A 57671-nucleotide genomic window follows, 5' to 3' on the forward strand; every position below is an offset into this window, starting at 1 on the left:
TCGTAATAATAAACGGGAAGCAGGTAAATACAGAACTAGAGTAAGACCTTTAGTGCTTAAAAATCAAAAAGATGCGATATGAAATTTTCTTAACTTAATGACATTGCGCTCGCGCTAGCGGTGGATTTTATTTAATATTTTCTTCTTCCACAAATTTAGTCTGACTTGAATTAGTAAAGAAAAACTTTTCAAAAGTTTGTTTTGCATTATTCATGACTGGGTTTAAAATTGTATAATTTGCTTTATATTTTGAAGATAATATTACTTCCGGATTTTTGCTATATTTATCATATTGTTCTTTCCAGCTTTCAACATATACTTTTTCTTTTATGAACTTATTTCTATTTTCTTTATCTTCATAATTCAAATAAGATCTTCCTCCTTTCGCTCTCAATAATATCAATTTTTGATATGAGTTTATAAGAGTATCCAATTGATTTATTACATATTCAAAACTTACCGTTTCCTTTTCTTTATCTGTAGTTTTATAATATTCAATAAGCTTGTTTTTGAAAAAAGCCATACTGTCTTTTGCTTTTACGTCATTTAATTTATCTAATGATTTGATGTTAAAATCTAAATCATTAATATTGAAATTAATACTTGTTGCTTTTGCTTTTTGATATTCATATAGCATTTTTTCTTCTTTACTTTTTGAACAAGAAGCTATTAAAAAGATTCCTAATAGTAATGTGATTTTCTTCATTTGAGAGTAATAATTAATCATAAATTAAAATTAAATTGTTTTAATTTTCAAATTTAAAAACATACAACAGGTTAATTTTATGGAAAACCATAAAGTGATATAAATTAATCTTGAGTAAAGGTCAAAATTTTGCACAGCAATTGGGTAAATATCGATAACGATTCACCTTTGTCAAAGTTCAAAACTTTCACAAAGGTCTCTATGTAAGCCTTTGCAATCTTCAAGGTCTTCACGCACAGCTTTGTGATCTTAAAATCTGCGCAAAGCATTCCAAAATAAAAAAACTTAGCGCTCTTTGCGGTAAAATATCAGCATAAAGTTTAACCGCATTTCAAGCTGAAACCTGAAACAAACAAAAACCTGAGACATGTTATAAATATTTCGCGAGCTCGATTATTCCTTCTTCGAGTTGTTTCTCAGTAAGTGAAGCGTAGCCAAGTCTGAATCCTGAAATTGGTTTACCAAAACTAAATTTTTCCGGCGTTATTATTTTTATACCCTTTAAGAGTAGCTTGTCTGAAATTTCTAAGATATTTACGTCTGAATTTGGTACTACCCAAAAAGCCAAACCTCCTTCAGGTTTTATAAATGTGACTTTATTTTTGAGGTGTTTGTTGCAGATTATTTCAAAAGCATCTCTTTTTGTTTTGTAGATAAGTGTTGTTCTTTTAAGGTGTCTTTTTATTTCGCCTTCATTGATAAGTTGCAAGACAGCTTCTTCCATAATATTATCGCCTTGTACGTCGATCATTTTTCGATGTTTGCCTACTTTTAGAATGTTTTCGGAACTACTTACCAAATAACCAATTCGTAAAGCGGGCGCTACAATTTTGCTCAATGTACCTATATAAATGACATTTTTTGCATTGCTGTAACTGGAAATAGGTAAAACAGGACGCTGCCCAAAATGGAATTCATTGTCGTAATCATCTTCAATAATCGTAAAGTTGTATTGGTTGGATAATTCGATAAGTTTCAATCTTCTTTTTAAACTCAAAGTTACCGTTGTTGGATATTGATGGTGCGGCGTTACGTAAATTGCCTTTATATTGTTGTGTTTCTTCAAATGTTCCTCGACTTCTTCGATTAGTAAACCTTCTTTATCAATATTTACAGGAAGTAATTGTGCTCCGGCATTTTCAAAGGTTTCCCAGGCAGGTTTATAGCCGGGATTTTCTACCATTACAAAATCGCCTTGGGTTAGTAAACAATTAGCGGTTAAATACATTGCCATTTGACTTCCGCGGGTAATGCAAATTTCATCTGGCGTAATGTTCATTCCTCTTTTAAAATTGAGCATTTGAACAATGGCTTTCCTGAATTCCAAATTTCCAAATTCAGTACTGTACCCCATAATTTGCCAACGCGATTTTCGATTAAAAATCTGTCTGTAGGCTCTTGCCAATTCATTCATTGGTGCGATTCGGCTATCGGGAATTCCGTCATCAAAAACGATAAGCGGTTTTATTTCTTCGTTTATAAAATTAGTTTTTTGTTGTTGAGCTGTGTTTTCTTTAGATAGAGGGAGAATATCAGCGACAAAAGTTCCCTTTCTTTCTATTGTTATGAGCCAGCCTTCGGCTATAAGAACGTCTAAAGCTTCGATTACAGTATTTCGGTTTACTTTCAATAGCCCGGCAAGTTGCCTGCTTCCTGGTAAAGCATTTCCGCTTTTAAGCATACCTGTTTTAATTGCTTCAATAATAGCATCGGCGATTTGCAGGTATATTGCTTTGTCAGTATTGGTATTGAACTGAATTTCTAATTTCCAAGGTCTTAGCATCTGGACTAGCTGTTTATGTTGAAACTGTGTTATTTTAATAGTCCAAAGTTAAGATAATTTTGAAAAGCAATAATGCAAAAAAATAAATAGTATAAAATTATGGAAACTAAAAAGCAATTTTCATCAAAAGACTTTCACCAAACATTTGCCAGACCTGTTTTTGTGATGCCGGAAAAATTGATTCACAAAAATGTAGAACAGGCAGGAGTACACAGTCAGTTTTCTACAGAACGTAAACATCCGGTATTCTTTGTTGATCTTCCCAGTAAAAATGTAAGTATGACAATTGGCGGTTTATTGCCGGATCAATTGACAAATAAACATCGTCATACTTACGAAACGGTTATTTATGTGATTGAAGGACATGGTTATACAGAAGTTGAAGATGTAAAAGTAGAGTGGAAGGCGGGAGACGCGGTTTATATCCCGAGCTGGGCGTGGCACAGACATCAGAATTTAAGCAGTGATAAACCAGCCAAATATATTGCCTGCGAAAATGCACCACAGCTTCAGAATTTAGGAGTTGCCTTAAGAGAAGAAGAGGGAAGAGATCTTTAATAAAATATAAAAGTAAATGAAAAACAACCCGTTTAAAGGTATTATTGCCTATCCGATTACTCCTTTTGACAAGGATGAACAAGTAGATATTGTATTGTATAAAAAACTATTAGAACGACTAATTGTTGCTGGTTCTCATGCTGTTGCTCCGTTAGGAAGCACTGGTGTAATGCCTTATCTGACAGATCAAGAAAAAGAAGCAATTACGGAGGCGACAATAGATCAGGTAAAAGGCAGGGTTCCTGTTTTGGTTGGTGTATCAAATTTAACAACTGAAAGAACTGTTTATCACGCAAAATTTGCTGAGAAAGCAGGAGCAAATGCAGTGATGATTATTCCGATGAGCTACTGGAAACTTACCGATGATGAAATTGTACAGCATTATGATGCCGTTGCAAAACAAATTTCGATTCCAATAATGGCCTATAATAATCCCGCGACCGGTGGGGTTGATATGTCGCCTGCTTTGCTGAAACGACTTCTTGAAATCCCAAATGTAACGATGATTAAAGAAAGTACAGGTGATGTGCAGAGAATGCATTATTTGCGAAGAAAACTGGGTGAGGATGCCGGTTTTTACAACGGTTCAAACCCTTTGGCTCTGGCTGCATTTGCTGCGGGAGCAAATGGGTGGTGTACTGCCGCACCTAATTTAATCCCGAAACTGAACCTGGATTTATACAATGCTATTGATAAAAATGATTTACAGGAGGCTCAGAAGGTGTTTTACAAACAACTCAACCTTTTAAAATTCATTGTCAATAAAGGCTTGCCAAGAGCTATCAAGGCAGGTTTAGAACTTCAGGGAATTGAAGGAGGTTTTCTAAGAAGCCCTTTGAAACCATTAACAGAAAGTGAAGTAGCTGAATTTAAGTTGATTTTAGCAGAGCTGGAATAAGTTTCTTAACCGCAATCCCGATAGCAATCGGGCAATGTCGTTAAGTTAAGCTTCTTTGATTATATTTTTTATCTCAAAGTGTAGTTTTGAATAGCCTCCAGCTTTAGCTGGAGATTATGTAAAACCAGTCTGAGTCGCTTTAGCCAAAAATATGCGATTTGGCTAAAGCCCCTCATGTGGGTATTAAACACCTCCAGCTAAAGCTGGAGGCTAGTCAAAAAGCTTAACTTAACTACATTGAGCTATCGGGATTGTGTTATTTTAAATTGATTTTGAAAGAAGTTTTTTAGCCGTAAAGATTTCGCAAAGCGCTAAGTTTATAAAACAGGCAGCTTTGCGAACTTTACGATTAAAAAAAAACTTATTTTAAAAAAAACTTTGCGCCCTCTGTGGTTTAAATTTTTCATTATGCAAAATGTCAAAGTTGCTCTATTCTCATTTCAACTTGAAACATAAAACTTGAAACAACTTTTTTTGATTACTTTTGCAAAATGAATAAAAATCACCATTCGAACAATATACTTTCGAACTTAGGAATTGAGAGCCTAAACGAAATGCAGGAAGTAGCACAAGATGCTATTTTAAACGATAATAATGTTTTACTGCTTTCTCCAACAGGATCAGGGAAAACACTGGCTTTTTTGTTACCCGTTTTAGAATTATTACAACCTGAAATTCTTTCGGTTCAATGTTTAATTTTAGTGCCTTCACGTGAATTAGGTTTGCAAATCGAGCAGGTTTGGAAAAAAATGGGGACTCCATATAAGGTAAATATTTGCTACGGAGGTCACTCGATCGATACTGAAATCAAGAATTTAAGCAATCCACCAGCTGTTTTAATTGGAACTCCGGGAAGAATTGCAGACCATATTGACAGAGATACTTTTAGAACAGATAAAATTCAGACTTTAATTTTAGATGAATTTGATAAATCATTGCAACTGGGTTTCCACGAGCAAATGTCTTATATCATTGGTAAACTGACGAAATTAAATAAACGTGTTTTAGTTTCGGCAACTTCAGATATTGAGATTCCAAGATATACAAGAGTAGTAAATCCAACGGTTTTGGATTTTATTCCGGAACAAGAGGAGAAAACGAATCTTTCTATGAAGATGATTGTTTCGCCTGCCAAAGATAAATTAGGAAGTTTATTCAATTTGATTTGTTCTTTGAAATCACAGTCGGCTATTATTTTTTGTAATCATCGTGATGCTGCTGAACGTATTAGTGACACACTAAACGAAAAAGGAATTTACTCTACCTATTATCATGGAGGAATGGATCAGGACGAGCGCGAGCGTGCTTTGATTCAGTTTAGAAACGGAAGTGTGAGTTATTTAATCACAACTGATCTGGCTGCCCGTGGATTGGATATTCCTGAAATGAAACACGTAATTCATTATCATTTACCTCTTAAAGAAGACGAATTTACACATCGTAACGGTCGTACAGCACGTATGCAGGCTTCCGGAACGGCTTATATCCTTGTTCACGAAAGTGAAAAACAATTGGATTATATTGACTACAAAATGGAAGTTCTGAAGGTTGAAAACACAACCACTTTGCCAAAACCTCCGGAATATCAAACTATATATATTAGTGGAGGAAAGAAAACAAAACTAAATAAAATTGATATTGTTGGTTTCTTTTCTCAAAAAGGGAAATTGGAGAAAGGTGATTTAGGCTTGATCGAGGTGAAAGATTTTATTTCGTTTGCTGCCGTAAAATTCAATAAAGTAAAAGACTTGCTGCATAATATTAAGGACGAGAAAATGAAAGGCAAGAAATTTAAAATTGAAGTTGCCCGAAAAGTGGTTAAAAAAGAAGAGGAGAACTAGATTTTCTCTGAAGAAATAGTGTAGTAAAATTCTTTTTTAAATTGTGTTTGAAAGTTTCTAAAAAGAACAAAATCAGGTTTATTTTTTTAGTGATTTTTAGTAGTAATGTTTCTGTTAATTTATTGAAATTCAATATTTTAATTAGATGTTTTGGTAGGTTTGATTAAATTTTGAACACCATTCTTGACTGATTGTTAATAAATTAACGGTTAAGGTTTTAATTTATCATATTTTCTGCGTTTCTTGCGCCCGTAAATAATAAACCCCAAATTAATTATGAAAAGAATTATTACGATTGCCATTTTGATGTTTAGTTTTGTCTCTTTTGCACAAATTAAAGTTATTGAAACTGTACCAGTTGAGAGATTAGGAAAAGTAAATAACAATTATATTCAAAAAATTGGAGATGAATATACTGTTTATTATACAAGTATCCAGAATGATGATGAATCATCAAGCTTGAGAAAGTTTACATTTAAAAATGTAAATAATGATTACAATAGTCTTTACAGTATTATTGTAAATGGTTTTACAGCGAACCCTTTGTATGATATTAAGTTAGAATTACCTAACAACTATATTTGGCTGCACTACACAGGAAGTGTTATTCCTGAGAAAGCTACAGTTCAGTTTATGGTTTCCAGTAAAGATGCTTCATCTGTTACTAGTAATGTTTCTGAGCCGTTATTAAAAGATCAGATTAACAAATTGTTCCAAAAATAAATTACTCCTAATACAAAACAAAAAAAGGGCTATTCAAATGAATGGCCCTTTTTTTGTTTTGTATTGTTTCAGGTTTTTTTAAGTTTCAGTTTGCTGGTTCTAAAACTTTATTAAGGTTTAAAAAACTTAGAGACTTAGAATCTTAGCAACTTAGAACCTCAGAAAAAAAATTATATCTTCTTCACGTATTGGGTGATAATTACGATTTGTTGTCCATCTACTTTTCCTTCAATGTATTCAGCATTTTCGTGGTCTAAACGGATATTTCTTACGGCAGTTCCTTGTTTGGCAACCATACTGGATCCTTTTACTTTTAGATCTTTGATTAAAACTACAGAATCTCCGTGTTCTAAAATTACACCATTACTATCACGGTGAATGATTTTGTTTTCGTCATCTTCTCCTTCTCCGGTTGCTTGTGCCCATGCAAGAGTATCTTCGTCTAAATACATCATGTCAAGTAACTCCTGAGGCCATCCTGCTGCACGCAAACGGCTTAACATTCTCCAGGCTACAACTTGTACGGCAACGTTCTCGTTCCACATACTGTCGTTTAGGGATCTCCAGTGATTTAAATCAACATTGTCCGGGTTTTCAATCTGGTCAATACAAGTACCACAAGCAAAAATGCTTTCATCAAGACCGCCTTTTTTAGTTGGCAATACTTCATATACTTTTAGGTTTTCTTCGGCTCCACAAAGTTCACATTTTGATCCGCTGCGTTTGTTCAATTCTCTTTCGATGCTCATTATTTGGTGTTTTATTTAAAAATGCGAAATTACTTATAATTTGCTTCGCTTGCAAGTTTATGATTTGTTATGGTTTTACCCACGGATTTGGCGGGTTAAACTGGTTGATGCTGATTTTTATTTTATAGTGAAATATTTTTTGATTATTTCTTTACCCTAACCGCATCCGGAACCAGCATTTCATATTCACCTCCATGACGCAATACATCACGAACAATGCTAGAACTAATAAATGAAGTACTTGCCGCTGTTAATAGAAATACGGTTTCAATTTTAGAGAGTTTTCTATTGGTGTGGGCAATGGCTTTTTCGAATTCGAAATCGGCTGGATTTCGCAAACCTCTCAAAATAAAATGGGCTTTTTGTTTTTTTGCCAGATCTATGGTTAGACCTTCATAAGTAATAACCGAAATTTTTGGTTCGTCTTTGAAAGTTTCTTCTATAAAACGTTTTCTTTCTTCGAGTGAAAACATATACTTTTTTTCGGCATTGACACCAATAGCGATTACGATTTCATCAAATAAAGGAATTCCTCTTTTGATAATGTCTTCATGACCAAGTGTGATTGGATCAAATGATCCGGGGAATATGGCTTTTCGCATTTTTTTTAGTTTCTAAGGTTCTGCGTTACTAAAAACCTGTTATTATTTCTTTCTCGTAATTTTCAATATTTCATTTTCCTGATAAAGTTTTATTAGATCATTTCTTGAGTAATAAACTTTTCTATTTGAATAGTTTTCAGGTTTATTTAAATCATCAATTTCGTTTGGCATATAGGCATTAAAATCATTTAAAGTAGCATAGATACTATCTCTTGTCACTTTATCAATTCTCATGTTGGAATAATACCCATTTTTTACTTTTAGATTATATACATCTCCTTTTGTTGGGTTTTTAATTAGAATCCCTGCTTCATCTTTCTTTTCAAAATAATTATGAATTGTAAAAATAAGAAATAACGTTATTATAATCGAACCGGAAAACATCCAAATTGAATAATCTAATTTTTCATTTCTTAGTTGTAATTTAGCACTTTCAGATAAATCTTCATAATCAAAGTTTTCGCCACAATGATTGCATTTTATGTAAACACATTTTCCAACAGGAAATAATGGAATCAAAGTGACATGGGTGTATCTTTTATAAATACTAAAATGTAATGTATCTTGTGTATTACATTTAAGACATTTTTCATTTAAAATCAGACCATTTTTAATATTAGATTCTCGAGTACCAACAAGAAATATCATGTTTTTTTATTTGAGGTTTCTATTCTTTAATATTACGTTATTCTTAGCGTTTTTAGCGCCGGAACCCATTCTTCTTTTGTACAGATTTCGCATTTTGCAGCAGCTGTTTTTTGTTTTTCTATATGTCCGCAAAAAGTACAGGCGTAAATGGCTTCGGTTGGTATTATTGTGCTTTTTTTATTGAATGCAGCAGGTAGAATTGGTAATCCGTATTGTACATCTTTATCTTCATAAAAAAATACGCTTATTTCTCCACTAGTTTCTATAAAAGCATGTTTTACTTGTCCGAGATGTTCAATCGATTTAATGCGAAGCTCAGAGAAAAATTCGTCTTGTGCAAGACTTTCTTTTTTGAAAGTAGCAATAGAGAATTTACCATTATTGATCAGACACTCGGTTTTACCTTCTATAAATTCTTCGAATTTTTTGCTTTTTCCGGTAAGCCAGGTTACAGAACGATACAGGATAATAATGACGATAAAAACTATTGCAGCGGGAACAATACCCACATCTTCATAAAACATAGGGTCTCCTGCGGCAGAACCCAGTGCAATAATGATTACGGTTTCGAAAATAGAGAGTTGTTTTACACCTCGTTTTCCGGCCAATTTTAATGTCAACAATAAAATGATGAACATAACAGTCGAACGAAATACAACTTCGAGTGCGAAATTCGTGGGAAGATCGTTGTAAAATACTCTATTCCATTCAAATATTTCTTTCATTTTTTTTGAGTTTCTACGTTTTTTTTCTTTGGGCTAAATCAGTTTGCGAGACTTCGACTTCGCTCAGTCTGACAAAACTTTGTGGTTAAAAAAAAGGTTCTGAGATCTTAGTAACTTAGCATCTCAGAACCTTAGTAGCTTTTTTAAGCAAGTGCCAGCTCAATCGCATTGGTAAACAAATCTTCCAACGATATTCCGGCAGCTTGTGCTTGTTGCGGAATCAGACTTTCTGTTGTTAAACCTGGAATTGTATTCATTTCCAGCATATATGGTTCGTTGTCTACGATGATGAATTCGCTTCTTGAGAAACCTTTCATTTTTAAGACTTCGTAAGCGCGTTTTGCTACTTCGCTTACTTTTTGCGTTAATTCCTCTGAGATTCTTGCCGGTGTAATTTCCTGTGATTTTCCTTCGTATTTTGCTTCGTAATCAAAGAAATCATTATCAGAAACTATTTCTGTGATGGGCAATACTTTAATTTCGCCTTGATAATTGATTACTCCAACAGAAACTTCAGTTCCGTCAAGGAAGCTTTCGATGATGATTTCGTTATCTTCTTTATACGCTATTTCTATAGCAATTGGCAATTCAGCTTCTGATTTTACTTTTGAGATTCCAAAACTAGAACCAGCTTTATTTGGTTTTACAAAACATGGCAAACCTACTTTTGCAACAATTTCTTTTGTATTGATACTATCACCTTTGTTTAAGTAATAAGAAATCGCCGTTTTGATTCCATATGGTTTTAAAACCGATAATAAATCACGTTTGTTGAAGGTAAGGGCTGCCTGATAATAATCGCAAGACGATTGTTTTATTCCTAGTAATTCGAAGTAAGCCTGCATCAAACCATCTTCGCCTGGTGTTCCGTGAATGGCATTGAAAACACAATCGAAAGTGATTTTCTCATTGTTTACTGTTACTGAGAAATCGTTTTTGTCGATCGCATACTCGGCGTTGTTTTCGTCTACATACACCCATTTTTCTTTGAAAATATGAATGCGGAATCCGTTGTATTTTGTTTTGTCAAGGTATTGGTGAACAACGTTTCCGCTAATAAGTGAAATTTTGTATTCACTTGAATATCCGCCCATGATGATGGCTATGTTTTTCATTTTATATTGTTTATATTTTGTTTCAGGTTTTATTTGTTCCAGGTTCAAGAATGTTGTTTCAGGTTTCAGGTTTTTCGCCATGAATTTCACGAATTAAATTTTTGAAAAACTGTTTAAATCGATCTGCTTGTCATTTCAAAGCAGGAGAAATCACACTAGTAACTAACATTTACTGCATCCATACAGTGCGTTGCTCTCTGGATGTGATTTTTTCTTTGTCGAAATGACAAAAAAAGAAAACAATCATCTTGAAACCTAAAGCCCTAGCCCTGATGGAAGCGGCATCCTTTTTCTGGCTTCTTTAGCCTGGAAAAGATACGGTGCACAGCAGGAAACAGCTCCTTAGAATTATCCTTCGACTTCGCTGGGGATGACAATCAGAACACTTTCTTGTTTAAAACAAAATTATCATTTTTTTTGAAACAAAATAGCTTTATCTTTGCCCCTAATAAAAATAAATTTATGACTTTACGTAAGTATTTAACGAGCCGAGTGTTTTTTGTGCAAGTATTGATTGCGATTGCGATTATTGCCGTTTTAGGTTATTTGTTTATGCATTGGTTGACTTTTACAACTGATCACGGACATGAGATTGCCGTTCCTAATTTGTCTAAACTGACTGAGGAGCAAGTAGAGGCAAAACTGAACGATTTAGACTTGGATTATGTGCTTTTGGATAGTGTTGATTACCGAAGTGAATACCCAAAATACAGTGTTGTTGAGCAAGATCCTTTGCCCGGAACAATGGTAAAAGTGGGAAGAAAAATATATATTAAAATTAATGCATCAGGATTTTCGTCTGTTAAAATTCCTGATTTAATTGAGAAAACATATCGTGAAGCAGTTCCAACTTTGAAAGCTTTAGGGCTTCAGGAAGGAACGATAACGTATATTCCGAACCTTGGAAAAGATATGGTTCTGGAGATGCGCTATAAAGGTAGAAACTTAAAAGTAGGAGACCGTGTGCTGAAAGCGTCTAAAATCGACTTGGTTTTAGGAGACGGAAAAGCTAGTTATGTAGATGAGAGTCAGGCCGCAGATAGTACAGCTGCGCCAACTACTGAAACCCCAAAAGATGAACAATAATATTGAAAATTTAGATCTGGAAGACGAATTATTCGAACATTTCAGGTTTGATGTGCCTAAAGGTCAGGCGCTTTTGCGTATTGACAAATATTTGATGAATATGATTCCGAATGCAACACGGAACAAAATTCAGAATGCTGCAAGTGAAGGAAGTGTTTTTGTAAATGAAATTCCTGTAAAATCAAATTACAAAGTAAAACCACTTGATCTTATTACGGTAATGTTGACACATCCGCCGTTTGAAAACCATATTCTTCCGGAAGATCTTCCGATAAATATTGTGTATGAAGACGACGCTTTGTTGCTAATCAACAAAGAGCCGGGAATGGTAGTGCATCCGGGTCACGGAAATTATACCGGGACTTTGGTGAATGCTTTGGCACATCATTTTGAGAATTTGCCAATGAACAGCAGCGAACGCCCAGGTTTGGTACACCGAATAGATAAGGATACGTCCGGACTTCTGGTGGTTGCCAAAACAGAAGCGGCAATGACGCACCTGGCAAAACAATTTGAAGCAAAAACTTCTGAACGTGAATATATTGCCCTGGTTTGGGGTAATGTTACCGAAGAGGAGGGAACGATCGAAGGAAATCTTGCGAGACACTTAAAAGACCGTATGCAAATGGCGGTTTTTGCGGATCCTGAAATAGGAAAACCTGCGATTACACATTATAAGGTCTTGGAACGTTTTGGTTATGTAACTTTGATTTCCTGCAGGTTAGAAACAGGAAGAACGCACCAGATTCGTGCGCATTTGAAACATATTGGTCATCCGTTATTTAATGATGAACGTTATGGTGGTCATTTGATTTTGAAGGGAACTACGTTTACAAAATACAAACAGTTTATAGAGAATTGTTTTAAAGCTTTGCCACGTCAGGCTTTGCATGCTAAAACTCTTGGTTTTGTGCATCCAACAACTGGCGAAATGATGCGCTTTGATACTGAATTACCTCAGGATTTTCAGGATTGCATTGAGAAATGGCGTAATTACGGTAAGACGCATAATATAGAAGAAGAATAGATATTTAGAATAAAAAAAAATAGAGAAAAGATTTTCTCGTATAAAAAAAGCTCCAAAATTTTTGGAGCTTTTTTGGTTTTACCATGTAGCACTTCATTTTTTTACCATTAAGAGATTAAGTTTATTAAGCTCTGAACTTATTTTGTTTCACTATTCAGAAATTACGTTAGTAAAGATTTTATCTTAAATTTTCTTAATATCTTATTGGTAAAAAAACTATTCAATATTTCTAATCGTTAAGTCTGTAATTTTTGCTTCGCCGTTGGTTAAGAAACCTAGTTTACCTTGCTGGCTGAGATTATTTTTTTCTAAGGAACATTCTAAGAACGTTTCGTTATCGACTGAAAAATACAGTTGATTGTTTGAAACCCTTATTTTTACATCATACCATTTATTGTTCTCTAGTTTCATTGTTTTTTTAAACAAAGTTGGACCTCCGCGTTTTTCGTATTCGTCGCTTCCTTTTTTGTAAACACCTCTGCCAATAACGATATTTTGATCGATTCGATACAAATAAGTTCTAATATATTGCTCTTTATCTACGTTTAGCATGATCTCAAAGAGAGATTCTTTGGTTATGTTTACCTTCAGATCGATTTGGTAATTTTTAGGGAGTTTCTTTTTCGATTCTATTACGCCCCAATGCATTGGTCCTCCAGTTCCGGTTAAAGTATCTTTTTCCAGAAACCATTCTTTTGGATTAAAATCCCAATTGGATTTTAATGGGGTTGTTTCAGTGATTTTGTATGCCGTTTTTGCCGTTGAAATTGTACCACCACAAGAAGTGATTATTAGCAGTACTACTAATAATAAGATATATTTGATTTTCATTTTCATTTTTTAATTTAACTCGGAATGGTATTTTATTTTTCCGATTGATCCTGCTTCATTTGGTAAAAGCTCAAAAACCGAAGTAGGAGCAAGACCGGTTTCGATACGATGTGACACGTATAAAATACTAACGTTTGTTTCTTGTTTTATGGTATTGATAAGCTGTATGACCAAATCGACATTTTCGTCGTCCAGACCTTCTACAGGTTCGTCTAAGATTAATAATGGAGGATGTTTTAGAACGGCACGAACAATCAAAGCAACTCTTTGCTGACCAATAGAAAGATCAATAAAGCGTTTTTTTCTTAAACCGGTCATTTCAATTACTTCAAGCCATTGTGTAACGGTTTGTTTTTGCAAAGTCGTTGGTTCAATATACAATCCTATGGAATCGAAAAAGCCGGATAGAATCATTTCTTCTAAAGTATGTCCTTTTTGAAAGAGATCCGTCATGGAAGTTGTGAAGATCCCGATTTGTTTTTTGATGTCCCAAACACTTTCACCAGTTCCTTTTTTTCTTCCGAATAAATGTAAATCCTGTCCAAAACCTTTTGGATTGTCTCCGGTTATCAAAGATAAAATAGTGCTTTTTCCGGAACCGTTAGGACCAATTAACTGCCAGAATTCACCTTGTTTTATGGTCCATGAAATATTGTCGACAATTTTGCGGTCATCATAGCTCACAGAAACATTTTCCATTTTGATTAATACACTTTCGTGAAAGGAATGTGGTTCGATCGCTTTAGGAATTGCTGATGTATTTAAGGTTTTAAAGTGGTTTTCGGTTTTTGAGATAGGATGCAATTCAAAGGTATTGTCTTTGATCTGCGCTTTGTTAGGAACAAAATATAGTACGTCGACCACACGATTGACTAATTGAATAATCGCAATATCTTTTGTCAGATCTTTTAAGGATTCTGCTAAAACGACGCGCGAAGCCTGATCTAAATGATCGAACGGATTGTCGAAAATGATAAAATCTGGTTTTTGATTGATGCAGTATTTCAAAAATTCTTTTTTACGTTCGCCGGATGAAAAAGTTCTCAATTGTCTGTGAGATTCCGGAGAAGCTTCTACAGTATCGTATTGATATTCTTTTTCGATGAATTTTTCTATGGCAATGTCTGAAAACAGAATCCCTTTTTTGTTGTTAAAAATGGCTAATTCTCCTTTGGCTTCGCCGGAAAGTAATGTTGCTATAAAAGCTTTTTTATTTACCTGATTCGATAAAAGTATATCCCAATGCTGCATTTTTAAAGTATTATTTATGTTGACATAGATTAATTGTTGTTTTGTTGCCACAGATTTCACAGATTAAAATAATTGATCTTTTTAATCTGTGGCAAATAAGTTTTTAAGATTATCTATGCGTTAAATGTTTTTTCAGTTTAATCTATTTTTTTGGTCGCTAATTCGCGATCGTTACGAGACCATTCGCTCCAGGAACCTACGTACAGTTTTGGAATTGGAATTCCGGCATAATTCATTGCTAATAAAGTATGACAAGCCGTGACACCTGAACCACAATGCACAATAACTTTTTCAGGATTTTTATCGCCTATAATTTTATTATATTTTTCTGCTAAAACTTGGGGCGATTTGTAAAATCCATCTTCGTCTAAGTTTTCGCTAAACGGAATATTGATTGCTCCTGGAATATGTCCCGCGATTAAATCAAGAGGTTCTGTAAGCCCATCAAAGCGATTTTTATCCCTTACATCAATTACAATATTTTCTTCATTATTTCGGGCTTTTTCGACTTCATCAATAGTAGCGACAGCTAAATTCCATTCTGAAATCAGGTATTTTTCTGTTGGTTCAAAATTTTCAATTTCAGAACTTACGGGAAAACCGGTTTTTATGGCTGCTTGTAAACCTCCGTTTAAAACCTGAACTTTTTCATGTCCAATTGCTTTGAGCATCCACCAAAATCGGGCAGCTGCATTCGAGCCGTTTTTGTCATCGTAAATTATAACACGGCTTAAAGGCGAAATTCCTAGTTTAGAAAGTACTTCAGAAAATCTTTCTAATGATGGTAAAGGATGTCTTCCTCCGTTTGCAGGATCCGTTTCAACATTGGCTAAATCCCGATTCAGATCAATAAAACGAGCGCCTTCCAGATGTTCGTTTTTATAATTTTCTTCGGCACCTATTCCTGCTCTGGCATCGATTAAAATAACTTCACGAGAATTTTTTAATTGTATTAATTCTTCAGGATTTATTATTGGAGAAAGTATATTTGACATTTTTTTTTGAATTATTTTTTAGCATTCCCTAACCAAAGTAATCCATTTAAGATTAATTGGCTTTGTTCTTTATTTTCAAAAGTATATGAAAGTGTTTTGTTAGTTCCGTTTTCATAATCTATATCATTATGTCCCATATTTACATAGAGCATTTTGTAGTTTTTATTTGTCCAGACAACAGGATAATAACCGCTGTGCCAGATTTCGTTTGGTTTTGGGCCTGTTCCTAACGGAAAACTGCTTTCGTCAATTGCTGCAAGAATTTCTATATCCGGGTTTTTTCTTAAATCGTTGCTCCATCTGTACCATTCGTTTGGCGAGGATTTAAATGTTTTAGGAATGTTTTTGGTTACAGCATGCTGATTTTCGATTCGCAAAATTGCTGATGTTGGCCGCCAGGTATTACTGCCGTATTCTCCTGAACCTAAAAAAGTATTGTGGTACCAGTTCCAGTTTTGTGGATAATCAGAATCATTTAGTGCAAATGCCGAAAAATGAAATCCGATAAAACCACCGCCATTTTCCATGTATTTCTCAAAAGCTTCTCGCTGGCTTGGTGTTTCGGGTCTTGTATCTAAAAACAAAATGACCTGATATTTGGCTAAAAACTTTGCGTTTAAATTGTTCCAATTACTAGTTGAATCATATTTGAAATGATTTTCTGCGGCAACTTTTGGAAACCACTTATTAGCTTCATGGACAAAACTAATGTGTGCCTGATCATTTTTTGCCGTATAAAAAGCAATGACTTTGAATTTTGAACTTGCTTTTTTATGTTGGGCAAATCCAAAAAAACAAATGGATAAAAATGTAACCAGAATAATCCTTTGAGACATACATTCTTTTTTTATCGAAAATATTAAGTGTTTTTGCTTAGTTTTTTGCTTAACCGGGAATTTTCTCGATTAATATCTCATTGCCCTCTTTGTCATAATAGGTACAGGTCATTTCGATGATGTCAACACGCCATTTTGCAATTCCGGATTGAGCAGCATGGTTGCAGAAGGTTAAATAATCAGTTTGGCCATCCTGATGCATCACTAGAAACTCAATAAAACGTTCTTTATTAGCAAAAGGAGCGACCTGAATTTCAGGATATTTTTCGTCTGCTGAAACTTTGTAATTATTTACGCCATAATATTCAACATTTCCATTGTTGACAAAAGTGTCATAACCTTTTACGCCCAAAATGATAAGGTCTTGTATATAATTAGGGAAATCAGAACCAGATTGTACTTTGGCATGCGCTTCTTTTATTTGTTCGATTGTAAACATATATTTTAGTTTTAGTTTGTTTAATGAGTTTGCCACTAATTTTTATTTGAATGACGCTAAATTATAATTTGTGTAATTACTTCGTCTGTTCCCTTCGGTCAGGTTGTGGCGAAAAAATTTATTGTTTCAAAAATACGATTAATGGTTTTATAAATTGATCAAAAGATTCAATATGCGGTAAATGTCCGGTATTGGGAATTTCGACCAATCTTGAGTTGGGAATTGTTTTTTGTGTTTTTTTACCCAATTCCAGATAATTGCCCATAGTTTTTCTAACTTCTTCAGATACCAGCGGTTTTCCTATGGCTGTTTTATCTCTTGTTCCGATAATTAAAAGTGTTGGACTTTTGATATTTTTAAATTCGTATAAAACAGGCTGCGTAAAAATCATATCATACATCAAGGCTGAGTTCCATGCTACTTTTGCATAATCTGGAGCTGTGGTCCAGCCAGCGCCGAGTTCAGCCCATTTTTGAAAATCAGCGTTCCATTTTCCATCATAATAATTCGCCATTTGATAGCTTTTTATGTTTTGATAGTTTTGTTTTAACTCTGATTCATACCACCAATCTACGGGTTTATAAGGTACTACTAGTTTCCAGTCTTCTAAACCAATTGGGTTTTCGAGCACTAATTTTTCAGTAGTTTCAGGATACATCAAGGCAAATCTTGTTGCTAACATTCCACCCATTGAATGTCCTAATACGGTTGTTTTCTGAATTCCTAAATGATCTAGCAATTTCTTTGTATTCTCAGCCAATTGCTGAAAAGTATATTGGTAATTATCCGGCTTAGATGATTTTCCAAAACCTATCTGGTCAGGAACAATTACCCTAAAACCCTCTTTTGTTAATGCCTTTATAGTAGATTCCCAATAGGCTCCGTTGAAATTTTTGCCATGCAGTAAAACTATATTCCTGTTGTTGTAGTTAGCAGGTTTGATATCCATATACGCCATTTTAAGATATTGACGCTGATTGTTTAATTCTAAAAATTGTACGGGAAATGGATATTGATAATTGGTTAGATTAATGTCAAGCGCCTTTATATTTTCTTGCTGCGAAAAGCAAAAAAACGGAAGTAAAAGCAGTATAAGTTTTATGTTTTTCATTTTCTGAATGTATTTCGTTTGGAGTAATTATAAAATTAAAGCTAACGATTTTAAAATCAAAGAATAAAATCTTAAAGTTCTCAAAAAAAAAACAGGAGAAGTTGCCCTATGTTTTTATTGTTTTTTTAAGGTCACGACTTGTTGGGGATAAGGAATGTCAATATTAGCTTCATCAAAACGTTTTTTGATACTTTGCAGTAAATCGCAATACATTATGAACCCATCTGTAGAATTTTTTGCCCATGCCCATGCTTTTAATGTTACGCTGGAATCTGCCAGAGCAACTACACGAGCAACAACTAAAGGTGTTTTTTGTTTTTTATTCTCTGCCGTTCTGGTATCTATAAAAAGTGGATGTCTGGCGATTTCTTCCTGCATGATGGCTAATGCATTTTCGATATTAGAATCATAGCCGATCCCAATTTCGATTATTTTGCAGCATTTGGTGTCATGCATATTGGTGTTGACAATAATCTGATTGCTGATAACAGAATTGGGTATGATGATTCGGTTATTTTCAGCATCTTTCAGAACCACTTGTCTTAAATTAATATCTTCGACTGTGCCCACAAAATTATTGATCGTAATTTTATCGTTGATTCGGAAAGGTTTAAAAATCACTAGAAAAATTCCGCTTACGATATTGCTCAAAGCTTGTTGAGAAGCCAAACCGGCCACTAAGGAAATAACTCCGGCTCCGGCTAAAAAGGAATGCCCGATAATTTTAAATTCGGGAATTTGTATTAACGCAAAGGCAAATCCTAAAATATAAATTACGGTTATGATTAAGTGTTTTAAAAATCTAAAACCTGTCGCATCATATTCTTTGTCCGTTAATTTACGATACAAAAAATAGCGAAGAACTTTGTCTGTCACCGCGCCCAAAATAATTGTTACAAATCCAATTATAGCGATAATGATAATTATTCTGAAGTCTTTTGCGTAATCGATCATGAGTTTTGAATTTTAAAAAATCCAAAAGACATATATATAAAATATAGTTTTTTGGATTTGATAAAGTTATGAAAAATGAATTTTATTTTATAAACCAACGAAGTCGTCACTTTTTGGAAAAATACTCAAAGCCTGAATAGCAATTTCAGGAGTTGGAGAAGCTAGTTTTCGAAGTTTTGTATCCATCCAGGCGCCATCAACGGTAATAACAGCACAAAGTGTGTCATCATCTTTTCTAAATTCGTGAACGATTGACCAGCGCGAAGCATCGGCTTTCATTTTTGATGTTTTCGTATGAAGGAATATTTTATCAGAAAGTTTTAGTTCTTTTCTAAAAACACATTCTTCTCTAAATAAAACAGGTCCAAAACTTTGCGTTTGCATCACTTTTAAGGTTAAACCCAGTTCTTCAAGAATTTCAATACGATGTTGTGCACCAAAATCATAATAAGCACTATGACGAACGTGAAAATTTGGGTCAAGATCAGACCAGCGAAAAGATAATTCTTTAATAAATGAAGCCATTTTATATTTGTATTTTAATGATATTGAGAATGTTTTCTGAGATTGTTTACTCGGGAAACATCGTTTTTTTATAAAACCGAATTTACAAATAAAATCACAAACAGTATATTAGAAGGTGAAAGTATTAACAATTACCTTTTTTTAATTTTGCTTTTATAAGCTTTCTAAATTATCCCATGTATATTCTATTTTGTTCAGTCGCATATAATAGGGAATAAGCAGTAAAATTTCCAGTCGTAACGGAAAATGCCCGTCATTGGTTGTAAAAGGCTGAACAAACATGGAGCCAATGCAAATGACAACTCCACAAATAGCGTCTATTTTACCAATTGAGATGGCGTTAGGTTTCTCGAACCAAAGTGAATATGCTGCAAAACCTTTGAGCAGCATTATCGCAATAATAAATATTCCTGTTGCTGAAAAAGTGGTGTTGCTTGAAAAACCGTAAAGAGATAAATGTACATATGGAGTAAAGAGATTCGTAATGACAGCACCAATAGCACAAACTGCTAAAATCATAAAAAGCCAGCAAAAAGTTTTAATCCACCATGGCAAAAGTTTTCTTCTGATGATGGCGGGTTTGTCAAATTCGTCAAAGCGGCTTTCTAATTCCTGATTCATTGTATTGATTTTGTTTTGAAAGTTTGATTGCAATTATATTACCTGGAAAATAACCAAAATCATGACCGTTAACTGTAAACCTACAATGATCCAAAAGAAATTTCGGGTTGGTTTTGAAATACTTTTTAAACCTTCTATTATTTTATTTTTAATAATCTCAGTAAAGCTTACATTTTCATCCCTGAAATCAACATCATCAAGATTCACTTTTTTAAAACCGTAGATAATGATTTTCTTTAGCCACTTGTTTTCTTTTGAATCCCTGATTTCCTGTATAAGCTTGAGTTTTAATTTAGTTTTATCAGTTCCTTTTTTTAATAAATCAGGCTGTTTAGATTTGATTTTATCGAGAACTTTATCAATAATAGGGAATAATAAAACTTCGCCTTTATCTGATAATAATTGATGAATGGTTTTTGAGATGATATATTTATTCCCAAGTGTAAACAATAAAAAAGGTATTGCAAATATTGAAACAACTGTCAAGGTGTAGCCAATTGGTCTTAAAGCAAATAATAGTAGTAAAATAGAAGCGCCGTCTGCATGCCCCATTCCCGTGCCGGATTGATAAATAATAGTACACAGGGAAATAACCGAGATAAAAATCAAAAATAATTGCCCGATAATATTTATTTTGATAAAACTAAATGTTGCGCTGCCGAATAGTTTAGTTGCATATTTTAAATTGTCATTCATTGAAAATTGGTTTTTTTTGGTTGGTGGTTTATGGCGTAAAAATATAGAAAAAATATTACAAATGTTAAAAGATATTCTTTATTGCATACTTTAATCTTTAATGTTTTTGTTTATAGGTAGTTAGGGTGATTAAGCAGCTATTCAGGGTTTTGATTCTTCTTCTTTTCCATCTTCTTTTCCGGCATTTAATGTTTTAACAATAAAAGGGAGGGTCAGTCCCTGACCAATCAATGTTAACAAAACAACGGCGACAGAGATAAATATAATAACGGTTCGTTCGGGAAAAGGGGTTCCGTCCTCGAGTAATTTGGGTAATCCCAAAGCAATCGCTAATGACACAATGCCACGCATTCCTGACCAGCTGATAATGATGCTGTTATTAAAGTCTAAAAGCGCATGTTCGCTAACTTTTCGTTTTCGTTTGGTATTTTGAAATGCTTTTTGAAGATTAATCTTCTGAAGAAAAATCCTTGCCATTCTAATTAGTAACGCAACAAGGGTTATGATAGCTGCGTAACCTATATAGGGCAAAATCATATCGTTAGGAATGTCTTTTAGGATATAACGAAAATTGAGTCCGATTAAGATAAAGATTAATCCATTTAATATAAAAATAATGATGTCCCAAAGGCTTCGGGATTGGTTTTTTAAACTTTCGGGAAATATCTTTTTACTGAAACGGGCAATTGTTAATCCTAGAACAACTACCGCAATTACTCCTGAAACATGCAAATGTTCTGCTATCAAATAGGTAACAAAAGGCATTAAGAGCATGAAGCTAATGGTAACTTCCACATTTTTTTTATGAACTCTGCTTAGTATAAAAGCGAGGATTTTTGCCATTACAAAACCTACAAGAAAACCACCTCCAAGCAATAGTACAAACTGCAAAGTTGCTTTCCATATTATAAAGGCAGATCCCATTACAGATGCTACTGCAAAGCGATAAGCAACAAGTGCAGAGGCATCGTTTATGAGGCTTTCGCCTTCAAGAATGGTTAAGGTTTTATGGGATAAGTTTAATCCTTTTGTGATGCTTATAGCCGCCACTGCATCTGTTGCTGATAGGATAGACCCCAATACAAAAGCTAAAGGCCAGGTCATTCCGGGAATTATATAATAAGCTACAATGGCAATACCTAATGTTGTTAGAAAAACCAATGATATGGCTAAAGCTCCAATAGTGTTAATGTTGGTTTTGAAATCCTTGGGCGAAATATTAAAAGAGGCGTCGTACAATAATGGGGGAAGAAAGAGCAGAAAGATAATTTCCGGATTTATTTCGATTTCTCCCATCGACGGAATAAAACCAATGGCTACCCCAACAATGACAAGAAGAATTGGATAAGGTAATTTTACTTTATCAGCAAAAGCAGAAAGGCCTATTACGATTGCCAGAATAAAGATGATGATACTGTAATTTTCCATTATTAGAATTTAGAAAAATGCGAATGTAATTAATATAGGTTTGACATAGCTAAATTGTTTAGTTGCCAAAAAACGAAGTTATGAAAAATGATGTTTTAAATTTGTAAAAAAAGGCCGTAGTTATTTTAGTTTAAAATTCCTGCAATACAATTTCTTACTTGTTTAGTCTTCGTTAAAAAAATTCGTAATCGAAGTTTTTTCAAAAAGATAACGTTTGACTTTTGCCTTAGTAGTTTTGGACTCTGTAGGCTCATCCTCTTTCATTGTGTTGGTCTCGTTTATTGTTATATCTCCTTTTTCAAAATTGTAAAAAAGTCCTGTATGACCACCGGCGCCTCTATATTCTGCTTCGATCATGTTGAGAATAAAATCATTTCCGAAATACTTAAATGAACCGAAAATGTTACCACCCGGTCCAATACTGTAGAGATTGATATTTAATCCTCCGTTTTCTATAGTAATATCCTCGGTATCATATATCTTATAATCTGCTTCGTTGTATTCAATTGGCATGACTATATTTGAAACTTTGTCTAAGCGATATGATTTGTCTTTATTTTGCAAAAGAATTAGCATTGGTCTTTTAGAAATATTATTTTCCTTGTATTTCAGGACAACGGCAATATCAGGGAAACCGTCATTGTTCAGATCTCCTTCTGTTTCATATTGTACTTCATAAATGCCGGTTTTAGGAAGAAAGTCTGCAATTTTATTTCCTTTTTTCGGGTAAGTTGCATCAGGTTTGTAAGGAGTGCTTTGATCTGGTTCGTCGCTTACATCTTCATAATCACGATGAGGCAGACTATCTGTAATTTCGACATTTTTTGCAGTGCTGTCAGCGTCTGTTTTCTTTTTATTAGTACACGATTGAACAGTAATCGCGAGCAGGATTAATAGGTTAAGAGTGATTTGTTTTTTCATTTCTAAAGTTTCAATCAGGAATTTTGGTTGCTTTTAGGTCGTTTTAATTCAGTTTACTGTCAAAAGCCCTGAAATTATCGATTTTTGGCAGTGGTTTTACTATGATTTTTTTAGTTGTCTTCTTTAGGATTTTTTCAGAGCCCAATGCTTTTGTTATTTCAGTCCTTTTTCCTGTCAAAAGATTAAATTCGGTTTCAGTAGTCAGATTCTGTCCATCCCAAACTACATTGGTTATCTCTTGTAATTCGAAGCTTCCATTATTGAATTTGAATTTATGCCAAAAATGATTTTTACCAATTTCAGATCCAATATATAAATACCCCTCTTCAATAATAACATCAGGAATTTGATCGCCACGATGTTTACCATTTGGGTATTGAGGCTGCATTAAATTTTCTGTAGCTACGTTCAATTTATATTTTCCGTTTTTTTGCAAAAAATAGATTTCTAGTTTCAATGGCTGCGTTTCATTTATCGTATCCATTTTGAGTAGTACCTTATCAATTAAGCCATCATTATTAAGATCACCTTCTTTGGTTCTGATTGTGACAGTAAAATTATCTTTTAAATTTTTGGTTTGTGCGTAAATCGTAATTTGAGCGAGAACAAAAAATATCAGGATCTTTTTTTTCATTTTAGTTTTTCTTGTTTGATGATTTTTTAATGTCAGAAAATTTTATATTCAGTCCACTTTGTTCAAGGTTTTTGTTAGCGTTGGTTTTATTTTGGAAATATTAAAACGAACTTTAATCGGCATAGATTTTTACACTTTTCATTTTTTCAAAATCAAGCGTTCTGTTTTTTGAACGTAATTGAATTGTCGTTTGTTTTAAATCTGGACTTATATTTAATACAATATCAATAGACTCATTAGAATTGTTTGGATCCAGTTTTTCAAAATGGCTGAATACTTCATCTTCGTCAAACTCTAGATAGGCTTCGTATTTTTTATGATTTTTTATGAAGGTATAAATCAGATAATCAGGTAAAACTTGTTTTTGATATTTCATTTTAACAACCTCTTCGTTGAATAATTCGTACTGTTCCCCGTTAAAAAAACTTAAATCCAGACTTGATTTTGTTTGGCCAAAATGATTGATCTCTACTTTCCAATTGTATTTTTTTCGGTACTTATTAGTCCAAATCCCTATTGGGATAGGTTTGCCATTATTTACTATTTTTCTGAACTGAACATTGTCCTTGCAAGTACAAGTATCTTTCAAAACTTCTTTTATTTCATCCTTTTCTACGGCATGATGAATTTCATTTTCTTTCGTATCGATTAAGTCGGCTTTGAAGACTTCCAATTCTTTAGTATTATTAGCACCTGAAATCCATAATACTACATCACCACCGGGAGCTATTCCTGCAATTAATTCACGATAATTACTTTTTGATATCGTATCTAAATTTCCACTGTAATCCCTTTTGAATCCTTTTTTGAAATATTCGGATATTTGAGCTTTGTTTAATTTTGTACTTAATTTGTAATATTTGTTTTCTAAAAACGAAAACCAGTAAAGTTCTAAACGATCCGGTAATACAATATCCGGACCGTCAGATGATTTGAAGGTGGTATCTCCATTTCCCCAATTTACTGAATAAACTTTAGCGGTTTCTAAAAGAGTATACGGAGTGCGGTCTCCTTGAACAGCGATAGTAAATTGACTTCCCGGAAGTAATTTAATCGGGTAACCTTCGGGCGTAGAAATTCCTTGCTGATAATCGTATTGTTCAGTATTATTAAAAACCTGCTCATCATTATATGTTTGCCTTTCTACAGTAGAGGTATCCCAAAGTAGGACAATGCAAACCATAATCATTAATCCAGAACTAATTACAATTGCTGATAGATTTCTTTTAAAAATAAAAGAAACTACAAGTAATAGTAAAAATTGCAGAGGAATTGCCAATAGAATTAAAAAAAAAGTAAAAACCTCTTGTGATATGTATGAGCTGTTGTGAACAATCTGGAATTGCAATAAAAATAAAAAAATCAGAATATTTATTATTCCAATGACTACTGATAGTAGAAAAATTTTAAAATAGTATTTCATCGTTTGTTTTCTCTATTACAAGATATAAGAAATAGTACAGTAAGAATGTTGGTACTCTATTGGGGTTTATTGTTGGTGTAAATGATTAGGCAATTTATTCATTCAGTTGTTTTTCTAAATTTTCAACTTCAGAAGCACCGCTTAGTCTTTTTTTAATAACATTTCCGTTTTCGTCTGTTAGGAAATGCCATGGAATTGCAAGAGATGAATTACCGTATAAATTTATTAAATCAGTATTTAATTTTTCATTTGCCCTAATATGAATCCCTTCGAGATTATAAAAATGAATCATATCGTGCCACTGGTTTTCACGACTTTCTTTGTCTATAGAAATGTAAACTATCGTAATGTTTTTTGATTTTAACAATTGATATAATTTGGTATTGTCTTTAAACTCTGCTTTGCACGGACCACACCAGGTTGCCCAGATATCAACGTAAAATTGTTTGCCATATAATCCTTTTATCGCTTCTTTTACTGAATTGACGGCTGAAGAATTGGGAATAAATTTGATTTTTTCATTCAAAGGTTCTTCTTGTTTTTTATGAAATACCAGAACAGGTATGATAACAGGCTCCAGAAAAGGAGTGTAAGGACTTGAAGGGTATTCTTTTTTGAATTGTTCAAAAAGTGTAATCAATTCTTTTTCGTAATTTTTATTGATTGTCTCAAAGTGTATATAGGCAGCAAAATAATATTCTAACTGTGGACCAGATAAGTATTTTTTTGCATTATTAATATTGTGGGTATGAGTTAGCCCTTGTTTGTTGATTTCTGAAAGTGCTGTCAGAGTAGTTCCTTCAATAATTAAATCCTTATAGCGCAAATAATTCTCGGCGTAATGAAAAAACCACGAAGAACTTAAAATCTCGGGATTGGTTACCGGATTTGATTCAAAAATTTCGCTCCAGAGTTCTTTGTATTGTTCCTCGCTAAGTTTATTTTCTTTGTAGGGTAAGTTTAAAAGATTTATAAAAGAGACACTTCCCTGTATGCCTTTGTAAAAGTATTCTCTATCTGTCCGGACAAGGTTATAAAAATTTTTAGAAATTGTTTTGTCCTTTAATAGTTTTTTAAAACCTTCTAATTCGATCTCTTGGCTTTTCTTTATTTGTTGTTTTATGTTAGAAGGAACGCTGTCTTGTAGATACTCTTTTGTTTCGACTTCAAAATGACCGCCAACACTCATTCGGTTAGGGATTTGATTGTATAGTAATTGTCCTTTTTCGTCCTTAGATGCTACTCGAAACTGGTTTTCTTTTACCTCCGTATTAATGTGTATTTTATAAATCATTCCTGGTTCAGCAATTAAGGTTCCGAATGATTTATTTTTGTTTGATAAATCGATGAAAGAAGTTTTTCCCAGAGGAAGACTTATTTGAAAATTACCTAATGAATCTGGTTGAACAGAATCAGTAAATCCAAAATAATCTATTCCGTTTATGGGTAAAGTATATTCGATTATATCGGGGAGATTTCCTGTAATTTTTCCAATAATTTCGATATGGTCTTTTTTTATCTGTCCAATTGAGTACAGAGGAAGAAGTAATAGTAAGATAAGTCTAAAATACTGTTTCATTGAAATAGAATTTGAATATTTCAAATATATAGTATTTATATGATTAATTATTGAAGGATTTAGTGTACTATGATTTTTTGAACTTAAAAGGTTTATGAAACAATTGCAACAGCCTTAGACTATTGTCGAGATACAAGCATAAAAGAAATATGAATTTCACTAATTATGACCAATTCTTTGGTGAAATTAATTTCTACGATTTGTGTACATGGTAGGATAGGAGCGTTATCCTTTATTTATGAAAAGCGACAGATAAAAAGATATAAGCGTCCAGAGGCTTTTACAGCAGGAAACAGCTTCTGATAATGACACGTAAAGTGCTGATATGCCACGAATGTCAGGTTTTGAAAATGTCATGTTGTCAGATTATTTTTTATGTACCGACAGGAAAACTGACAATTTTCTTTGGTTTTTTATATTGGCACAGAGATTGACTTATGCCACCTGAGTTATAAAATTAAGTATATCAAAATTAAATATATAAAAAATGGGTAAAATAATCGGAATTGACTTAGGTACGACGAACTCTTGTGTTTCTGTAATGGAAGGTAACGAAGCAGTTGTTATTCCTAACGCAGAAGGAAAAAGAACAACGCCATCTATCATCGCTTTTGTTGAAGGTGGAGAAATTAAAGTAGGTGATCCTGCAAAAAGACAAGCGGTAACGAATCCTACAAAAACGATTGCTTCTATTAAACGTTTTATGGGACACACTTTTGCTGAGACTACAAACGAAGCAAAAAGAGTTTCTTACAAAGTAGTTAAAGGTGACAACAATACTCCACGTGTGGATATTGACGGTCGTTTATATACTGCTCAGGAATTGTCAGCAATGACTCTTCAAAAAATGAAAAAAACTGCTGAAGACTATTTAGGTCAAACTGTAACTGAAGCGGTTATTACTGTTCCTGCTTACTTTAATGATGCACAACGTCAAGCTACGAAAGAAGCTGGTGAAATTGCAGGTCTTAAAGTTATGCGTATCATCAATGAGCCTACAGCAGCAGCTTTAGCTTATGGATTAGATAAAAAAGGAACTGATCAAAAAATTGCTGTTTACGATTTAGGTGGAGGTACTTTTGATATCTCTGTTCTTGAATTAGGAGACGGAGTTTTTGAAGTATTGTCTACAAACGGTGATACTCACTTAGGTGGAGATGATTTTGACCACGAAATTATTGACTGGTTAGCTGACGAATTTAAAGCTGAAGAAGGTATTGACTTACGTCTTGATCCAATGTCATTGCAACGTTTGAAAGAAGCTGCAGAGAAAGCAAAAATTGAATTGTCTTCTTCTTCAGAAACTGAAATCAACTTGCCATACGTTACAGCTACGGCTTCAGGACCAAAACACTTAGTAAAAAAATTATCAAGAGCTAAATTTGAGCAATTAACTGATTCATTAGTTAAACGTTCTATGGAGCCTGTTGCTAAAGCATTAAAAGATGCAGGTTTATCTACATCTGATATTGACGAAGTTATTCTTGTTGGAGGTTCTACTCGTATGCCAAGAATTGCTGAGGAAGTTGAAAAATTCTTTGGTAAAAAAGCATCTAAAGGAGTTAATCCTGATGAGGTTGTTGCAATTGGAGCAGCTATTCAAGGTGGAGTTTTATCTGGAGATGTAAAAGATGTATTGTTACTTGACGTTACACCTTTATCTTTAGGTATCGAAACTATGGGTGGTGTATTGACTAAATTAATTGAGTCTAATACTACTATTCCAACTAAAAAATCACAAGTTTTCTCTACTGCTGCTGATTCTCAACCATCTGTTGAAATTCACGTATTGCAAGGAGAAAGAGCGATGGCTGCTGATAACAAAACTATCGGTCGTTTCCACTTAGATGGTATTCCACCAGCGCCAAGAGGAGTTCCTCAAATCGAGGTTACTTTTGATATTGATGCAAATGGTATCATCAAAGTTTCTGCAACTGACAAAGGAACTGGAAAATCTCACGATATCCGTATCGAAGCTTCTTCTGGTTTAACAGCTGAAGAAATCGAAAAAATGAAAAAAGATGCTGAAGCTAACGCTGATGCTGACAAAATAGCTAAAGAAAGAGCTGAGAAATTAAACGAAGCTGACAGCATGATCTTCCAAACTGAATCTCAATTGAAAGAGTTAGGAAGCAAATTAGCTGATGATCATAAAGTTGCTGTAGAGTACGCTTTAACTGAATTGAGAATGGCTCACCAATCTCAAGACATTCCAGCTATTCAAACAGCTCTTGACAACATCAATGCAGCTTGGAAAACAGCTACAGAAGCTATGTATGCTCAAGGTGAACAAGGTCAAGGTCAACAAGCTGCTCCACAACAAGAGCAATCTGGAGACAATGTTGAAGACGTTGAATTCGAAGAAGTCAAATAAGTACTGATTAACATCAGTTAATAATAAGTGCTAAAGCGCTGTAAACATAATGTTTACAGCGCTTTTTCTTTTTATTACTTTTTTGTTTCTGGTATTTTTTAATCGTTTTTTATCATATATGTGTACCACATTTGTACCGGCACTTAAAAGGCGATAAAGTGGCACTTATTTTTGCTAATGATAACTTAATCAGGGATAAGGGAGATGAAGAGATTAGATAAACAATGTCTTATCTGCGGAGACGGATTTCTGCCCAAAAGCGTGACTTCTGTCTACTGCTCAGCTAAATGCAGTAAAAAGGCATACAAACAGAAGATGCTGCAGCTTAAAAAGGAAGCGGAGCTCAAAGCGCTGGCAGATAAAATACCCAAGGACAGGGTCTTTATTTCTGTTGCTGAAGCTGGCATTCTTTTTGGTGTTGCTAAAAGGACCCTTTACCGGCTTGTGAGCGAGGGAAAAATTCCTTCAGTTAATTTAGGAACCCGCCTTGTAAGGATAGACCGCAGAGTCATGAAAGAGATGTTCGGCCCTGCGCGCAGCGTGTCTCAGGCTGAAAGCGCACCGAAGAAAAAATTATACAGCCTTGAAAAAGAAGACTGCTATTCCATCGGTGAAATAGCCCAGAGATTTCAGATATCAGAAGGTTCAGTCTACAATCATATCAGGAAATATTCAATCCCGACCAGACAGATTGGAAAACATGTATATGCCCCCAAAACGGAAATTGATAATTTGTATAACGGAAATGATTTTATATGAATCAATTAGCAAAAACCAAGGTGACTGTGCGTCTTCGAAAAGCAGAAAACCAAAAAGAATGGTATGTTTACATAGAAAGCTATCCTGTTGAGGTTTCCGGAAAGAAAACGCCCCAAAGAATCCGTGAATATTTAAACAGATCCATAACAACAGTGGAGTGGGACAAGAAAAGAACTGCCCGCACAGATGCAGAGGGCATAAAATCCTACAAACCCAGACGCAGCGATAACGGAATTATAATGTGCAGAAGCGAGAGCGACCGTGAAATAATGATCTATGCTGACGCAGTGCGTAAAATCCGGCAGAAAGAATACGATAATATAGATCTGTACAGTGATGCTGATAACCTATTGGCTGAACAGAAAGAGAAAGGAAAAGAGGATTTTATTAAATATCTAGCTGCTGTGGCGGCTAAAAGACACGCCCGAGGTTCAAAATCCATTCAGATCAATTGGGAGCGGACCAAAGAATTTTTAAAAAGCTATTCCAAAGGCAGCCTGATGTTTTCCGAGGTTGACAGCAGAATGGCGGAAGATTTTAAACTGTTTCTGCTGGGTGCCCCGCTCGGAGGAGGCAAAAAAGGACTACTTTCCCGCAACACTGCGGCAAGGTATTTCTCCATTTTTAAAGCAGCTTTAAAACAGGCCTTTATCGACGGATATCTAACAGTTGATTTATCTTCAAAAATAAGAGGCATTCCGGATCAGGAGTCAAGACGTGAGTATCTGACCATTAAAGAATTGAATGTACTGGCATCGGCGACTTGTGAAAAAGACGTCCTTAAAAGAGCCGCACTTTTCTCAGCCCTTACAGGTCTGAGGCACTCCGACATTCAGAAACTCCTATGGAAAGAGATAAGTCTGGAAGATGGTATGGCTAAACTGCATTTTACGCAGAAAAAGACAAAGGGTGTGGAATATATGCCTATTTCCCAGCAGGCCTTCCAACTATGCGGTGAACCACGGCTTCCCGGACAGCTTGTTTTTGAGGATCTGCCAGACCCGTCGTGGATTTCACGCCCTCTGAAAAAATGGGTTCAATCGGCAGGCATTAAAAAAAATATTACCTTCCACTGCTTTCGCCATACATTTGCAACATTGCAGCTATCGAGCGGAACAGACATTTATACGGTCAGTAAAATGCTGGGGCACACCACATGGAAAAAAGCAAAGGAAGATCATCTTTGCCCAGTTGGTCAAATTTGGCATCATTGGGCTCTAAAAGATTACTATCCAAAATATAACTAGTTTTTTAACAGGGATCAATATGGGGTTAGTGAAAAATTCGCTCGTCTCCCAACATGTCTTTTATATTTTTAATATGTTTTTCAGAGATTTTATGATTGCTACCATTCTCGACAGCTGCGGCTAAAATACTAACAACATCACGCTTACTTTTGTATTTTGCTTGGTCGTTTTCTTTAATAATTTTTTTTACAACAGCAATTACTCGTGGTGATTTAGTTAGATATGTATTAGTTGGAATAAAACTGACATCTCTAAATTCGCAGTCTCCAAAAAACACTACCACAGAAAAAAAGGGAATATTTTGAAAATCAGTTTTCTGTGCTTTAAGTTCCTCAACATGTTTTTTATTCTGAAGAATTGGATTATAAAAATAATATTTCTCTTTCCCATAAGCTAAAACCTGTGTCCATTTACTGTGATTTCCATTGCCAAAAATCCATCCGCTATATTTTTTTACTTCAAATACTATAATGCCAACCTTAGTAGCAAGAACTAAATCAATTTGAGAATAATTTCCAAATTTGTTTTTAATATATAAATCGTGAAAAATAGTTTGGGCAGGAAATTTTGCTTTTAGAAGTTTCAAAATTAACTGCCGTTCCGTTTTTGTGCCACGATGACTTTTTGTAACAGTCTCTAATAATTTTTTGTCTCTTATGTACAATAAGATAAAGATCAAAATAGCTAATAAAATTACGCCAACGATTACCATAAAATATCATTTTGAATATCTTCTTAAACATCTGTTTTCAGAATAGCAGTAATAAAGCAATTTCCTTCCCATAAAATGAAGAATAACAACTTTTTTTCTTCTTAATTTGATTTCCAGGTTAATTAAACGAATATAAGAAATATATGTACTAGAATAAATAAACTTTTACCAAAAGTTAAACAGCTCTTTTGAATACAAGTATCAATAGTGTTAGTGCAATGACTATTGTAAAGTCGAAGTACAAGTTACCTTCACAATTGCTTGGATTAAAGGGATTTCAGCAAGAAAAAATAATTATTGTGTAAAATAAATTTATGTTTTTTTCCTTGTTGATTGCTAGTACCTCGATCACTATTATTTTAATCCTCTAATAATAATGGATAGAAGCAGATACATTTTAGAAAAGAACTTTAATTGATTGGCAATAATGAAAGTGACATAAAACAAAAATTATACCGAATTATGAATTAAGATATTGATTTACAGTGTTGAATCACGTATAACTACCTGTGCGGTCCTGCTTTTTTTTGTGTAAAATTGTACTAGTTTTCACATTATAAACTTTAAGCAATTTAAATTCATAACAGGTTATTGTTTTAAAGATTTAATTTTTTTAATACATGCGGTAATTTTAAATAACATACAAAAATGAGAACATCAAACATCAATGCCGGCCTGAAAGTCAATGCAATTGCAGGAACTTATGTTGTAACTCTTGGTTTTAATTTACCTAAAGCAAAATGTGAAGGCCTGTTAGGTTTTTCGATTTTACGTACCGACGACACCGGACGGGCAAAATTTCTAGAGGGAATGAAGTGCTTTAAGGAAACTGATCCCGGTTTCCCTGCCGGCTCATTATATCCTTCTAATGAACATCCTATACAAATATTTCAGTGGGCAGATTATAGTGCTGAGCCATGTAAAACTTATACATATAAAGTTACCGCATTAAAAGGGAGCCCGGTTGACCTGCAGCCTTTTGCTGAATGCTCTGTTGAAGTTACTACCGAAGACCCTAAAGTGGAAAACCAGATTGTGTATTTTAACAGAGGTACGGCCGCTTCGCAGGAATATATGCGAAGATTTGGAGACCTTGTACCTGATAAGGTTCCAAATAATCGAGCTTTTGACTGGCTGTCAAGGGGAGTTTACGAGGCGCTCACTGAATTTATCACTGCCTGCGATCCAGGTAAACATAAATTAAGAATTGCGGCCTATGAACTAAATTATGAGCCATTATTAAAAGTGATTGAAGATACTTATAATAATGGAAATGGTGTCGACATAAAAATCGTTTATGATGCAAAACAAGTGTATCCCGGCGATGTAAATAAAAGTTTAATTGCTTCTCATCATTTAGATCAGGTCAGCACGCCTAGAACGACATATCCTTCTGGTATTTCCCATAACAAATTTATTGTAAAACTTGAGAATGACATACCAGTAGAGGTATGGACAGGTGGAACTAATTTTTCTGACGGAGGAATTTTTGGTCATTCGAATGTGGCGCACGTTGTAAAAGATGGCGCTGTTGCAGACTTGTTTTTTAAATATTGGACTGCTCTTGAAAATGATTACGGGCTTGTGGACCTGATATCATCAGTAGAAGGAATGACTTCAGTACCTCCCTCAGATCTTCCGTCAGGTATATCCGTGGTTTTCAGTCCCAGAAAAAACCTTGACATTTTAAAATATTACGGAAATTTGGCATCAAGGGCCAAGGATGCTCTTTTTATGACTTTTGCATTTGGCATGAACGATATATTTAAAGATGTATATAGGAACTCCTCAGCCGGCTTTCGTTTAGCACTTATGGAAAAAAAGACGCGTCCATATAGGAAAACCGAGGAAGAAAAAAAAATAATTGATGAGAGTCAAATACAGGAACTTAGGAATATGCCTGAAAATGTTTTTGCAGTTGGGAATTTTATCAGGACAAATAAATTTGATGGGTGGATGAAAGAACGGCTCACGGGATTAAACAGTAATGTTAATTATATCCACAATAAATTTATGCTCATTGACCCATTAAGTGACGATCCTATTGTTATTGGAGGTTCTGCAAATTTCAGTGATAACTCTACGCTTAAAAATGACGAAAATATGCTCTTGGTAAGAGGAAATACAAGAATAGCTGATATTTATTTTGGAGAATTCATGCGTTTGTTCTCGCATTTTTCCTTCAGGGAGTCTTTAGAGTGGCGAAATATTGATGAAGCACCCAAACCATTGCGCACGGATGACTGGTGGCAATCCAGTTTTGGAAATACTCCAAATTCAGCAAAAAGAAAATATGTAGCTCAGGTTACCTCGTAAGTCTTACGTTTAACATTTAGAGTGTTTGTTCCGCTCTGCACCATTTTTGTTTTAATGTATTTATCTTGTTTTGTAATAAAACAGAATCATTAATTTCATGTAAGGAGAAAAGTACTATTTTTTAGCCCCGCCCGAACAAATGTCGAACTTTTTTTAGAAGATTTAGAAAAGTTATTGAGCATTCCTATCAGAAGAAATGCTTCATAGCGCCTCATTTTCGTAGCTTTTATATGAGCAATTTATTATTAGTGTTTGAAATGCTAATTGTTATTAAAAAATACTTAGTTGAGATGATGTCGTTACAATCGAGTGCCTTATTCCCATTTTAGAGCGTGTTGATAGCTTGGAACTAGGATTTGATTCGTTAAATTTAGTGCTTCATAAGGAAAATATTTTAAGCTTTTTCATCTTACATAGAAAAAGGGAATAGAAACTAATTCCTGGGATGTCGCTTAGATAAATACATTAAGTATTTAACATTTTTTTTTTTAAAAACATTTTTAAAATGCACTGCATACAAGATAATAAATTTTAGATAACAATAACTGTGAAATGTTCTTTAGTTTAAAAATTTAAAAAACCCATTAAATACTTTACTGTAGTCCTTACCGGAGTTTTAAATATAGGTAAAGTTTTAACGTAAGATTTTAATTAGTTTTATCGATTTATTAGAGATAAAAATCAGAAATTAATACATATATTCGCAAAAATTTTTATTAATGAAAGTACTATTACACCTATTAATATTTTGTTCTTTTTTTAACACTAATCTTTGCGCGCAAAATGAGACTAATATTACCTACGGATTAAAACTCGGAGGAATTTATTCTAAAATCAGTAATCTACCCGAAAGTATTAAAGGCAGAGATAACACTTTTGATAATAGTGTTATGGAAAGCAAAGGTGGCTACGGAATCGAAGGAGGTTTCTTTTTAAACTGTAAACTTTACGATACACGTGTTGCCATTCAGCCGGAACTTTTATTCAGACAGTCTTCTCAAACTGTCAATTATCACGATACTACAGGCAAGGAATTTGAATTACGATTAAATTATTCCTATTTGCAGATTGGAGCTTTATATAAAGTATATCCCTACGAAGGTTTAAATCTAGGATTTGGTGCTTTCTACGGCATCAGTTTATCTCCTAACAATATTACTTATAAATCTAACGAAGCTGGCGGAATGTACGATGTTGCCACCAGACAGTTCTATCAGGATGGTCTTGACGGCGCAGACGATTTTTCATTGTGCTTTGCATTGGGTTATGAATTGCACCAAAGTATTCACTTCGATTTACGGTATTATCTAGGAGTAAAAGATATGGTGAAAAGTAATGCATCTTCTTTTCAGTTTATCGAAAATCAAAACAAAAGCGGAGTATTTAGTTTTTCTTTAGGCTACAGTTTTCATCAATGGTAATTTCAATAAAAAACATGAAAAAAATTATTTTGCTACTACTAGTAGTGAGCACAAAATCTCTATTTGCACAAGGTGACAGAGAAATTACGTATGGTCTTTTTGGTGGCGGTATTTATTCAAAAATGTCAAATCTTCCAGATGTGATAGTACCAAAAGGAATTTATGAAGGATATACTTTAAAAGAAGAAGGCAAATTTGGAGGTACGGCAGGTCTGGTAATCAATTGGAAGTATCCTTATGCCAAAGTAAGTATTCAGACTGAAATATCCTATTCAGGTCAAAGTACCGATTTAAATTATGAAGATATTAAAGGCTTAAAATATAAAATGACTTTTGGTTACAGCTATATCAACGTTGGTGCACAGTTTAAATATTATCCGGTTGAAGGGTTTTATATAGGTGCAGGACCTTATGTTGGATTTAATATTGCCAGTGACAATATTAAATACACCTCGAATGCCCAAGAAATATTTGGTGATTCGGGCACTTATTTTGAACCGGATGCCAATGTGCAAAAAGTACTAAAAGAATCACTTACCGGTAAAAATTATTTCTATGGAATGTTGTCTGCCGGATATGAATTCAGTTCTAAATTATCTATTGGAGCCCGATATACTTTAGGACTTACTGATGCTTTGACAACTGAAGAAAACGGGCATCGTTACAGTGAAAACAAAAACAAAATCAATAGTATTTCACTCATTATTGGGTACTCTTTTGACTTTGATGATCTGGCCAATTTCTAAGGGTAGATTTCATTTTAAAACATACAGAATTATGTATAGAAAGATTTTTTCAGCATTGGTTTTTATAACTCTATCGGCAAGCAATCTGGTTTTTTCTCAGCAAAAAGCATTGCCCGGAGCAGTCATTGATCCGTCTTTTTGGATTAAAACCCGAAACAACGCAGATGCTTATTATTGGGAAAGCCTGACGAAAAAAGAAGGGAAAATATCCGAAAAAAAGCAGACCGGAGCAGCTTTTAATTTCAACCCAAGTATAGTTTTTGACACGGCTCAGGATTCCCTGATCTTACCTTTGGGCATAGAAAGTAAAAGACGTCAGACATTATTTATCGTTTACAAAGTAAAAGACAGTTTGAAAGAACAATTTTTATGGGCGATAAATGATCCGCAAAAAACACTCTCAGTTGCGACCAATAAACGTTTGGTTGATCTAAAAAAATACTCCTATCAATCGTACCCGGAAAAGATAAAACCTCATAAAGCCAACATTCACTTTTTTCAACAGAATGTAACGGATAGTGTTGCAAAGCTATCGTCATTAACGATTGGGCAAAAATCTAAATTTGAGAAATTACCTCCTGAAGAGTTTAAAGGAAATATCAGTGAAATTCTAGTTTACAACAGAGTTTTATCGGGTAAAGAAACCCAGAAAGTAGCCAGTTACCTCGGAATTAAATATGGTATTTCGCTTTCGCAATTTGAAAATAAAAACTACCTCAACAGTCAGGGAGAAACTATTTGGGATATCGACCATCATAAAAATTTTAATTCCTCAATTACCGGAGTTGGAAGAGATGATGCCAGCGGATTACTGCAGCTAAAGAGCAGCAACATGATCGAAGAAGGGCTTTTGACAATAGAACTTAAAAGTAAATCGGGCACAATACCCAATAACTACTTTGCTTTTTGGAGTGATAACGGAAAAAATCTCTTGGTTAAAAAACAGGAACAAGGAGAGCCAATTGGTATTACAAGACAATGGCAATTGGATTTTACAAATCCAAGAGACCTTAGTCTTGACTGGTCTTTTAACCCTGCTTTTGTAAAAGGCACTTTACCCAAAGATACCTATTACTGGTTGTTGGTTGATTATTCCGGTAAAGGAACCTATGACGAAAAAGATTCAGAATATGTTCGTTTGGCAAGCACGTCAAGTACAGAAAAATTGGTTCTAAAAGATTTTAACTGGGACAAACAAAAATCAGGTAAAGCAAAATTTACGCTAAAGGTCGCGCCGGAAATGTTTAGCAGGGTCTGGATAACGGAAGCTACTTGTGGCATATCAGGATCCGGTCAGTTAAATTATAGCATTGAAGGTGGCGAAGCTCCCTTTTCCGTTACCGTTAAAGAAGACGGAAGCGATGTGGTTGTAAAGCAATGGAATCAGGCTGCAAAAAGCATTACAGGATTACAACTTTCCTCTGGAACTTATGATTATATTGTTCGTGACGCAAAAGGAAATTTATACTCGGAAACCGTTTTTGTGGCTGATAAGCAAGGAACATTCCCCAATTTAAAATCAGATTATTTATTGACGGGTGGAAATGCCATAACCCTTGATGCAAGTGCAGGTTTACCAGCAGGAAATTATGAATACCAATGGTTTTATGAAGGCGATTTTATAGACAATAATCCTAAAATTCTAGTCGATCAGCCGGGTAATTACGAACTACGACTATTAAATGGTCAGGAATGTAAAACGGCGACCAAGATTGCTATCGCTACAGATGGAAAAGAAATTACCGATTCGAGTGTAATTATTTTATATCCTAATCCAACTACAGATGGTCATTTTTCTATGGCTATGCAATATCCACACAAGACAGATGTAAATATTAGTATTTACTCTCTGACAGGATCTATTATAAAACAAAAACACCTTACTCAAATAGAAACTTATTTGTATGATGATACTATCAATAGTTCATCGGGAATGTATCTGGTGTCTGTTAGTTCAGAATTTGGCACAAAAACCTTTAAAGTTATTGTGAAATAATTCATTCCATTTTGGCAAAATAAACTTTGTAGAAATGATTTAAATAAACGTTTGGGTAAATTGATTATCTTCTTTATGAAAAATAAAATTATAATACTTGTATTTTTAATTGGTTCGTTTTTGTTCGCAGCAAATTTTGGACCTTATAAGATAGCTTCCTTTTTTACTAAAAATGCTTCTGAAAAAGAATCAGCGGTTTCAAAAACAGATTCAACAGCAATTCTTAAGACTGAAAATAAAACTGTAAAATCATTTTCGGCAGATATTACAGAAGGAATCATCGGTGTCGCCGACGCATCCGCTGCGGATGATGCTTATGATAACGTTTTTCATTTTAAAGTAGATGCTTTACCTGCAAATGGAGAGAGTGCTTATTTAGAATACGAATTATACGGATACGATCAGGCAGCTTCGATTTCAAGAAGTTTAAACAATCAGCCCAGTATTGGAGGTCAATTTTTATCTCAAAATAAAAACTGGACAAAACAATCGGAATTACTTTCTGAAAAATTATTACGTGCCGGAGATAACGTTTTGCTATTTACAGCTCCTGAAGGTGTTTCAAATTCATATAAAATCAGGAATGCACACATTGTTTATAAAACAGTACTTCCTTCAAGTGATTTTACATTATTAAGATTCGAGAATATGCTATACATCAAAGGAACCAATATACCTTCTCAGATAAAAAAAATTAGTATTGGCGGAATTGATATTGATCTTAATCAACCGGAATTTGAATTAATTTTTGATGCAGCAACAATAGGAAAATCAATTGTGGTTACTAAGGAAACAATTACGGGAGTTATCGTTAAAGAAAAATTAGAATTAAAGCATTTTTCCAAGGTGGATCGTTTCAGACCTATTGAAAATGCAAAAGAACGCATTTTTAAAACTATTGATTTTCAAACTAATAATACACTTTTGTATAAGAATTTTTTAGCTATTTTTCCTGTTGGAGCTCTTAAAAACAATATAACTGTATCTGTTAGCGGTTTAAGAAAAATAGACATTGCACCGCTTAACTCTTCAATGGTGAATGTTACCGGAATAAATGCAGGTTTTAGATTATTGCCACATGGAACTATTTTTGAAAAAGCCGTAACCTTATCAATACCGTATGATAAGAAAATAATTCCGGAAGGATATACAGAGAAAGATATTAATGTTTTTTATTTTGATGACAACAAACGTCTTTGGCAAGAAATTGCAAAAGATTCATTGGATATTAAACAGGGAATAATTAAGGCTAAAACAACACATTTTACCGATTTTATTGCTGGTATTGTAAAAATGCCTGAATCTCCAGAAACTTCGGGTTATACTTCAACGAGCATCAAAGATCTAAAAGCGGCAAGTCCGCTCGTTGGGATTCAGTCTATAGAGACGCCTTCTGCAAATGGAAGAGGAACAGCAAGTACAGCTTTTTCTATTGTAATTCCAAGCGGAAGAGGCGGAATGCATCCATCATTAAATCTGCAATATGATAGTGACGGCGGGCACAGCTGGACAGGTATGGGCTGGGATATTTCGGCTCCGGCAGTAAGTATCGAAACCCGCTGGGGAGCACCAAGATATGATGCCGCTAAAGAAACAGAAACATATTCGATTGCCGGTGAAGCCTTGATTCCGAATTCACACAGAGCAGAATGGACTGGAAGAACTACTGACAAACAATTTTATCCAAGACGTGAAAGCGCTTTTCATCAGATCATCCGTAAAGGATCTTCACCTAAAAACTATTATTGGATAGTAAAAGATAAAAGTGGTACTGCTAGCTATTATGGAGGTACAACTTCAGGACTTGCAACAAATGGTATTTTGCAGGATGCAAACGGGAATGTCGGATATTGGGCACTTTGTCTTCAGGTTGATTTAAATGGAAATACTGTAGAATACGAGTATGACAAACGCGATGGGGGGATGTATCTTAAAAAAGTCTATTATACAGGGTTTGGTTCTCAAAAAGGAAATTACAGTGTCACGTTTGTAAAAAATGGGGATTTAGGAGAAGCAAATCGCCCTGACGTTCAGGTTTCAGCGCGATTGGGTTTCAAACAGTTATACAATCAATTACTACGAAAAATAGAAGTACGATTTAAAAATGAAATGATTCGCAGTTATGAATTGCAGTATAAAGAAGGTGCTTTTAAAAAGACTTTACTAGAATCAATTTCAGAATATGATTCGGAGTCAAACTTATTTTATACCAATAAATTAGATTATTTTGATGATATTCGAGATGCTTCAGGAAAATATAATCCATTTGGACCGGAACAGACTTGGAGTGTACCAAACGATAATTTGAAAAATAGTTCAATTCCATCATTCAGTGATGCATTGTTTTCTGGAAAACACTCATTAGTAAGTAGTACCGAGGGCTCAACGACAGGTATCAGCTACAGACTTGGAATAGGTTTAGCAACCAATGCAGGAAGCCTTAAAGGATTTACTGTTGGAGGGCACGGAGGAAATAGTTGGGGAACATCTGATACTACTGTTACATTAGAAGATTTAGACGGTGACGGACTACCGGATAAAGTATTCAAAAATAAAAATGGAGTTTACTACAGAAAAAATCTTGCAGGCTCAGGACAGTTGGCTTTTGGAGAATTGCAGGAAATTAATATTAGTGATGTTGGATTTTCTAAGTCCACTTCATTCAATTGGGGTGTCGATTTAAATTTAAAATTTGGAAATATTGGTTACGACCAGCAGCGTTCGACCAATAAAACCAAGGCTTATTTCATGGATTTTAATGGAGACGGACTAATAGATTTCGTGCGAAACGGACAGGTATATTATAACCGATTAGAAAACGGAATCCCGACCTTTAAAACTACTAGTACTGGTACTCCGTCACCTGTTTTTGGAGGTGGAAATGTAACTATTCCGGGTGTAAGTACAATTCCGATTGAAGAAATAGAAAAACAAAATCCGCTGCATGATGTTGTGCGTATGTGGGAAGCTCCTGTAAAAGGAATTATTTCTATTTCGCATCAATATCAATTAGTGCAGGAATCAACGCCCGAAAGAATAAAAGCTCGGGCAGAATATGTCAACAATGCCGGTGAAGATAAAGCAGACGGTGTTCATTTATACTTTCAAAAAGGAACACAATTACTTTGGAACGAAGCCATTGGTGCAACAGATTATAATATCAAAACCAAGCAAAATACTGCAGTTTCTGTCGAAAAAGGAGAGCGTTTGTATTTTAGGGTAAGTGCTGTACGAGACGGAAATTTTGATGCGGTTATTTGGGACCCGATTATTACTTATTCGACGGTTAAGCAATTCGACAGGGATATAAATGGAAATTTAGTTAATGCCGATTTTGCAGTTCCTGTAGCGCTAAAAGATGCCAATTTATATTCACTAGCAACATATAAGGCGAGTTCTGATTTTTTCAGCAGTTCTATCGCAGGAAAAGCTATTCCGGTAGCAGGAAATGTTTTGTTTAAAGGAATATTAAATAAGCCCGTTACGTCAGATCATATTAGGTTTGTGATAACTAAAAATTATTTGGAACAAACCAGCCCTTCGGTAATTTTATTTGAAAAGACTTTTCTAGCAAATGAAGTTGCTGCTTTTAATTTAGCATCTATAAATCTGCCTGCCTTTGAAGCTCAAACACAGGTGACCATGGCATTAGAAACGCAAACCAATATCAATTGGCAAAGCATTTCTTTTGCTCCAAGCGTTACAGTACCAGCCATTCCGGGTGGAGTTGCGGAGGAAGTTCCAATGGAAGTTTCTCATTTGCTGTATAACAAAAGAGAAGGAAATTATAACATTCCAGGGGTTAGTTCAACGGTTAACGGAAAAGTTAAACTAAATATATTACCACAGGATTTAGTGCTGGCATCTCCTTTTCCTCCCGGAACCGTTAATAATTATAATGGAGAAGTAATTATTTCGGCCAAACAAAATAATGTGCTGTTAGCGCGTAAACGCTACCAGCTCACCACGGGAACATTGACAGAAGTAATCAATACTTTTGATAATGCAGTGGTTTACCCTGATGCGGTGGCAGGAATTCCAATTCAGTTAGAAACCACAGTTTCAAATCCGCTTTGTGTAAATATTCTTAGAAATTATCCAAAAATAAATGCCCTTAATCTTCAGGTTCAGGTTATTGATTTAAAAGATATAGCAAATCTGACGGATGATGTGGTGTGGAATGCTGCTACAAACGATTTTGCGATATACAGCCTTTTAAATCCTGATGAACGAACACTAGGTCTATATCAACGCAATTGGGGAGGATTTGTTATAAACGGAAATCTTGCTACAAATACAATAGACCAGAATAAACTAAAACAATCAGACGCTTATAATACAGAACCTGATTTAAATAATACAGATCCTGAAAATTATGATGGAAAAGGATACGAAATTGCCGATAGCTATTTTGTTTCTTTAAATCCTTCGTATGCAAAAACGAAATTGGAAGGATTGGAAGAGTCTATATTTATAAAAGGACCAATGATTGGAACTTCAAGATTAGGAGAAGATGATATTTCAGATTATACGGACTTTTCTTTGCCAACTTTGGCGGGCGGAAGCACCTCGGCTCTTGATATGATCAGCGAAAGCAAAAGTAAAAGTATCTCAGCAGGGGTTTCCGTAGGTCCGGGTAATTTAGGTTACAGTAAATCTATTGATGGCGATTCGTATGTAACCCAGACCATGAGCGACTTTAATGGTGACCGATTCCCAGATTATATACGAGGAGAAAATGTCCAGTTGACAATACCTGTTGGAACTGTTTCTGATGAAGTAATTAATTTAGGAGACAATTTCAGTCATTCTAAAACAAGTTCTGAAGGACCTAATTTTGGCGGAAGTTATAGCCATGGTGCACCATCCAATTCATTGAGTGTAACTATTGGAAAAGCAAGCGTTAAAAAAGATTCAGCAGAAGGTACAGCTTCAAAAGAAGCTGAAAAAGGAGGAAACAGTATTTCTGTAAGTGCTTCTCAAGGGAAAGGTGAAGACCGCTCGACAATGCTACACAGTGATATTAATGGCGACGGATTACCCGATAAAATATTAGACTCCGGAGATGTTTTTTTAAATACAGGATATGGTTTTTTACCAGTCGAAAATTGGAATTTTAATACTTTAAATAAAGGTAATTCAACGGATTGGAGCGCCGGTTTAGGTTTTAGTATTAAACAGGGATCGATTTCCGGAGGGGCTAATTATGCCCGATCTCAATCAGATAGTGATGAATCTTTTATGGATATTAATGGGGACGGGCTCGCCGATAAAATAAGATATGTGGGCAATACCATGTTGGTTTCGTTAAACTTAGGGAGTTCTTTTGATGCGCCAATTGTTTACCCAAGATTTGCCGAAATGAACCAAAATAAAGGAGTAAGCTACGGAATGAATGCAAATTTTTCATTTGATATTATCGTTTGGCTACTTCGTATTACTCCAACTGTTGGAGCAAGTAAGGGATGGAGTACAAACCGTTCTGAAGGTACTTTTACGGATATTGATGGTGATGGAAATTTGGATTATGTCGTTTCAAAAGATGATGGTCACTTAACTGCACAATTATCAAATATCAAAAGAACCAACAAATTAAAAAGTGTTACAAACGGTGCAGGGAATAGTTATGTTGTAGATTATGAATTATTAAAGCCAAGTTATGAAAATCCTTCGGCAAAATGGGTTTTACAATCTGTTGACGTTTTTGACGGACATGTTGGTGATGGTATCGATCATTCGATCAGTAAATTTAGATATGAAAATGGGTATCAGGACCGTCGTGAAAGAGAATTTTATGGTTTTGAAAAAGTAATTGAAGAGGAAATTGATGCTGCTGATAATTCACTTTTCTCAACAACCGTTCAGGAATTTTACAATCAGGACTATTTCAGAAAGAATCTTTTAAAACGTAGTTATATTGTAGACAAGAACGGAAAAATGCGTAAAGAGTCTGAAAACGAGTACAGTTTAATTGATGTGACGACGCAGGCAAATATCCCGGTTTCAGAATTGAATTTGCCTTCGTGTGATGACAAACGTATTTTTGTCGGATTAATTCATGCCAATCAAAAAATATACGAAGGAGGAAGTGAATATTTAGAAACAAATACGTTTAATACCTATGATGCTAATGGAAATATTATTCAGTACGAAGATCTAGGAAACGGTTCTGCTGCTGATAAGGTGACAGCAAAAATAAGTTATTATGAAAGTACAACACCTTATTATGGTGGTATAGCAAAACAATTAGAAGTTTTTACTACCGAAGGTTTACGTCGTAAAAGAGCCACAACAATCAATACCACAACAGCAGAAGTAACGCAAATTAAAAATTATAGTGCAGCAGATAAAATTGCCGTTACTGACATCGCCTATGATACTTACGGTAACCTCGAAAAAATCACCGGACCTGTAAACCACAAGGGTCAGCGTATGACATTAGAGTATGTACATGATGCAGAAAATCATCAATACATGACTGAAATTAAAGATGCGTTTGGCTACCAAAATAAAGTAGAATTTGATTATCGTTTTGGCACACCGCTTAAAACGACAGATCGTAATGATCAAAGTACTATTTATACGATTGATGCAAAAGGACGAACATCGACTATTAAAGCACCTTACGAAATTGCTTCTGGGAGAGCCTATACAATTGCTTACGAATATTTTCCAGAAGCAAAAGTTCCTTATGCCAAAACTAGAAATTATGATCCTGAACTAGGCAAAGACATTGAAACATATACTTATACAGATGGATTAGGAAGACCTTTGCAAGTTAAAAAAACCGCAAGTTTATTTACACAGCCAGGCAGTCCGGATCAGGAAGCGCATGTAGTTTCAGGAAAAATAGTTTATGATGGATTGGAAAGACCAATAGCGACCTATTATCCAACAACGACTATTACAATAGATAACAACTTTAGTACAGCGCTGTCAAATATAGCTCCAACTAAAACTGATTATGATGAAGTAGGGAGGCCTATAAAAGTGACATTGCCAGACGGAAGTACTAGTACAACTGTTTATGCTATTTTAAATTATGACGGACTGCCTGTATTAAGCACCACGCAAACAGATGCTTTAAACAGAACAAGCCAGACTTATGCAGATGCTACGGGCCAAAATGTTGCGGTTATACAAAATGATTTAATTACAAAGATCGAAACTAATGCGTTAGGAGAAACAATTAAGGTAACTGACGCTATGGATCATACTACCAAAATTAGTTACGACTGGATAGGAAAACGAATTGACTTTACACATCCTGATGCGGGAACAACAACCATGGAATATGACTTGGCAGGTAACTTAACCAAACGTATAACCCAAGATTTAAAAAACACAGTTCCAAATGGCGGTGCAATAGAATACGTTTATAATTATAACCGCCTGGAAACAATAAAATATCCTAAAAACCCTCAGAATAATGTACAGTATAATTATGGCAAAGCCGACGGAACTCCATCTCGACGCGGCAGGCTATGGTTTGTTCAGGATGCAACAGGCGGTCAGGAATTTTTCTTTGGAAAACTGGGCGAGATAGAGAAAGAAATACGTACTCTTCGCATTACAGCTACTGATGTGCAGACTTACATTTCGCAATTTGAATATGATACTTGGAATCGAATTCAAAAAATGACTTATCCAGATGGAGAGGTTGTAGAATATACTTATAACCGTGCAGGAAATCTGCACAGCATGCAAGGTAAAAAAGAAAGTCATACCTACGATTATGTCAAACAATTGAGTTATGATGAATTCGAACAACGTAAATATCTAAAGTACGGTAACGATACCGAAACCAATTATACCTATGATGCTGTAATGAGAAGATTACAACAGCTTCAGGTAAAAAGCGGTGTCAGGGTAGTCATAAACAATTCATATGGCTATGATTTGGTTGGAAACGTATTGAATATTAAAAATACAGCTCCAATAATAAACAATACCTTAGGAGGAACATCTTCACAAGAATACCAGTATGATGATTTTTATAGATTAAAATCTGCAAAAGGAACTTATCAAGGTGAATTTACAAAAGCGAATTATGAGCTTAATATGACGTATAATAAAATACATAGTATTACGAAAAAAGATTTGCTACATACTGTAAATAACGAGCAAAAAGGTTATGTTTTGGATTACAAGTATGATAACGAACTGCATCCGCATGCGCCCAATAAAATTGCAGAAGCTGCAAAACAAGATCCGCGTGAATATGTATACGATGGAAACGGAAATCCAACCAGTTATACTGAAACCCAAAGTTTCAGGAAAATGACATGGGACGAAGAAAACCGTTTGATGGGTATTAATGATAATGGAAGAATTTACCAATATTCTTATGATAGTAACGGAGAACGTGTAATTAAAAGTTCAGGCGACTCTCAGAACGTGGCAATCAATGGTGAAAATGCCGCCACAATTATACATACTGACGATTATACGGGCTATGTAAGTCCTTATTTTGTTATAACAAAAGGTAAATTTACAAAACATTATTTTGAAGGAAGCGGGCGTATTGTTAGTAAACTTGGTAACGGAACTTTTGCACAACCTTTAGGTTTAACTGCAGGAGGAGTTAATTACACTAATCTTACTGCTGAACAGCAAAAAGTTCTAGATGCATATGTGAGAAGTCTTGGATTACCGCCGGGACCTCCAACACAGCAAGGAATTTATGCTACGCCGGAATTTACCGGAAATCCATATCCTAGTGAGGTGCTTAAGCCTGTTGAGGAAAATCAGGAGCCTCCGGAAGGATGGCCAAGAAATCCTATTTTTAATGCGCCGGGAGATGTTCCTGGACCGCCTGTGCAATTTGGTCCGCCAATAGAGCCAACAACTGTAAAAGCCGGAGAAGGTTTTACAGGAATCGGACTGCCTGAGAATGATATTTTTTATTTTCACGCCGATCATTTAGGAAGTACTTCTTATATTACAGCCAAAAACGGTTCTATTTCACAGCATGTGGAGTACATCGCTTTTGGAGAGGTATTGTTTGAGGAGCATTCAAGTTCGTTTTCTAGCCCTTATTTGTTTAATGGGAAGGAATTAGATAGAGAAACGAATCTCAGCTATTATGGAGCGAGATATTTGGATATGAAGGCTAGTTTATGGCTGAATGTCGATCCATTAATGATGAAAGAAGACTTTTTTGATGAGCCTGAATCTACAAACGGAGGTGCATTTAATTCATTTAACTTAGCGTCTTATACGTTCTCATACAATAATCCTGTAAAATACATAGATCCGGATGGAGAATGCCCTAATTGTGCAACCGCTGCCGCAGGAGCATTGATAGGAGGAATTATAGGCGGAGCCATAGAAGCAGGAACTCAATTATACAAAAATGGAAAAGTAGATAATTGGAGAGCAGTTGGTGGTGCTGCTGTACAAGGTGCTGTAGTAGGAGGTGCTGCCGGATTTACCGGAGGTGCAAGTTTACTCGTAACAGCTGGTGTTTCAGGAGGGGCTAATGCTGTTGGAGGCGCTGCAAGCAGAGCTATTCAAGGACAAAAAACCACAATTAGAGATGTAGTTGTTGATGGTACTGTTGGTGCTGTTTTAGGTGCCGGAGGTAAATTAGTTGGTAATGCTGTTAAAAATTCAACAAACAATTTGTCCAGAAGTGCTAAAGGAAAATTGGGAGAAGCGATTTCCGAAATAAAATACAAAGGTAGGGGTTATGTTAGTCAAGGTAAAGCTGAAGTTTTGACTGGGGGCAGAACTCCGACTGGCAGACAAGCTAAAGCATTATTTGACCATGATATGAAAAATATATTTACAGGACGAAAACTAATAGTCGAAAGTAAGTTTAATACATCTGGATTAACAAGAAATCAAAGCACTGCAATTAATAGAGGTACAAATGTTATAATAGACAGAACTACAAGCCAGGGTCTTGGAAATGCTGCAAAAACAGCAACCGTTGGCGCAGGTGGTGGAGTTGCTGCACAAAGAAACACAAAAAATTAAATATGAACGATAATTTTAAAATCTCAGATAAAGAACTTCTAGACGCAAGGAATACTATTTTTAAAAATTATGGGATCCCCGAGCTGGAAAAGAACGGTTACATAAAGTCGCCATTTAAAACTTCTTGGTTTGGACAGTACGATTCAAATATTCGCGGTTACTCTTATGAATTATGCAAGTTGACAGATCAAAATAAGTTGCATTTTATTAGTGCTAGTATGCTCAAAGGCGAGAAACGCATAAAAATCACCTTAAATATTTTTGAACTCAACGAAAAATTAAATTCGGTTGATGAATTGAAAGATAGCGAGGGAATAAACTTTCATCTTCCGCCTAATGATTCAACTAAGATGCGATTAAGAAGCGACGATTATAAAGGTCCTCCTTTGTTTTATATGTTATTTCTACCAGAATATAAACTGGGGAAAATCAATAGTCAAAGTAGTTTCGACAAAGAAGTCAGTAAATTAAGCGATTTGATAAAAAAAGATATGGCCAATATTGACTCTTTTGAAAAAAGATGGCATGAATTACATAAACCATATATAACGGACAAAGAAGGTAACGTAGTCAAATAAGACTAATGTTTCCAAATTTGATTAGCATTGAAATTGTCGTTATATTATATAATTACTTTTAAATTATTTAAATATGAAAAAAATAATATTACTTACTGTTACGATATTATTTGCTACAACTGGACACGCTAAATTTATCAAAGCTGTTTTATTTATGGAAGACGGATCAACAAAAAAAGGTCTTGCCGAAATGGTTGAAAGTGATGATTCTAAGGTCTATTTCAAAAATGATGAAGAAGCAAAAAAAGAAAAAATTGAAAGTGTCAATGTCAAAAAAATTGAATATACAAATGGAGAAAGTAAAAAGTATATAGCGGAACGATTATATGCCACAACAGCTAATATTTTAACAGGCAAATTTTCGAGATCTAAGAAAAAACTGTGGTTTTACATTGTTTATGATAAAAATGTAAAAATAGGTGGTATTGCATCGGAAGGTGGAAGTCGGCCAAATGCAGGTGGTACAAGTACTGTAGTTACTATTGCCAATACAGCCTATTTTTTTGGTAAAAAAGACAGTGAAGAATTAGTATTTGGCTATGCTACTACAGCATCAAATGGTTTAGCGATAGGAACAAATTCATTAATTAGAAAAATGTCAAGAGAGGCTTTTGCAGATTGCCCAAAACTTGTTGATGCAATTTCGAAAGAAGATTTTAAATCGGGATCTGTCATGGATCAATTAAAGGCTATTTTTGAGAAAATAAAATGCAAGTAAATTTATAATTTACAACAAAAAGGTTGCTGATTTATACTTTATAAGTAGTTAAATCGTAATAGAAATACCGAAGTTGACCAAAAGAATGAGTGCTATAAAAAGATGAATTACAATGCAGATATTTTAAAAGAAGACACTTTAAAATTAATTAAAAAATACAAAATATTTACTTAGAGAGAGCGTTATATTCATATCTTCTAAGTCCAGTTAATATGAATAATATTAATGACGATATATTAAAGCGATTAGATTATTTAGATATTTTTTATAATGATAACAATCTGTCTTATAATTACACTCCAACTGATGGTACAAATGGAGAGCCTGAAATATTGGAAAAATTAACGGAGGCCGAAATTGAAATTGAGAATTCATCTAAAGAAAAGTTCTGGACGTCTGCAGAGGAAAGTTCGTATAAAGAAATTTCTAATTTTAATTGTTTTGAGGACAAAATTGTAAAAGAAGAAGATTATTATAAAGTATATATAAATGATCCATTTTACAATATAGAAGGTTGGATAAATTATTATAATCATTTATTGGAAACAAAATTCGAAAGTTTCGACAAGATATTACAGAATGGAAAAACTCAAATAAGATACAAGCATTTTCAAAAAGACTATTTCATAGGTTTTGAGGTTAATTATAGCAAAACGATTAAAGAAATGAAGCATGGTGATTGGGAGACACCCCCTTTTAATTTGATTGTATTTAAAGTTAACGAAAAATTTAAATTAAAAGAAAAAAGTAATTTGGGCATATTTGGACATCCTTACTTTCATCAACCAACGTATAATTTTGGAGGTTACTTTGCTATAAAAACAGTTAATCGAGTTTCGCCTATGGAATGGGTCATTGATCGAGGAACAGATAAAGAATTTATAGGAAATGGGATGATTAGATTATATAATTCAGAAATATTTGGAGAGGACTTAAAAAAACACGCATTTTATTATTTTGACATGTTAAGCAAGACAACCAATGACTATATAAATAGTTTACTTAAAATGAATTTATTTGAATAGTAAAAATCCAAAAATGATATTTTTAGTATCATACATACCCTTAGACTCAATCGATATTCCGGAATTTACGGCAGACTAATCCAAAGTAAATTATTAAAAACCCAAACCACCTTAAGGTTGGCCAAGAAATCAAGCGTTTAATGCGCAGGCGAGTGTACCAGAACAACCAGTACAATTTGGTTCACCTGTCGAACTTACAACTTTAAAATCAGGCGAAGGTTTTACTTTAATTGTTTGCCAGAGAATGATGTTTTTTATTTCCATCCAGATTATTTAGGCTTAACTTCTTAAATGACTGTAAATGAAGGGGAATAGAATACTATCAATTTATTATAAATAAAACGTGTGTTACGGAAATCCGTAATAATATTTTTGGAAAGTTTAATATATTTGAAACAATGAATGATAGATATCAAGATATAATCGACCGGGAAAAAGCCAAATTAAATTTAAAATTAGCTGAAATTAATCATAGCCATAAACGTACTATGTTTACTATCTACGCAACTTTTTTAATTGTTTTAATTTGTTTGATTTGTTTTTTTTACCCCAGTTTTAGATTAATATCGTAGAAAATATTAACACTCCATTTTTTTTATTTAAAGTTTGCCATCAGAAATTATTATTTATAGTGCTAATCAAAGTAATAGTCTCACTTAAATTATTTACCGATATGTCAAATAAGTACTGATTAACATCAGTTAACAATAAATGCTAAAGCGCTGTAAACTTAATGTTTACAGCGCTTTTTCTTTTGATGTCTTTTTTGATTCTGCTGTTTTTTAATCATTTTTTATCATATATTTGTACCACATTTGTACCGGAGGAATAAACCAGTTTTTTGCATCATTTGAGTAACAGGTAATAATCAAAAAATGGAAATGGATGATGAGATAATGCTCAGGAAGTAAAGGAAATTGATGGTGGATTTGGTCCATTATTCTATGCAGCGGCCCTTTTTGCACTTGGAGTGTATAATGGATATAACTCAGTTAATTAATACTAAAATAAACTTATATGGAAACTATTGATTGTCAGGTCGTTGAGTTGTAGAAAGAAAAAGTAAGCAACATTGAAGGAGGTTTTGAGGTTTTTTCAATTGCAAAGGGAGCTGCAGGAGCTATTTATGGTGCAGGATATGCTGTAGGGCAAGCTCTACACCATATGCTTAATTAATGATAAAAGAACAAACCTGCTATTTTGGTAGGTTTGTTCTATTATAAAATTTGATACGTAAACTAAAATATATTTAAAATGAAAAATAATTTATTTAACAAAACTTATTTAGGAACAAAAGATAAAAAATTTGCAGCTATATTTTATGCTGTATTGATTTCTGTTTTTTTAATATATTTTTCAGGGAAATTTGCTGGTAAGGCATTATATTATTTATTAAACTAGATGTATTTAGAAGATAAAAAGAGTTAAAACTTGAAGTTATTCTTTAAGTCTGTTATTCTGCTTAGAGAATTTCTACTTAATAGTTAGCAACTATTCTTTGGAGAATTATTGCGGATTGTTTTTTGAACAATCCGTACTTTTTTAGTGAATTTTGATTACAAAAATGATGTTATGTACTTTATTTAAATTAACATTAAAACATTAAAATTATATGAACTTTAGTTCAGATCCAGTAAACACCCTTGAAAATCTTATTGCCAAAAATAAAACCAAAAACTTTTCTATTTACCTTTTAATCTTATTAATTCTTATTGTTTTCTTGTCTCTTCTTCCTGTAATCAAAGTAGATATTAGTAGTCAGAGTCGCGGTATTATTCGTAGTAAAACGGATAATGTGCCTGTTATGGCAATTGTAAGTGGCCGTGTTAAATTGACTTTATTGAAAAACAATGTTTTTGTACAAAAAGGCGATACACTTTTAAAAGTTTCTAAAGAGAATCTAGAAAGTGATAAAAGAACTCAGGATTCATTATCAGGTTCTGTTTCAGCATTGCTAAATGATGTTTCAAACCTTCTACAAAATAAAACGAATCATTTGCTAACATCTTCAGCGCGAGAAGATTTATTCAAATTTAAATCAGGAAAAAGTGAATTGCAAAGCAAAATTTCACAGGCAAAAATAAATCATGACCGTAATAGAATCTTGTATGATAAGGATATTATTGCAAAAGCTGATTTCGAAAAAATCGAATCTGAATTGCATTTCAATAAACAAGCATTGCAAAGTTATATAAGTCAGCAGAAATTGACTTGGGAAAATCAGAAAAGAGATTTAGAAGAACGTTTGAAAAATTTGAACGGAATGGTTTCTAAAATAAATATTGAATCGAACAATTATATGATTTTGGCTCCTATTTCTGGAACTATAGAGAATTTTTCAGGCATTCAGACAGGTTCTTTCATTAATGCATCACAATCTATCGCAAAAATTTGTATCCAATAAATGAGGGTAAAATTTATATTGGAGGCTATGATACTCAATTTATACATTATAAAAGCCTAAGACAATTAGTTGGAGTTATACCACAACAGCTTAATTTGTTTTCGGGAAATATAATTGAAAATATTGCTTTAGGAGATTCTTTTCCAAACATTAACAGAATACTAGATTTATCGCGACAATTAGGTATTACCGAATTTGTAGAAAAACTACCTAACGGTTTTGAAACGCAGATTGGTAAGAATGGAACAATGCTATCCGGTGGGCAAAAACAAAGAATTGCTATTGCCAGGGCATTATATAAAGATCCTGAAATTTTATTAATGGACGAAGCTACCTCTGGATTAGATACAAATTCTGAATTGATAGTAAAAAAAGTTATTGATGATTTCAAAAAGCAAGGTAAAACTATAATTATTATTGCTCACCGGCTTAGTACAGTTGCAAATGCTGATGAAATATTAGTTATGGAAAATGGAAAAATCATTGAATCGGGTAATCATCATATTTTATTAGAGAAAAAAGGAAAATATTATGATTTATGGAAGAAACAAAGTTTAGTTTAAGTGGAAAACAAAATTTACCAATTGTTATCAATGTATGGTCAATGGGTATTCCGGAGCAAACTGAACAGTTCATTCCGGAGTAAAGTGAACAGTCCATTCCGGGCAAAGTCAATGTTGATTGTGAATGATGTTTATCCATACGCACCCAATTGCTACCCTTTTTCTTTTACCCGAGACCCTGTATGCTTTTGTTTTATTTCAGGAGCAAAGGTAGTCCGTGTCGATAAGCCAAAGCAAGGCCGGGCCTTTCAGGTCTTGCCAAAAAATCTCCACCCATGCGGTTTTTTCAGCTCATAAGATACCTTTATAAATTTGCAACAATGCTATCTTTTATTAATAAATTATCTCCAATATCTAAATCCTGACCTTCTTTAATAAGAGATTCAATCTCCTGGTATTTTCGATTTTCTTTAGAACGGATAACAAATTTGATATTCTTTTGAGAAAAATCTTTCATCACCCGAGTTGATTGAAGCCCTCTGTCAATAATGTAAATATTACGATGATCAACATCTTTTTTTACTTGCTTTAAAATAGCTTCAGGAAGGGCGTTTTCCTCAGAAGCATAATTCTTAGTGTTAAATATTTCAACGCCAGCAGGAAGAATTCCATCAAATGAAATACTGAATTTTATATTTTTCTTGCCCGTCTTCATATCTATTCCTTCTTTGAGTCTTCCAGCTGCTTCAGAAACAATTGTACTATCTATACTCATTAGATTGTATTTATCTCTTTCTGACTGATTATAACTTTCAGAAAACTGATCATACATATATTCAAAAATTTCTTTAAAATAACTAGAGTCAATCTTAGATAGCCTCTCAGAAATAGAGCTTCTTCTAACGGTTTCTGATTCGTCCAAATTAAAAAGGGTTTTAAAACCTGAATAGTTAAAAGTGTCTTCTAATGTCCGCTGACTGAGTTTTTCATTGTCTAGAATAGCATATAGAAGTAGGTAGAAAACTTTTTTACCATGAAGTACTTTAGAATAGTGGTCTACTTTCGTGCTAGTAGAAAGATGTGACAGGAGTACTTCAGGAATAAAACCTAACAACTCATTAACGGATACTTTGTGGTCTTTAAAATTGGCCATAAACTACTAATTTACAGTAATAAATATACATAAAATCAATAACTTAAACAAGAAAATTCTCATTAAATAATACAAATAAAAACCAATATTTTAAAAATATAAAGCAAAAAAAAGTCGGAAGAATGATCTTCCGACCATGACTGACTAATACTTCTGTTTTTTAAATAGAATAGTATTTAAAGGATTATAAATAATAGGGCTATTTACATAATAACCCTATACATACTTTCGTTTATTGATAACTAATTCAGATACTTAAAAACTAAGTAGTAACGAAAGGTGTTTTTAATACTATTTTTTAGGTTTAAAAATAAATTCAAAACTTTGAGTATCTTTCATCAGAACTTGTGCAAACTTTTGGATGTCTTGCGTAGTTATTGAATTTATTAAGTCAAGATTATTTTTCGGGTCGTTTTTATTGTATCCTTCTACATTGAAATCATACAGTACATTCAACTCGTAACCTGTGTATTCCTTTTCTTCTTTTAGTTCTTTAAGGTAACTTGTGACTACTTTTTTTAAATCGTTATTATCAATTTCATTATTTTCAATTTTTTGAATTTCTTTATAAACGATGGCAACTAGTTTATCGACTTTATCAGGATCACAATCAAAATACACATAAAAATTAGCTATTTCTTTTGGCCTTTTAGACAAAGAGCTGTATACACTTGCTCCATATGTGCCACCTTCTTGCTCTCTTAGGGTCTCCATTAATCTAAGTTCCAGAATGTCTTGAAAAGCTTTTAATAGGTACGTGTTTTTTAAGCTGTAACCCAATGGCTTTTTAAACGAAATACGAACCGTTGCTTTTGGGTCTTCCATTGCAATGAATATTTCTTTTTTATTAGTGTCTTTCAACCAAGCAACTGAATTATCTTGCCATTTTTCTTTTTTATTTGTGGTGGGTAAACTAGCAATGTACTTCTCTAATAGAGGTTTAAGGTCTTTTTTTGAAAGATCACCTACTATCGAAAAAGTAAAATCGGCAGGGTTTTTAAAACGTTCTTTGTATATGGATTTAATTTTTTCGAACGAAACCTCTTTTATATATTGCTCATCAAAAAGACGCATTTTTGTATTGTTGAATCCATATAAAGACGTCGTGATACTATCTTGCATTTTATAAGCGATATCATTTTTTCTTTGAGTTAAGCTATTTTGTAAATTGTTTTGTAAAACCTTAAAACTGCTTTCGTCAAAACGGGGTTTTACAAATTGCAAATGCACTAATTGAAGCATAGTTTCGACATCTTTAGTAGTAGTCATTCCCGAAATATTTTCTTCTAATGCTGTAATTTCTACTCTTGTATTAGCATTTTTTCCCGCCAGAATTTTAGATATATCTGTAGCGTTATAATCTCCTAAACCAGACATTCTTGCTAAAGTACCCATCATTGCTGCAGAAGGAAGGTCGGAATCTTTGATCACAGAGTTACCTCCAAAGCTTACTGCTTCAAGTAGTACGTTGTTTTTTTCAATGTCTGTAAATTTGTAATCTACAACTACGCCGTTGCTTAATACAAAACGAGTTGAACCTAATTCCTTGTTATTTTTTTCAGATACAATTTTACCTGATTTAATCTGAGTACCTGAAATCAATGTTTTGCCAACAAATTCATCTTTATAAGCTATTATACTAACGTCGTTTTCAACTTGGTTAATAATTTTTAAAGCTTCATCCAGCGAAAGATTATTTTCATTTTCGACTCCTGTAACATCTAAGACTCTGTTTTTTGCAGTGTATAATATTTTAACATGATCATTTAAATCCTGAGGAGTCATTTCATTAAAAATAATTTTAATGATATCAAATTCCTTTATAATGTCAGTAATAGCCTCATTTTCCAGATAGTTCTTCTGAATTGTGTTGACTATTTCTGCGTGAGGAGTCTGGTCAATTTTACTAATTTTAGTTTGATAAAGATTAGTATAATAAGCTTTAGTTCTACCAATTTCTTCTTGCGTAAAAGCAAATTTTACGATACGATTTAATTCTGTCAATGCAGCTTTAAATGCTTCTTGTTGCTGATTTGGTTTTGGAGAGATTAGTAAACCAAAGCTATTATTTGCTCTCGCTAAACTGGAATAACTGCAACTTGCTGAAACAAATGGAGCCTCTGGTTTTTGAGAAATCTCTCTAAGTCTTGAATTTAACATTCTTAAAAGCATTCCATTAAAAAGCGATTCTTTTAAATCGGCTACTGTTTCGTCTTTTAAGGATTTGGGCTGATTGATTGTAAAAGAAATCGTTGAGGTAGCGACTTCTTGATCGGTTCCTAAATTATAAAGCATATTTTCATTATCCGGAATTTCTGTAATTATTCTTTGTGCCGGATTTTTTATCCCGGGGATTGGACCAAATAACTTTTCTATTTTTTGTTCTATTTCTGCTACATCAATATCACCAACTATTGCAATGGCTTGCAAATCTGTTCTGTACCAATCGTGGTAAAAATCTCGTAACGCTTTGTACTTAAAATTATCAATTACAGTCATTGAACCAATTGGCATACGATCAGCATATTTGGTCTTATTAAACATCGTAGGCAATGATTTCTTGAAAAGACGCATATACCCATTTTGTCTTGTTCGCCACTCTTCTTTAATTACGCCACGTTCTGAATCTATTTCTGACTCTGTAAGAGATAAACCATCTGCCCAATCATGTAAAATCAATAAAGAACTATCTACTAATCCGGGTACGTTTGTGGGGATATTGTCCATGTTATAAACCGTTTCGTCAAAAGCTGTATAAGCATTAATGTCTTTTGCGAAAACTGCTCCATGTTTTTGAAGTGTATTCAAAATGCCTTTTCCCGGAAAATTTTTAGTTCCATTAAAAGCCATGTGTTCTAGAAAATGTGCAAGTCCTTGCTGGTCATCATTCTCTAAAATAGAACCCACATTTTGAATAATGTAATAACTCGCAACATTTTTAATTACATCTGTTTTATAGATATAATACGTCATACCATTTTTTAAAACTCCTTTTTTAATTCGGGTATTTACCGGAAGCGGATCGTTTAATTT

General features: G+C 34.0%; 45 protein-coding genes (1 of these 45 running past the window's edge). 20 read left to right on the top strand and 25 right to left on the bottom strand.

Features of this window, described 5'->3' with window-relative positions; translation table 11 throughout:
• Positions 1-127: 127 nt before the first annotated feature.
• Positions 128-706, bottom strand: a complete 579-nt coding sequence (locus NJT12_RS07615; protein WP_271335285.1) for a hypothetical protein — start codon at positions 704-706, stop codon at positions 128-130.
• Between the two features lie 370 nt (positions 707-1076).
• Entirely contained in the window at positions 1077-2489 is a 1413-nt protein-coding gene (pdxR, locus tag NJT12_RS07620) for a MocR-like pyridoxine biosynthesis transcription factor PdxR (RefSeq protein ID WP_271335286.1), read from the bottom strand.
• Between the two features lie 99 nt (positions 2490-2588).
• On the opposite strand from pdxR, the gene NJT12_RS07625 reads away from it, so the two are divergent.
• The 4 genes from NJT12_RS07625 to NJT12_RS07640 all read left to right on the top strand — a co-directional run bounded on the left by NJT12_RS07625 (position 2589) and on the right by NJT12_RS07640 (position 6509).
• On the top strand, positions 2589-3047 hold the full coding sequence (locus tag NJT12_RS07625) for a cupin domain-containing protein (protein ID WP_271335287.1): 459 nt from the start codon (positions 2589-2591) through the stop codon (positions 3045-3047).
• A 16-nt stretch (positions 3048-3063) separates the two neighbouring features.
• On the top strand, positions 3064-3945 hold the full coding sequence (locus NJT12_RS07630) for a dihydrodipicolinate synthase family protein (protein ID WP_271335288.1): 882 nt from the start codon (positions 3064-3066) through the stop codon (positions 3943-3945).
• 491 nt (positions 3946-4436) lie between these two features.
• A complete protein-coding gene (locus NJT12_RS07635) occupies positions 4437-5786 on the top strand; it encodes a DEAD/DEAH box helicase (protein ID WP_271335289.1) in 1350 nt (449 codons plus the stop codon).
• 276 nt (positions 5787-6062) lie between these two features.
• Positions 6063-6509 carry a hypothetical protein gene (locus tag NJT12_RS07640; RefSeq protein WP_271335290.1) on the top strand — a complete coding sequence of 149 codons (447 nt, stop codon included), beginning with the start codon at positions 6063-6065 and terminating at the stop codon, positions 6507-6509.
• A gap of 170 nt (positions 6510-6679) precedes the next feature.
• On the opposite strand, the gene NJT12_RS07645 is transcribed toward NJT12_RS07640, so the two are convergent.
• From NJT12_RS07645 to NJT12_RS07665, 5 genes are all read right to left on the bottom strand, one after another.
• Complete coding sequence (locus NJT12_RS07645) at positions 6680-7258, bottom strand: PhnA domain-containing protein (protein ID WP_271335291.1); 579 nt, start codon at positions 7256-7258, stop codon at positions 6680-6682.
• Positions 7259-7401: 143 nt separating this feature from the next.
• Entirely contained in the window at positions 7402-7860 is a 459-nt protein-coding gene (gene coaD / locus NJT12_RS07650; protein ID WP_173972493.1) for a pantetheine-phosphate adenylyltransferase, read from the bottom strand.
• 42 nt (positions 7861-7902) lie between these two features.
• Entirely contained in the window at positions 7903-8508 is a 606-nt protein-coding gene (locus NJT12_RS07655; protein WP_271335292.1) for a hypothetical protein, read from the bottom strand.
• A gap of 32 nt (positions 8509-8540) precedes the next feature.
• Positions 8541-9233: a DUF421 domain-containing protein gene (locus tag NJT12_RS07660; RefSeq protein ID WP_271335293.1), complete on the bottom strand. Its 693-nt coding sequence runs from the start codon at positions 9231-9233 to the stop codon at positions 8541-8543.
• A 143-nt stretch (positions 9234-9376) separates the two neighbouring features.
• Positions 9377-10348, bottom strand: a complete 972-nt coding sequence (locus NJT12_RS07665) for a D-alanine--D-alanine ligase (RefSeq protein ID WP_271335294.1) — start codon at positions 10346-10348, stop codon at positions 9377-9379.
• 462 nt (positions 10349-10810) lie between these two features.
• Between NJT12_RS07665 and NJT12_RS07670 the strand changes: the two genes are divergently transcribed.
• Together NJT12_RS07670 and NJT12_RS07675 are read left to right on the top strand one after the other, a co-directional pair.
• Positions 10811-11434, top strand: a complete 624-nt coding sequence (locus NJT12_RS07670; RefSeq protein ID WP_271335295.1) for a PASTA domain-containing protein — start codon at positions 10811-10813, stop codon at positions 11432-11434.
• A complete protein-coding gene (locus tag NJT12_RS07675) occupies positions 11424-12461 on the top strand; it encodes an RluA family pseudouridine synthase (RefSeq protein WP_271335296.1) in 1038 nt (345 codons plus the stop codon). Before NJT12_RS07670 ends, NJT12_RS07675 begins: the two co-directional genes overlap by 11 nt.
• 216 nt (positions 12462-12677) lie before the next feature.
• Here NJT12_RS07675 and NJT12_RS07680 read toward each other — a convergent pair whose 3' ends face one another.
• The 15 genes from NJT12_RS07680 to NJT12_RS07750 all read right to left on the bottom strand — a co-directional run bounded on the left by NJT12_RS07680 (position 12678) and on the right by NJT12_RS07750 (position 26705).
• Positions 12678-13292 carry a hypothetical protein gene (locus tag NJT12_RS07680; RefSeq protein WP_271335297.1) on the bottom strand — a complete coding sequence of 205 codons (615 nt, stop codon included), beginning with the start codon at positions 13290-13292 and terminating at the stop codon, positions 12678-12680.
• Positions 13293-13301: 9 nt separating this feature from the next.
• On the bottom strand, positions 13302-14594 hold the full coding sequence (locus NJT12_RS07685; protein WP_271335298.1) for an ATP-binding cassette domain-containing protein: 1293 nt from the start codon (positions 14592-14594) through the stop codon (positions 13302-13304).
• Between the two features lie 86 nt (positions 14595-14680).
• Positions 14681-15538, bottom strand: a complete 858-nt coding sequence (locus tag NJT12_RS07690; RefSeq protein WP_271335299.1) for a sulfurtransferase — start codon at positions 15536-15538, stop codon at positions 14681-14683.
• 11 nt (positions 15539-15549) lie between these two features.
• Entirely contained in the window at positions 15550-16374 is an 825-nt protein-coding gene (locus NJT12_RS07695; protein WP_271335300.1) for a ThuA domain-containing protein, read from the bottom strand.
• A 49-nt stretch (positions 16375-16423) separates the two neighbouring features.
• The gene (locus tag NJT12_RS07700) at positions 16424-16813 is read right to left on the bottom strand and encodes a DUF1398 domain-containing protein (protein ID WP_271335301.1); all 390 of its coding nucleotides are present in this window, start codon (positions 16811-16813) and stop codon (positions 16424-16426) included.
• Between the two features lie 118 nt (positions 16814-16931).
• Complete coding sequence (locus NJT12_RS07705) at positions 16932-17924, bottom strand: alpha/beta fold hydrolase (RefSeq protein ID WP_271335302.1); 993 nt, start codon at positions 17922-17924, stop codon at positions 16932-16934.
• A gap of 114 nt (positions 17925-18038) precedes the next feature.
• Positions 18039-18878 carry a mechanosensitive ion channel family protein gene (locus tag NJT12_RS07710; protein ID WP_271335303.1) on the bottom strand — a complete coding sequence of 280 codons (840 nt, stop codon included), beginning with the start codon at positions 18876-18878 and terminating at the stop codon, positions 18039-18041.
• Between the two features lie 87 nt (positions 18879-18965).
• Positions 18966-19403 carry an acyl-CoA thioesterase gene (locus NJT12_RS07715; protein WP_271335304.1) on the bottom strand — a complete coding sequence of 146 codons (438 nt, stop codon included), beginning with the start codon at positions 19401-19403 and terminating at the stop codon, positions 18966-18968.
• 153 nt (positions 19404-19556) lie between these two features.
• Entirely contained in the window at positions 19557-20024 is a 468-nt protein-coding gene (locus tag NJT12_RS07720) for a hypothetical protein (RefSeq protein ID WP_271335305.1), read from the bottom strand.
• Positions 20025-20057: 33 nt separating this feature from the next.
• A complete protein-coding gene (locus NJT12_RS07725; protein WP_271335306.1) occupies positions 20058-20720 on the bottom strand; it encodes a hypothetical protein in 663 nt (220 codons plus the stop codon).
• Between the two features lie 141 nt (positions 20721-20861).
• The gene (locus NJT12_RS07730; protein ID WP_271335307.1) at positions 20862-22148 is read right to left on the bottom strand and encodes a Na+/H+ antiporter; all 1287 of its coding nucleotides are present in this window, start codon (positions 22146-22148) and stop codon (positions 20862-20864) included.
• Between the two features lie 162 nt (positions 22149-22310).
• A complete protein-coding gene (locus NJT12_RS07735; protein WP_271335308.1) occupies positions 22311-23069 on the bottom strand; it encodes a hypothetical protein in 759 nt (252 codons plus the stop codon).
• Positions 23070-23112: 43 nt separating this feature from the next.
• Complete coding sequence (locus NJT12_RS07740) at positions 23113-23703, bottom strand: hypothetical protein (RefSeq protein WP_271335309.1); 591 nt, start codon at positions 23701-23703, stop codon at positions 23113-23115.
• 112 nt (positions 23704-23815) lie between these two features.
• Complete coding sequence (locus NJT12_RS07745; RefSeq protein ID WP_271335310.1) at positions 23816-24982, bottom strand: DUF2931 family protein; 1167 nt, start codon at positions 24980-24982, stop codon at positions 23816-23818.
• 238 nt (positions 24983-25220) lie between these two features.
• Positions 25221-26705: a redoxin family protein gene (locus NJT12_RS07750; protein ID WP_271335311.1), complete on the bottom strand. Its 1485-nt coding sequence runs from the start codon at positions 26703-26705 to the stop codon at positions 25221-25223.
• A gap of 487 nt (positions 26706-27192) precedes the next feature.
• On the opposite strand from NJT12_RS07750, the gene dnaK reads away from it, so the two are divergent.
• From dnaK to NJT12_RS07765, 3 genes are all read left to right on the top strand, one after another.
• Entirely contained in the window at positions 27193-29079 is a 1887-nt protein-coding gene (dnaK, locus tag NJT12_RS07755) for a molecular chaperone DnaK (RefSeq protein ID WP_271335312.1), read from the top strand.
• A gap of 204 nt (positions 29080-29283) precedes the next feature.
• On the top strand, positions 29284-29838 hold the full coding sequence (locus NJT12_RS07760; RefSeq protein WP_271335313.1) for a helix-turn-helix domain-containing protein: 555 nt from the start codon (positions 29284-29286) through the stop codon (positions 29836-29838).
• The gene (locus tag NJT12_RS07765; RefSeq protein WP_271335314.1) at positions 29835-31085 is read left to right on the top strand and encodes a site-specific integrase; all 1251 of its coding nucleotides are present in this window, start codon (positions 29835-29837) and stop codon (positions 31083-31085) included. Before NJT12_RS07760 ends, NJT12_RS07765 begins: the two co-directional genes overlap by 4 nt.
• A gap of 25 nt (positions 31086-31110) precedes the next feature.
• On the opposite strand, the gene NJT12_RS07770 is transcribed toward NJT12_RS07765, so the two are convergent.
• Complete coding sequence (locus NJT12_RS07770) at positions 31111-31797, bottom strand: nuclease-related domain-containing protein (protein WP_271335315.1); 687 nt, start codon at positions 31795-31797, stop codon at positions 31111-31113.
• Between the two features lie 648 nt (positions 31798-32445).
• Between NJT12_RS07770 and NJT12_RS07775 the strand changes: the two genes are divergently transcribed.
• From NJT12_RS07775 to NJT12_RS07825, 11 genes are all read left to right on the top strand, one after another.
• Positions 32446-34113 carry a phospholipase D-like domain-containing protein gene (locus NJT12_RS07775; RefSeq protein ID WP_271335316.1) on the top strand — a complete coding sequence of 556 codons (1668 nt, stop codon included), beginning with the start codon at positions 32446-32448 and terminating at the stop codon, positions 34111-34113.
• 719 nt (positions 34114-34832) lie between these two features.
• The gene (locus tag NJT12_RS07780) at positions 34833-35534 is read left to right on the top strand and encodes an outer membrane beta-barrel protein (protein ID WP_271335317.1); all 702 of its coding nucleotides are present in this window, start codon (positions 34833-34835) and stop codon (positions 35532-35534) included.
• A gap of 14 nt (positions 35535-35548) precedes the next feature.
• Complete coding sequence (locus NJT12_RS07785; protein WP_271335318.1) at positions 35549-36280, top strand: outer membrane beta-barrel protein; 732 nt, start codon at positions 35549-35551, stop codon at positions 36278-36280.
• A gap of 31 nt (positions 36281-36311) precedes the next feature.
• Complete coding sequence (locus NJT12_RS07790) at positions 36312-38276, top strand: T9SS type A sorting domain-containing protein (protein ID WP_271335319.1); 1965 nt, start codon at positions 36312-36314, stop codon at positions 38274-38276.
• Positions 38277-38351: 75 nt separating this feature from the next.
• Positions 38352-48257: a SpvB/TcaC N-terminal domain-containing protein gene (locus NJT12_RS07795; RefSeq protein ID WP_271335320.1), complete on the top strand. Its 9906-nt coding sequence runs from the start codon at positions 38352-38354 to the stop codon at positions 48255-48257.
• Between the two features lie 2 nt (positions 48258-48259).
• On the top strand, positions 48260-48835 hold the full coding sequence (locus NJT12_RS07800; protein ID WP_271335321.1) for a hypothetical protein: 576 nt from the start codon (positions 48260-48262) through the stop codon (positions 48833-48835).
• A gap of 73 nt (positions 48836-48908) precedes the next feature.
• Positions 48909-49553, top strand: a complete 645-nt coding sequence (locus tag NJT12_RS07805) for a hypothetical protein (protein WP_271335322.1) — start codon at positions 48909-48911, stop codon at positions 49551-49553.
• Between the two features lie 212 nt (positions 49554-49765).
• The gene (locus NJT12_RS07810) at positions 49766-50578 is read left to right on the top strand and encodes a hypothetical protein (RefSeq protein ID WP_271335323.1); all 813 of its coding nucleotides are present in this window, start codon (positions 49766-49768) and stop codon (positions 50576-50578) included.
• Between the two features lie 1254 nt (positions 50579-51832).
• Positions 51833-51979: a hypothetical protein gene (locus NJT12_RS07815; protein ID WP_271335324.1), complete on the top strand. Its 147-nt coding sequence runs from the start codon at positions 51833-51835 to the stop codon at positions 51977-51979.
• A gap of 211 nt (positions 51980-52190) precedes the next feature.
• Entirely contained in the window at positions 52191-52982 is a 792-nt protein-coding gene (locus NJT12_RS07820) for an HlyD family secretion protein (RefSeq protein WP_271335325.1), read from the top strand.
• Positions 52970-53545, top strand: coding sequence for an ATP-binding cassette domain-containing protein (locus NJT12_RS07825; RefSeq protein ID WP_271335326.1), 576 nt, complete (start codon positions 52970-52972; stop codon positions 53543-53545). Before NJT12_RS07820 ends, NJT12_RS07825 begins: the two co-directional genes overlap by 13 nt.
• A 304-nt stretch (positions 53546-53849) precedes the next feature.
• On the opposite strand, the gene NJT12_RS07830 is transcribed toward NJT12_RS07825, so the two are convergent.
• Both NJT12_RS07830 and NJT12_RS07835 read right to left on the bottom strand, forming a co-directional pair.
• Positions 53850-54638: a transposase gene (locus NJT12_RS07830; RefSeq protein ID WP_271335327.1), complete on the bottom strand. Its 789-nt coding sequence runs from the start codon at positions 54636-54638 to the stop codon at positions 53850-53852.
• A 291-nt stretch (positions 54639-54929) separates the two neighbouring features.
• Positions 54930-57671 carry the 3' portion of a M16 family metallopeptidase gene (locus NJT12_RS07835; RefSeq protein WP_271335328.1) on the bottom strand. The gene runs 66 nt beyond the window's last position, so 2742 of the gene's 2808 nt are visible here — the last part of the coding sequence; its start codon lies off the right edge, out of view; it ends in the stop codon at positions 54930-54932.

It is taken from the genome of Flavobacterium azizsancarii (assembly GCF_027980145.1).
Classification (GTDB): Bacteria; Bacteroidota; Bacteroidia; order Flavobacteriales; family Flavobacteriaceae; genus Flavobacterium; species Flavobacterium azizsancarii.

Bases quoted from the DNA above. Each gene is read 5' to 3' on its own strand.
- NJT12_RS07615 (WP_271335285.1), bottom strand. From the start codon at position 706: ATGAAGAAAATCACATTACTATTAGGAATCTTTTTAATAGCTTCTTGT.
- NJT12_RS07735 (WP_271335308.1), bottom strand. From the start codon at position 23,069: ATGAAAAAACAAATCACTCTTAACCTATTAATCCTGCTCGCGATTACT.
- NJT12_RS07815 (WP_271335324.1), top strand. From the start codon at position 51,833: ATGAAAAATAATTTATTTAACAAAACTTATTTAGGAACAAAAGATAAA.
- NJT12_RS07765 (WP_271335314.1), top strand. From the start codon at position 29,835: ATGAATCAATTAGCAAAAACCAAGGTGACTGTGCGTCTTCGAAAAGCA.
- NJT12_RS07670 (WP_271335295.1), top strand. From the start codon at position 10,811: ATGACTTTACGTAAGTATTTAACGAGCCGAGTGTTTTTTGTGCAAGTA.
- coaD (WP_173972493.1), bottom strand. From the start codon at position 7,860: ATGCGAAAAGCCATATTCCCCGGATCATTTGATCCAATCACACTTGGT.
- NJT12_RS07660 (WP_271335293.1), bottom strand. From the start codon at position 9,233: ATGAAAGAAATATTTGAATGGAATAGAGTATTTTACAACGATCTTCCC.
- NJT12_RS07740 (WP_271335309.1), bottom strand. From the start codon at position 23,703: ATGAAAAAAAAGATCCTGATATTTTTTGTTCTCGCTCAAATTACGATT.
- NJT12_RS07645 (WP_271335291.1), bottom strand. From the start codon at position 7,258: ATGAGCATCGAAAGAGAATTGAACAAACGCAGCGGATCAAAATGTGAA.
- NJT12_RS07810 (WP_271335323.1), top strand. From the start codon at position 49,766: ATGAATAATATTAATGACGATATATTAAAGCGATTAGATTATTTAGAT.
- NJT12_RS07800 (WP_271335321.1), top strand. From the start codon at position 48,260: ATGAACGATAATTTTAAAATCTCAGATAAAGAACTTCTAGACGCAAGG.
- NJT12_RS07780 (WP_271335317.1), top strand. From the start codon at position 34,833: ATGAAAGTACTATTACACCTATTAATATTTTGTTCTTTTTTTAACACT.
- NJT12_RS07790 (WP_271335319.1), top strand. From the start codon at position 36,312: ATGTATAGAAAGATTTTTTCAGCATTGGTTTTTATAACTCTATCGGCA.
- NJT12_RS07720 (WP_271335305.1), bottom strand. From the start codon at position 20,024: ATGAATCAGGAATTAGAAAGCCGCTTTGACGAATTTGACAAACCCGCC.
- NJT12_RS07805 (WP_271335322.1), top strand. From the start codon at position 48,909: ATGAAAAAAATAATATTACTTACTGTTACGATATTATTTGCTACAACT.
- NJT12_RS07770 (WP_271335315.1), bottom strand. From the start codon at position 31,797: ATGGTAATCGTTGGCGTAATTTTATTAGCTATTTTGATCTTTATCTTA.
- NJT12_RS07710 (WP_271335303.1), bottom strand. From the start codon at position 18,878: ATGATCGATTACGCAAAAGACTTCAGAATAATTATCATTATCGCTATA.
- NJT12_RS07760 (WP_271335313.1), top strand. From the start codon at position 29,284: ATGAAGAGATTAGATAAACAATGTCTTATCTGCGGAGACGGATTTCTG.
- NJT12_RS07750 (WP_271335311.1), bottom strand. From the start codon at position 26,705: ATGAAACAGTATTTTAGACTTATCTTACTATTACTTCTTCCTCTGTAC.
- NJT12_RS07830 (WP_271335327.1), bottom strand. From the start codon at position 54,638: ATGGCCAATTTTAAAGACCACAAAGTATCCGTTAATGAGTTGTTAGGT.
- NJT12_RS07640 (WP_271335290.1), top strand. From the start codon at position 6,063: ATGAAAAGAATTATTACGATTGCCATTTTGATGTTTAGTTTTGTCTCT.
- NJT12_RS07680 (WP_271335297.1), bottom strand. From the start codon at position 13,292: ATGAAAATCAAATATATCTTATTATTAGTAGTACTGCTAATAATCACT.
- pdxR (WP_271335286.1), bottom strand. From the start codon at position 2,489: ATGCTAAGACCTTGGAAATTAGAAATTCAGTTCAATACCAATACTGAC.
- NJT12_RS07700 (WP_271335301.1), bottom strand. From the start codon at position 16,813: ATGTTTACAATCGAACAAATAAAAGAAGCGCATGCCAAAGTACAATCT.
- NJT12_RS07715 (WP_271335304.1), bottom strand. From the start codon at position 19,403: ATGGCTTCATTTATTAAAGAATTATCTTTTCGCTGGTCTGATCTTGAC.
- NJT12_RS07820 (WP_271335325.1), top strand. From the start codon at position 52,191: ATGAACTTTAGTTCAGATCCAGTAAACACCCTTGAAAATCTTATTGCC.
- NJT12_RS07655 (WP_271335292.1), bottom strand. From the start codon at position 8,508: ATGATATTTCTTGTTGGTACTCGAGAATCTAATATTAAAAATGGTCTG.
- NJT12_RS07785 (WP_271335318.1), top strand. From the start codon at position 35,549: ATGAAAAAAATTATTTTGCTACTACTAGTAGTGAGCACAAAATCTCTA.
- dnaK (WP_271335312.1), top strand. From the start codon at position 27,193: ATGGGTAAAATAATCGGAATTGACTTAGGTACGACGAACTCTTGTGTT.
- NJT12_RS07705 (WP_271335302.1), bottom strand. From the start codon at position 17,924: ATGAAAAACATAAAACTTATACTGCTTTTACTTCCGTTTTTTTGCTTT.
- NJT12_RS07695 (WP_271335300.1), bottom strand. From the start codon at position 16,374: ATGTCTCAAAGGATTATTCTGGTTACATTTTTATCCATTTGTTTTTTT.
- NJT12_RS07625 (WP_271335287.1), top strand. From the start codon at position 2,589: ATGGAAACTAAAAAGCAATTTTCATCAAAAGACTTTCACCAAACATTT.
- NJT12_RS07795 (WP_271335320.1), top strand. From the start codon at position 38,352: ATGAAAAATAAAATTATAATACTTGTATTTTTAATTGGTTCGTTTTTG.
- NJT12_RS07690 (WP_271335299.1), bottom strand. From the start codon at position 15,538: ATGTCAAATATACTTTCTCCAATAATAAATCCTGAAGAATTAATACAA.
- NJT12_RS07635 (WP_271335289.1), top strand. From the start codon at position 4,437: ATGAATAAAAATCACCATTCGAACAATATACTTTCGAACTTAGGAATT.
- NJT12_RS07675 (WP_271335296.1), top strand. From the start codon at position 11,424: ATGAACAATAATATTGAAAATTTAGATCTGGAAGACGAATTATTCGAA.
- NJT12_RS07775 (WP_271335316.1), top strand. From the start codon at position 32,446: ATGAGAACATCAAACATCAATGCCGGCCTGAAAGTCAATGCAATTGCA.
- NJT12_RS07630 (WP_271335288.1), top strand. From the start codon at position 3,064: ATGAAAAACAACCCGTTTAAAGGTATTATTGCCTATCCGATTACTCCT.
- NJT12_RS07730 (WP_271335307.1), bottom strand. From the start codon at position 22,148: ATGGAAAATTACAGTATCATCATCTTTATTCTGGCAATCGTAATAGGC.
- NJT12_RS07665 (WP_271335294.1), bottom strand. From the start codon at position 10,348: ATGAAAAACATAGCCATCATCATGGGCGGATATTCAAGTGAATACAAA.
- NJT12_RS07725 (WP_271335306.1), bottom strand. From the start codon at position 20,720: ATGAATGACAATTTAAAATATGCAACTAAACTATTCGGCAGCGCAACA.